The following is a 55,339-nucleotide window of genomic DNA, read 5'->3' on the forward strand; positions in this document are numbered from 1 at the left end:
GCACATTCTGCTGCGGCCGAACAACGAGCTGCTGCAGGAAACCCTGGACAAGTACGACTACCGCCTGACGCTCACGCCCGAGTCGATTGCCTGGGGGCTTTGTGGCGGCCTGCTGGCGGCCTGGACCGGCGAGATGCTGCTGTTGCTGGCCGGAGCCCTGGCCGGGCTTGGCGGCTATCGCCGGGCGGCGCGGCGGCACTGGGGGTGAGTGCCCGGCGTTGAGGCTGGCTGTGCTCGTGAAGTCTTTGCGGCGCCGGTGTTCGCGAGCAGAGCTCGCTCCTACAGGCCGCAATGCCCACCGTAGGTTGGCGCTGAGCAACGCGAAGCCCAACATCGCCATCGTTGGGCTTCACTGCGTTCAGCACCAACCTACGCGGGTTATGGCCCAGCCACCCAGCCATATAGTTACGTAGGATGCAAGACAGTTGCTCCTACATAAGTCCCGGCTGACCCTCGGCATTCAGCAGCAATCCCTGTTCCCGCGCACACAGTTCCAGCAGGAAATCCCACACCAGCCGCAGGCGACCGCTGCGGTGCAGCTCCAGGAAGAAGCGCAGGTCGTTCCAGTCGAACATGGCGGGTCCATCGCTGTTAGAAAACAAACAATAGCTGACCCGAAACGTACGTTTTTTTATCGCCTGCGCGCTACTAGTCTCTAGCCGCATAACAAGAACGAGGCTTCTGGCAATGGATTCCTACGACTACCTCATCGTCGGCGCAGGCCCCGCTGGCTGCCTGCTGGCCAACCGGCTCTCCGCCGATCCCGCCAACCGGGTGCTGCTGCTGGAAGCGGGCGGACCGGACAACTACCCGTGGATTCACATCCCCGTCGGCTACCTCTACTGCATCGGCAACCCGCGCACCGACTGGTGTTTCGACACCGAATCCGTGCCCGGCCTGGCCGGCCGCTCGCTGAAGTACCCGCGCGGCAAGGTGCTCGGCGGCTGCTCGTCGATCAACGGCATGATCTACATGCGCGGCCAGGCCCGCGACTACGACGGCTGGGCCGCCGAGGGCAATCCCGGCTGGGGCTGGAACGACCTGCTGCCGTTGTTCCTGAAAATGGAGGACCACTTCTCCGGCGGCAACGCCCTGCATGGCGCCGGCGGCGAATGGCGGGTGGAACGCCAGAGGCTGTCCTGGGCGATCCTCGATGCCTTCCGCGAGGCCGCCGCGCAGACCGGCATCGCGACCGTCGAAGACTTCAACGGCGGCGACAACGAAGGCTGCGGCTACTTCCAGGTCAATCAGCGCGGCGGCGTGCGCTGGAATGCCTCGAAAGCCTTCCTGCGCCCTGTCGCCAAACGGCCGAACCTCACCGTGCTGACCGGCGTCGAGGCGCAGCGGCTGATCCTCGAAGACGGCCGCGCCAGGGGACTGGTGGTGGACTGGCGGGGAGGCCGGCGCGAACTGCGTGCCCGTCGCGAGGTGATCCTGTGCGCCGGCGCCATCGGCTCGCCGGCCATCCTGCAGCGCTCCGGCATCGGTCCGCGCGCGCTGCTGGAACGCCTGGGCATCGGCGTGCGCCACGAGCTCGCCGGAGTCGGCGGCAATCTGCAGGACCACCTGCAACTGCGCCTGATCTATCGCATCAGCGGCGCGCCCTCGCTGAACCAGATCGCCTCCAGCCTGTGGGGCAAGCTGGGCATGGGGCTGGAATACCTGCTCAAGCGCAGCGGGCCGCTATCCATGGCGCCAAGCCAGTTGGGCGCGTTCGCCCGGTCCGATCCGTCGCAGCCGTCCGCCAACCTCGAATACCACGTGCAGCCGCTCTCGCTGGAGCGCTTCGGCGAGCCGCTGCACGACTTCCCGGCGTTCACCGCCTCGGTCTGCGACCTGCGCCCGCAAAGCCGCGGCACCGTACAGATCCGCTCTGCCGATCCGCGCGACAAGCCGCTGATCCAGCCCAACTACCTGAGCCATCCCGAGGACCTGCGGGTCGCCGCCGACGCCATTCGCCTGACCCGGCGCATCGCCGCCGCCCCGGCACTGGCGCGTTTCCGCCCGGAGGAATTCAAGCCGGGACCGGACTATCGCAGCGAGGAAGACCTGCAGCGCGCCGCCGCGCAGATCGGCACCACCATCTTCCACCCGGCCGGCACCTGCCGCATGGGGCAGGGCATGGATGCAGTGGTCGACAGCCGCCTGCGCGTGCACGGGATTCCTGGCCTGCGCATCGCCGACGCCTCGATCATGCCGAACCTGACTTCCGGCAACAGTTGCTCGCCGGTGCTGGTGATCGCGGAAAAGGCGGCGCAGATGATCCTTGCCGATGCCGCCGGCCAGGGCGAAAGCATCGCCACGAGCGGACGGCCGCTCGAACAGACTGTCGCGCCGTGAAACCACGGCTGGCGTGCAACGGGTGTCGTGCGATCCACGCAATGATCCATCGAAAAGCGCCGGCCCGCAGTGCGCGGGCCGTCGTCACGCTTACCAGCCCAGTTGCTTGTGCAGGCCGAGGGCGTCGTAGTAGTCGCCCTGGTAGACGATCTTGCCGTCCTTGATCTTGATGAAGCTGACCCCGTCGAACGACAGCGGTTTGTTGGTCGCCGGGGTCTTCGGGTCCCAGTCGCCGGTGTTGGTGCCGCTGAAGTTCCACTGGAAGGAGATGCCGTCCTCGCCGACGATGGGCTCGCCGGTCATCTTCCACTTCAGGTCCGGCACGGCGCCGACGAACACCTTGATCACGTTGTCGCGCGCGGCTTCGCGGCCCTTCTGCGGGGTGCCGACGGTGACGTCGAAATACTCCGCATCATCGGCGAGGTAGCCGGCTGCCTTGTCGGCATCGTGGGCGTTCCATGCCGCCATGTAGTCGTCGACGATCTGTTTTGGCGAGTCTGCCGCCTGGGCCAGGCCGGCGAGGGTGAACAGCGACAGCAGGTAGAACGCTCTGACGAGGTGACGCATGCTTGCCTCCGTTGCGGGCGTGCCCGCGGGTTGTCGGCCGGACGGCCGGATGGGGCGGCGCCACGGCGGGCGTGGCGCCGGTTGAGTCATGCCAGCTCGTCCACTGCGCGCCAGGCTTCGTCGATGGCAGCATGGGCATAGGCGTCCCAGGCCGCGTCGGAGTTGGCGATGGTGACATTGCCGACTTTAGTGCGGGCCAGGTTCATCAGTTTTTCGCTTTCTTCCTCATCATCGAAGAGGCTGTTGGCGAAGTACGAATAGCCGTGGGACCAGCGGTTGACGGTGATCGCCAGGATGTCCTTCCGGTGGTCGAAGCCAGCCGGGCCGAGCATGGCCTGCAACTGCTCGTGGATGGCGCTTTCCAGTTGCTCGAAGGTCAGGGCGTAGAGCCTGGCGCGGCCGGCGCGGGCCTGGCCGCGGGCGTCCATGCCGCTGTTGGGGCTGGTGGGCACGTGGACCATGTGCAGGCCGATGGGCTGGTTCGGATCGCGCGGATGAGTGTAGCCGCCGATGTCCACCGGATAGTCGAGCTTGACCCGGCTGTAGGGCTGCGACGGCGCATAGATCTCGTGCACGCCGAGCTTGAGGAACGGCTGCCAGTTGCGGATCACCACCTTGGTGTACACCAGCGGGAACTTCACGTTCTGCGCCAGCGCGTGGGACTGCTCGGCGGACAGGTCGCGCAGCAGGTAGGGGATCATCATGTTGTAGCAGGCCAGCACGCAGTGCCTGCCGCGCACGCGGTGCAGCCGGCCGGTGCGGCTGTAGCCGACATCGACGCCGCCGTCGCGGTTCTTCACGCTCACCACGGTGCTGTTCAGGCGCAGGCGTACCTTGCTGGCGGGGACGTCCAGCTTCGCGTAGTCGAACGGCGCGAGGACGATGTCGTTCATGTCCTTGCCGGGCGCCACGCCCGGAATCAGGCCGCGCACCAGCAGGCGCGCCAGCGAGGCGTTGCCGTCGGGGAAGTGGTAGATGTACGGCTCTTCCATTTCCGCCCGGGCTTCGTCGCTGATCGGCTTCAGGTCCATCGCCGCGAAGCCGGGGAAACCCACCTGGTAGGCGGCGTCGGCGGCCACCGCGTCGATGCTCAGGGCGGAGAAGTCGTTGGTGCGGCTGAGGAAGTAGCGCGTCGCCGCCGGGCTCAGGCCGACGTCCCTGAGCAGGAAGTCCTGGTAGCTGGTCTTCTCCAGGTACGCCTGCTTCTCTGCGCGGGTCTTGCCGGCGAGGTAGTCGCGGGGCGCTTCGTGGAGGTCGATCAGCGCGGCGCGGTCGGCCTCCGGCAGCGGGAAGTCGTTGATGAACGCGCGCCAGGAGCGGGCATTGAGTTTTTCCGGGGCGATGTCGTCGGCCACCATCGGCGTCGGGTCGCCGCTGACCAGCTTGTCCTCGCCGAAACCGGCCTTGTCGAAGAACACCCCGCGCGACAGGCCGAGGTCCGGATAGAAATTGCGGTCGAAGGCCGTCTCGAAGCGGTCCACATCGACGTTGAGCTGCTTGAGCAGGCCGTTGACCGTGTCGCTGTACAGGTGCTTCGGCGACTGGAAGGCTTCGCTGCCGCCGTAGCCGATGATCATCCGGCCGCCGGCCTCGAACTCGTTGCGCTTGGCGTGGCCGCCGAAGTCGTCGTGGTTCTCGACGATCAGGATGCGCGCCTGCGGATGCTTCTCGCGGTAGAACCAGGCGGCCGCCAGCCCGCTGATGCCGCCGCCGACCACCACCAGGTCGTACTCTTCCTCCACCTGCAGGCCGTCAGTGTCGAATGTCTTCTTCTCCCAGCCCATCTGGTGCGCCACCTCGAAGGCGCCCGGATGGCTGCCGCGTAGGCCGGTGAGGGCGGGCGGGTAGTAACGTCCGCCGGGGGCGGCGCGGAGGATCTGCATCGGCGTAAGGCCGGCGGCGATGGTGAGGGCTACGCCGTTGAGGAAGTCGCGGCGGGTGACGGTCATGGTGGAATCCTTGCACGCTGAGGGTTCGGGGCGGGAACCTGTTGTTGTATTGCCCTTCGTTCCAGCGAAGGGAGGCGGCATGCGTGGCCGCAATGGCGGTCCCGGTCGAGCGGGACACCGTTTGCTTAGGTATAGCTGTGCAACAAGCGAGCGAGCTAGAGCAGGACAAGGCGGAAACAAGAACGGGCCCAGGAGTTTACGAGCGGTAAATGACTGGGCCCGTTCTTGTTGACAACGCAGTACTGCCGACGCGCAGCCGTTTGTTTAGTGCTTGAACATCACGTGGCGGACCAGGGTGTAATCCTCCAGGCCATACATGGACATGTCCTTGCCATAGCCCGAGTGCTTGGTGCCGCCGTGCGGCATCTCGCTGACCAGCATGAAGTGGGTGTTCACCCAGGTGCAGCCGTACTGCAGGCGCGCGGCCAGGCGGTGGGCGCGGCCGATGTCGCTGGTCCACACCGAGGAGGCCAGGCCGTAGTCGGAGTCGTTGGCGAAGGACAGCGCCTGCGCTTCGTCGTCGAACTCGGTGACGGTGACCACCGGGCCGAAGATTTCGCGGCGGACCACTTCGTCGTCCTGGCGGGCGCCGGCCAGGACGGTCGGCTCGAAGAAGAAGCCCGCACGGTCGGCGCGCTTGCCGCCGGTGACCACTTCGATGTGCGGCACCTGGCGGGCGCGCTCGACGAAGCCGATCACGCGCTCCAGATGCTGCTCGGTGATGACCGGGCCGAGTTCGGTCTGCGGATCGTCCTGCTCGCCGTACTTGATGCTGGCGACCGCTTCGCCGAGCTTCTGCACGAACTTGGCGTAGATGCCCTTCTGCGCGTAGATGCGGCAGGCGGCGGTGCAGTCCTGGCCGGCGTTGTAGAAGCCGAAGGTGCGGATGCCTTCCACGGCGGCGTCGATGTCGGCGTCGTCGAAGATGATCACCGGGGCCTTGCCGCCCAGTTCCATGTGCATGCGCTTAACGGTGTCGGCGGTGCCGGAGATGATGCGGCTGCCGGTGGCGACCGAGCCGGTGAGGGAGACCATGCGCACTTTCGGGTGGGTGGTCAGCGGCTCGCCAACGGTCGGGCCACGGCCGAAGACCATGTTCACCACGCCGGCCGGGAAGATGCCGGCGATAAGCTCGGCCAGACGCAGGGCGGTCAGCGGCGTCTGCTCGGATGGCTTGAGCACCACGGTGTTACCGGCGGCCAGCGCCGGACCGAGTTTCCACGCCACCATCATCAGCGGGTAGTTCCACGGCGCGATGGAGGCGACCACGCCCACCGGGTCGCGGCGAATCATCGAGGTGTGGCCCGGCAGGTATTCACCGGCGGCGGAACCCTGCAGGCAGCGGCTGGCGCCGGCGAAGAAGCGGAACACGTCGGCGATGGCCGGCAGCTCGTCATTCAGCGCGGCGGCGTAGGGCTTGCCGCAGTTGTTCGATTCCAGGCGGGCCAGCTCTTCGGCGTTGGCGTCGATGGCGTCGGCCAGCTTGAGCAGCAACAGGGAACGGTCTTTCGGCGCGGTCTGCGACCAGCTGTCGAAGGCGGCATCGGCGGCCTGGACGGCGGCGTCGACCTGGGCGGCGGTGGCTTCGGCGATTTCCACCAGGGTGGTGCCCAGCGAGGGGTTCAGGACGGCGAGTTTCTCGCCTTCGCCGGCGACCAGTTGGCCGTTGATCAGCAGTTTGGTTTGCATGGGGAGGTCCTCTATTTCAGGGGTGAGGTGCAAATTCGCATCGTTTCTTGCTTGGCAGGCCTGCCGGAGAGGGGGCCTGGGGGGTTCTGTTGTTTCAGTGCCGTGCGGCCCTCACCCCAGCCCTCTCCCAAGGGGAGAGGGGGCAGTCCGCTGCACGGTCATCCCCTCTCCCTCCGGGAGAGGGTTAGGGTGAGGGGGCCGCACGGCACCCAAGTCACTTCCCGCTCCCCGCCACGCCCTCGCCACCCTTGGTCAGGTAGTAGGCGCCGAGGATCGGCAGCATGGTCACGAGCATCACCAGCATGGCGACCACGTTGGTCACCGGCACGTCGCGCGGGCGGCTGAGCTGGTTGAGCAGCCAGATCGGCAGGGTGCGTTCGTGGCCGGCGGTGAAGGTGGTGACGATGATCTCGTCGAACGACAGGGCGAACGCCAGCATGCCGCCGGCCAGCAGCGCCGAGCCGAGGTTCGGCAGGATCACGTGGCGGAAGGTCTGCCAGCCGTCGGCGCCGAGGTCCATCGAGGCTTCGATCAGACTGTGCGAGGTGCGGCGGAAGCGCGCGATCACGTTGTTGTAGACGATCACCACGCAGAAGGTCGCGTGGCCGATGACGATGGTCAGCATCCCCGGCTCGATGCCGAGGGTCTTGAACGCCGAGAGCAGCGCGATGCCTGTGATGATGCCGGGCAGGGCGATCGGCAGGATCAGCATCAGCGAGATGCCTTCCTTGCCGAAGAAGTCCCGGCGGTACAGCGCGGCGGCGGCCAGCGTGCCGAGGATCATGGCGATCAGCGTGGCGATGCACGCCACCTGCGCCGACAGCTTGATCGCTTCGAGCACGTCCGGACGGGCGAAGGCGATGCTGAACCACTTCAGGGTGAAGCCCTGCGGCGGGAAGCTGAACGCCGCGTCCTCGGTGTTGAAGGCGTACATGAAGATGATCAGGATCGGGAAGTGCAGGAACACCAGCCCGCCCCAGGCCGCCAGTTTCAGGCCCCAGGAACTTTTCTCAGAGTGCATCGAAGGCCCCCAGACGTTTCACGACGGACAGGTAGATGGCGATCAGCACGATCGGCACCAGGGTGAAGGCGGCGGCCATCGGCATGTTGCCGATCGCGCCCTGCTGGGCGTAGACCATGCTGCCGATGTAGTAGCCCGGCGGGCCGACCAGTTGCGGGACGATGAAGTCGCCGAGGGTCAGCGAGAAGGTGAAGATCGAGCCGGCGGCGATGCCCGGGATCGACAGCGGCAGGATCACCTGCATGAACGTCTGCCGCGGGTGCGCGCCAAGGTCGGCGGAGGCCTGCAGCAGCGACGGCGGCAGGCGCTCCAGGGCGGCCTGGATCGGCAGGATCATGAACGGCAGCCAGATGTAGACGAACACCAGGAAGCGCCCCAGGTGCGAGGTCGACAGGGTGTTGCCGCCCACGCCCGGCATGCCCAGCAGCAGGTTCAGCACGGGTTCCAGCCCCAGCTTCTGGACGAACCACATGGCCACGCCGCCTTTCGCCAGCAGCAGGGTCCAGGCGTAGGCCTTGACGATGTAGCTGGCCCACATCGGCATCATCACCGCGATGTAGAAGAACGCCTTGGTCTTGCCCGTGGTGTAGCGCGCCATGTAGTAGGCGATCGGGAAGGCCAGCGCGCCGGCGGCGATGGACACGGCGACGGCCATGGCCACGGTGCGCAGGATGATGTCGTAGTTGGCCGGGTTGAGCAGGGCGGCGAAGTTGGCCCAGGTCAGGTCCGGCGTCACCGTCATGGTGAAGTCGTCGAAGGTGTAGAAGCCTTGCCACAGCAGGGTCAGCAGCGAGCCCAGGTAGATCGCGCCGAACCACAGCAGCGGCGGCACCAGCAGCAGCGAGAGGTACAGCGTCGGCTTGCGGTAGAGCAGGTTGGACAGGCTGCGCAGCGGGCCGCTTGCTGCCTGCGGCCGTTCGGCCTTGAGTGTCAGTTCCATCTCAGGCGTCCTCGCGCAGGGCCACCATGGCTTCGCGTGCCCAGCGGGCGGTGACGCGCTGGCCCGTCTGGTGGGCGCTGCCGGTTTCGGTCCACTGGCTGTTGGCCTGGCTCACGCAGAAGTTCTGGCCGTTGTCGAGGCGGATCTCGTAGCGGGTCGCCGCGCCCTGGTACTGGATGTCGTGCAGCAGGCCGCTGATCTCCACGTCCGAGGCATTGCGCTCGCCGTTGGCGAAGCGGATGTGCTCGGGGCGGATGGAGAACGGCTGTGCGCTGCCGCTGACCTGCGCCGCCAGGTCGCCGCGCAGCACGTTGGAGGTGCCGACGAACTCCGCCACGAACGGCGTGGCCGGCTTCATGTACAGGTTGCGCGGGGTGTCGACCTGCTCGATGCGGCCCTTGTTGAACACCGCCACGCGGTCGGACATGGACAGCGCTTCGCTCTGGTCATGGGTGACGAAGATGAAGGTGATGCCAAGCTGGCGCTGCAGCTTCTTCAGCTCGCTCTGCATCTGTTCGCGCAGCTTGAGATCGAGGGCGCCGAGTGGTTCGTCGAGCAGCAGCACGCGCGGACGATTGACCAGAGCACGGGCCAGGGCGACGCGCTGACGCTGGCCGCCGGACAGCTGCGCCGGCTTGCGCGAGCCGTAGCCGCCGAGGGCGACCATGCCGAGGGCTTCCTCGGCGCGGGCCAGGCGCTCGGCCTTGGCAATGCCTTTCACTTTCAGGCCGTAGGCGACGTTCTCCAGCACGTTCATGTGCGGGAACAGCGCGTAGTCCTGGAACACGGTGTTGACGTCGCGCTGGTACGGCGGCAGGCCGGCTGCTTCCTCGCCGTGGATGCGGATGGAGCCGGAAGTCGGTTGCTCGAAGCCGGCGATCAGGCGCAGGCAGGTGGTCTTGCCCGAGCCCGACGGGCCGAGCATGGAGAAGAATTCGCCATCCTTGATGTCGATGGACACCCGGTCAACGGCCTTCACCTCGCCGAACTGGCGGGAGACCTGGGTGAACTGAACAGCGGGAGTGGTCATGGGTAACGCTCCAGGGGCGGAAATTCGGCGTGCGAAGGTCCTGCCCGAATAGAAATCGGGTGAAACGAAGAGAGAAGGTCGTTCGGGGAGGCGTAGGGCGGGTGCAACCCGCCATTGCGGGCGTTCCCATTGGCGGGTTGCACCCGCCCTACGGTGTTTACCTGCCGCCCATGATCCCGATGTAATCCTGGGTCCAGCGGCTATAGGGGACAAACTTGCCGCCCTCGGCCTGCGGGGTCTTCCAGAAGGCGATCTTGTCGAACTGCTCGAAACCATTGGTGGCGCAGCCTTCCGCGCCGAGCAGGGTGCTGGCCTTGCAGCCTTCCGGCACCGCCGGCACCGAGCCGAACCAGGCGGCCAGGTCGCCCTGGACCTTCGGCTCCAGCGACCAGTTCATCCACTTGTAGGCGCAGTTCGGGTGCGCGGCCTCGGCGTGCAGCATGGTGGTGTCGGCCCAGCCGGTGACGCCTTCCTTCGGGAACGCGGTGGCGATCGGCTGGCCTTCGGCCTTCAGCGCGTTGGCCTGGTACGGCCAGGCGCTGGAGGCGGCCACGCCTTCGTTCTTGAAGTCGCTCATCTGCACGGTGGTGTCGTGCCAGTAGCGGTGGATCAGGTCGTGCTGCTTGCGCAGCAGTTCGATCACGGCGCCGTACTGTTCTTCGTTCAGCTGATAGGGATCGGTGATGCCTAGTGCCGGCTGGGTCGCCTTCAGGTACAGCGCGGCGTCGGCGATGTAGATCGGGCCGTCGTAGGCCTGCACGCGGCCCTTGTTCGGCTTGCCGTCCGGCAGGTTCTCCGCGTCGAACACCACGGCCCAGCTGTCCGGCGCCTTGGGGAAGACCTTGGTGCTGTACATCAGCACGTTCGGGCCCCACTGGTACGGAGTGCCGTAGTGCTTGCCGTCGACGGTGTGCCAGGCGGCGTTCTGCAGGCGCTCGTCCACGGTCTTCCAGTTCGGGATCAGGGAAACGTCGACCGGCTGCACGCGCTTGCCGTAGATCAGGCGCAGGGAAGCGTCGCCCGATGCGGTCACCAGGTCATAGCCGCCCTTGGCCATCAGGCTGACCATTTCGTCCGAGGTGGCGGCGGTCTTCACGTTGACCTTGCAGCCGGTTTCCTTCTCGAACCCGGTCACCCAGTCGTAGTTCTTGTCGCTGTCGCCGCGTTCGATGTAGCCGGGCCAGGCGACGATGTCGAGGCGGCCTTCGCCGGGGCCGACTTCGGCTGCCTGCACGCCGGCGGAAGCCAGCAGGGCGGTGGTGATGGCGCTGAGCAGAGCGATCTTGCGCATGTTCAGGTTTCCCTTGTTGTTGTCTCTATTGGTGGGGCAGTGATCAATCGAGCAACTGATTTCTAGTTATTCCCGGCTCGCACCGGGGGTGTCTCAATCTCCCGGCCCTCGCCGGGGTTCAACCCAAATCCCGGCCGTGCCGCGCCATGATGTGGCGCACCACGCTGTAGTCCTGCAGCGAATCGCTGGACAGGTCCTTGCCGTAACCCGAGCGCTTCAGCCCGCCATGCGGCATCTCGCTGGCGAGCATGAAATGCGTGTTGATCCAGGTGCAGCCGTACTGCAGGCGATTGGCGATCTGCAGCGCCTTGTCGAGGTTCTGCGTCCACACCGAGGAAGCCAGGCCGTATTCGGAATCGTTGGCCCAGTCCACCGCCTGCTCCAGTTCGTCGAAACGGGTCACGGTGACCACCGGACCGAACACTTCGCGCTGGACGATCTCGTCCTGCTGCTTGCAGCCGGCCAGCAGGGTCGGCTGGTAGTAGAAGCCGGGACCGGAGTGCACGGCGGCGCCGGTGATGCGTTCGATGTGCGGCTGGCCGAGGGCGCGTTCGACGAAGCTGGCCACGCGGTCGCGCTGGCGGGCGGTGATCAGCGGGCTGATCTCGTTGTCCTGGTCGCGCTTGCGGGCGAAGCGGATGCTGCCGACGGCGTCGCCCAACTCGGCCACCAGACGGTCGTGGATGCCGGCCTGGGCGTAGATGCGGCAGGCGGCGGTGCAGTCCTGGCCGGCGTTGTAGTAGCCGTGGGTGCGCACGCCCTGCACCACGGCGTCGATGTCGGCGTCGTTGCAGACGATCACCGGGGCCTTGCCGCCCAGTTCCAGATGGGTGCGCTTGAGGGTGCGGGCGGCAGCCTGGAGGATCTTCTGGCCGGTGACGATATCGCCGGTGAGCGACACCATGCGCACCTTCGGATGGCTGACCAACTGACTGCCGACGCTCTCGCCGCCGCCACTGACGATATTGATCACGCCGGGCGGGAGGATTTCCGCCAGCGCCGGCGCCAGTACCAGCACCGACAGCGGGGTGTGTTCGGATGGCTTGAAGACCACGGTGTTGCCGGCGGCCAGCGCCGGGGCGATCTTCCACGCGGCCATCATCAGCGGGTAGTTCCACGGCGCGATGGAGGCGACCACGCCGAGCGGGTCGCGGCGTACCATGCTGGTGTGACCGGGCACGTACTCGCCGGCGAGCTGGCCCTGCTGGCAACGCACCGCGCCAGCGAAGAAACGGAACACGTCGGCGGTGGCGGGAACGTCGTCCTGCCGCGCCAGATGCAGCGGCTTGCCGCAGTTCAGGGCTTCCAGGCGGGCGAGGGAATCGGCGCGCTTGTCGATGGCATCGGCGATGGCGAGAAGTGCGGCGGAGCGCTGCGCGGGAGTGGTGCGCGACCAGCCGGGGAAGGCGCGCTGGGCGGACTCGACGGCCTGGGTGACCTGTTCGATGGAGGCTTCGGCGATGGAAACCAGGGTTTCGCCGGTGGCCGGATTGAAGATCGGCTCGACCAGGCCCTGGCCGACCACCAACTGACCGTCGATCAGCAGTTCGGTATGCAGGGTAGGGATGCTGGCGGCGCCGGTCATCTTGGGAGCTCTTTTCTTCTCGGTCTTGTTTTCGGGGGCCATGTGCGTGCTCCGGAAGGGGTAATGCCCGGAACGGCCCTTTTGTATGCAGCGAGAGACTAGATTCCGGGCGTGAGGTCGACAAATTCTAAATACTGAAAGCAGCGTTCGATTAAATCGAAAGCCTGCGGTTGTTCGGCTGTTCGCGGGCGACGGTGATGAACGGGTCCACCAGCGCCGGCCGCGCGGTGCCACGGCGCCAGGCGAGGCCGACATCCAGCGGCTCGCTGAGGTCCACCAGCGGGCGCGCTTCGATGATGTCGCCCTCCAGCGACCAGGGGCGGTAGGTCATGTCCGGCTGGATCGACAGGCCGAGGCCGGCGGCCACCAGGCTTCGCACCGCTTCCACCGACGCCGTGCGCAGCGTTACCTGCGGCGACATCCCCGCCCGCGACCAGATGCGCTGGGTGTGCAGGCCCATCTCGTCGGCGTTCAACTGGATCAGCGGCTCGCCGGCGACGTCGGCGAGGCCGATGCTGTCGCGTTCCAGCAGCGGATGCTGGGGCGGCAGCCAGAGGCGGTGCGGCGAGTGGGTCAGCACCTCGGTCTGCAGCGCGTGGCGGTCTTCCAGGTTGGACAGGATCAGCACGCCGACATCGATCTCGCCGGCCACCAGCAGGTGTTCTATATAAGGACGCTCATCCTCCACCACGCGGGTCCGCACATTGGGATAGGCGCGCTGGAAGCGGGTGATCAGGTCGGCCAGGTAATAGCCGGCGACCAGACTGGACACGCCGATGGTCAGGCTGCCGGCGACCTGGTCGGTGCTCTGCTGCAGGCTGCGCTTGGCGTTCTCCACGGTGGCGAGGATCAGATGCGCCTGGCGCAGGAACTGGTGACCCTGGTGGGTCAGGGTCATGCCCTTGGCGTGACGGTCGAACAGGCGCACGCCGATTTCCTCTTCCAGCTGCTGGATGGCCAGGGTCAGGGTCGACTGCGAAATGAACACCGCCTGCGCTGCGGCGGAGATCGAGCCGGTCTCGGCGACGGCGATGAAGTGGCGGATCTGGCGGAGGGTCATCATGGCGGAAACTGCCGGTTTGCTGACTGAATTTTCAGAAAGTCTATAAGAGCATTCGGTTTTTACGAATAGAGTCCGATGTTTCCGTAGGTTGGCGCTGAGCTTGCGAAGCCCAACGGTGCTACATGCGGCGGATGTTGGGCTTCGCTGCGCTCTGCGCCAACCTACGGTGCCATGCACGAGTGCAAGGCGGCGCACCCACGCAGGATCGTGGGTGCGATCTGGAATGCGAATGCTCCGGCAGCGCCATCCTCTGTAGGAGCCAGCTTGCTGGCGATCAACCGTACTCACCGGCTGGCAGGGTGTGGGATGGATACACTGGATCGCCAGCAAGCTGGCTCCTACAGATCAGTGCCACGCCGAACCACCCCGCAATATCCCGAAGCACACTCAATCACCTCATCTCTCCTCTCCGGTCTAGAGTCGAAATCTCGAATTTCCCCCGATAACGGAGAACGCCATGAACACCCGCGGTCTGCTCGATCAGTTGCTCAAATCCGGCCAGGACCTGCTGCAGAACAAGGCCCCCGCCCAGAGCGGGCAGCAGGGCGGCGTCAGCAGTCAGCTCGGCAGCCTGCTTTCCGGCGCCGGGGGCGGCGCGCTGGCCGCCGGGGCGCTGGGGCTGCTGCTGGGCAGCAAGAAAGGCCGCAAGGTCGGCGGCCAGGTGCTGACCTACGGTGGTCTCGCCGCACTCGGCGTGCTCGCCTACAAGGCCTACGGCAACTGGCAGCGCCAGCAGGCCAGCGCGCCGCGCGGCGAGCCGCAGACCGTGGATCGCCTGCCGCCGGCGCAGGTCGAGCAGCACAGCCATGGGATCCTCCGCGCCATCGTCGCGGCGGCCAAGGCCGACGGGCATATCGACGATCGCGAACGGCAACTGATCGACGGCGAGATCGCCAAGCTCACCAGCGACATCGAACTGCAGGGCTGGCTGGACCGCGAACTCGCCAAGCCGCTCGATCCGGCGGAAGTCGCGCGCGCCGCACAGAGCGAGGAAATGGCCGCCGAGATGTACCTGGCCAGCCTGCTGATGGTCGACGAGGAAAATTTCATGGAGCGCGCCTATCTCAACGAACTGTCCCGTCAGCTGAGCCTCGACGCCGGTCTCAAGGCCGAACTGGAAAGCCAGGCGAAAACGGCCTTGCAGCAGTTGCCGGCCTAACAGCCGGACGGTAATGGCGGAATCCCTCTCCGGGGCTATCGTTGCCTGACTGGCACGGTCGACACAGCGAGGGCGATGCCATGAACAGCAGCAATTTGCTTGAGGACCTGTTGCAGGCCGGCATGGGGTCGATGATGCAGCAGGGCGGCAGTAGCTACGGGGCCCAGCAGGGTGGCATGGGCGGCGGCATGGGCGGTCTTGGCGACCTGCTCGGCGGTCTGCTCGGCGGCGGTGGCGGCGGTGCCGCCAGCGGCATGGGCGGTGGAGGAATGGGCGGCGGCCTGGGAAGCATCCTCGGCAGCATGCTCGGTGGCGGCGGTGGTGGTGGCATGGGCGGCCAGAGTCGTGGCGGCGGCATGAACTACGCGGCCCTGGCGTCCCTCGGCATGATGGCCTTCCAGGCCTACCAGAGCTGGCAACAGCGCCAGGCTTCGGCGCCGACCCAGGCGTTGCGCACCGTCAATCAACTCTCGGGAGCGGAAGTCGAGGATCACAGCAATGCGATCCTGCGCGCGCTGATCGCTGCGGCGAAGGCCGATGGCCGAATCGACGAGCAGGAAAAGCAGATGATCTACGCGGAAATTTCCCGACATGCCGGCGACCCCGAGTTGCAGGAATGGCTCGATCAGGAAGTGCAGCGTCCGCTGGATGCCGCCGATGTCGCGCAATCCGCCCGGGACCCTGGCATGGCCGCGGAGATGTACCTGGCCAGCGTGATGCTGGTGGACGATCAGCAGCCGGCCGAGCGCACCTATCTGGACGAACTGGCCTATCAGTTGCAGATCGACCCCGATCTGCAGGCGCACCTGGAACAGCAGGTCCGCGGCGGCCGCGGTTCCTGAACGTACGCGGCAGCGCATGGCCCGGGCGACGCAATCCGGGCCGGCGACACACCCTGCTACCGCAGCATGGTTGCCGGTAACGCGGGGCGCGGCCTACCATGCGCGATATCGCAAGGGAGAGTGCTTCGCGCCAGGAGAGTCGTATGTTCCCGTTTTTCCGTATCGCCGGTCTGTCCATGGCCCTGCTGCTGGCCGGTTGCCAGGCGGTCAATACCACCAGCGGCGGCGCCGTCGGTGTCGAACGCAAGCAGTACATGTTCAGCATGCTGTCGGCCGATCAGGTCGACCAGATGTATTCCCAGTCCTACCAGAAGACCCTCAGCGAAGCGTCCGCTGCGGGTGCACTGGATAGCAGCAGCAGCGACGCCAAGCGCGTCAAGGCCATCGCCCAGCGCCTGATCCCCGAGACCGGCTCCTTCCGCCAGGATGCGCCGGGCTGGGACTGGCAGGTCAACGTGGTGAAGAGCGACGAGCTCAACGCCAACTGCGGCCCGGGTGGCAAGATCATTTTCTACACCGGCCTGATCGACAAGCTGAAGCTCACCGACGACGAGATCGCCGCGGTGATGGGCCACGAGATCGCCCACGCCCTGCGTGAGCACGGCCGCGAGGCGATGTCCCGCGCCTATGCGATCCAGATGGGCGAAAACCTCGGTGGTGCGCTGCTCGGCCTCGGCCAGACCAGCATGCAGATCGCCGACCAGGTGGTGCAGTACAGCCTGACCCTGCCGAACAGCCGCTCGAACGAGACCGAGGCCGACCTCATCGGCCTGGAGCTGGCGGCGCGCGCCGGTTACAACCCGAACGCCGCGCTCACCCTGTGGCAGAAGATGGGCCAGGCCGCCGGTGGCAGCGCGCCGCCGGAACTCCTCAGCACCCACCCGGCGGACAGCACCCGGATGGCCAACCTTCAGGCTGCCATTCCGAAAGTCATGCCGCTGTATGAACAGGCCAAGGGCCGTCACTGATCGCATTTCCCTATTAGCCTGAACCGGCCCGGAAACGGGCCGGTAACTACAGGGAGCGCCTGTGAAACTTGCAGTACTCGGAGCCACCGGGCTCCTAGGTCATCACGTTGCCCGCGCCATCAAGGCAGCCGGGCACCAACTGGTACTCATTCATCGTCCGTCATCGCAGATCCAGCGCCTGTCCTACCTCGAACCGGAATGCCGGGTCGCCGAACTGTTCGATCACCAGGGCCTCGTGCGCGCGCTCGACGGCCTCGACGGCGTCATCTTCAGCGCCGGCTACTATCCGCTGCGGCCGCGCCGCTGGCAGGAGGAAGTCGCCAGCGCGCTGGACCTGACCAACCACTTCTACGCCGCCTGCCAGCAGGTGCGCGTGCCGCGCATCGTCTACGTCGGCTCGGCCTTCGCCATGCCGCCCCATCCCCAGGGACTGCCGGGACACGAGGGGCTGTTCTACGACGGCCTGCCCACCGGCAAGAGCGCCTATGTGATGTGCAAATGGGCGCTGGACGAACAGGCCCGCGAGCAGGCCAGGGGCGGCCTGCCGGTGGTTATCGGGATTCCGGGGATGGTGCTGGGCGAGTTCGACATCGGCCCCACCACCGGACGCCTGATCACCTCCATCGGCCGGGGCGAGATGTCCCACTACGTGCCGGGACGACGCAACGTCATCGACGCCGGCGAAGCCGGTCGCGGCCTGCTGCTGGCGCTGGAACACGGCCGGGTGGGTGAGCGCTACCTGCTCACCGGACACAACGTCGAGATGGCCGAGCTGACCGCCACCATCGCCCGCATGCTTGGCAAGCCGGCGCCATTGCCCATGCAACTGCACCGCGCCCGCGCCCTGGCGACCCTCGGCCGCTGGCGCTACCGGCTGACCGGCAAGCTGCCGCTGCTGGACGAAACCGCCATCGAAGTGATGGCCGGCGGGCAATTCCTCGACGGCCGCAAGGCCCGCGAGGAACTGGACTTCCAGTCGCGCGTGCCGCTGGAATCGACCCTGGAACGGGCCATCGCCTGGTTCCGGGAGAATGGCTACCTCTGACTCGGCTCGTTGGGCTTCGTAGGTTGGGCTGAGGCACGAAGCCCAACGATGGCCGGGCGCCGCACCGTTGGGCTTCGCTGCGCTCAGCACCAACCTGCATGGCCAATTGCCGCGTGGCGATTCTCAGATTACCCCGCCCACCTTCAACGCATGCCACGCCGCCGCCACGCCAAGCACGGCGAAGGCGGCTGCGGCCAGGCGGCGGATCATGTTCAGCGGCAGGCGGTCGGCGGCGAAGTTGCCGGCCAGCACCACCGGCACGTTGGCGATCAGCATGCCGAGGGTGGTGCCGATCACCACCAGCCAGAAGTGCGGATACTGCGCGGCCAGCATCACCGTGGCGACCTGGGTCTTGTCGCCCATCTCGGCGAGGAAGAAGGCGATCAGGGTAGTGAGGAACGGCCCGTACTTCTTCAGTCCGCTCTCCTCGTCGTCGTCCAGCTTGTCCGGCACCAGGGTCCAGGCGGCCACGGCGATGAAGGAGGCGGCCAGCACCCAGCTCAGCAGGGTTTCCGAGAAGAAGCTGGCGACCCAGTTGCCCACCGCGCCGGCGGCGAAGTGGTTGGCCAGGGTGGCGGCGATTATGCCGGCGATGATCGGCCAGGGCTTGCGGAAACGCGCGGCGAGGACGAGCGCGAGCAGTTGCGTCTTGTCGCCGATTTCGGCCAGGGCAACGATCAGGGTTGGTACGAAGAGGGATTCCATCAGACTTCCTAAGGGGCGGGTCGACTAATCACCAATGACACGCATACCTGCCCACCCCGGGTCAGGTCATACGTGTCATAGGTCTTGTCAAACCCGGAACCCAACTGCGCGGGCTTTGGGTCGTACGCGCCATGGTCTGCGGACCAAGTGTGTTGACGCGTACCGGGCGAGCTGGGTGCTCGCGGGAGACTACTCCCCTAGGACGGCGGGCATTTTGCCCAAGTACGCCGCCCCCGGCAAGCTTCTAGCGATGTCACTCGTCTTCCCGAGCGGAGCGCACGTTCATCTCTTCGTACGGAACGAAACGCGTGCCGTTCTTCAGTCGATAGCTCCACCAGATGATGAGGAACAGCGGCAGGCTGATGTAGGTCGCGGCCAGGCCGGCCCAGTTGATGCCTTCGCTGCCGCCGATGAAGGCCTGGTAGTTCTGCCCGAGGGTGATGATCAGGCACAGGGTGAAGGCGAAGATCGGACCGAACGGGAACAGCTTGGCGCGATAGGGCAGGTCGTCGAGGTTGCCGCCCTGGATCACGTAGCCCTTGCGGAAACGGTAGTGGGAGATGGCGATGCCCAGCCAGACGATGAAGCCGCACATGCCCGAGGTGTTGAGCAGCCAGGTGTAGATGACCTTGTCACCGACGAAGCTGCTGAGGAAGCACAACGCGCCGATCAGCGTGGTGGCGTACAGCGCATAGCGCGGCACACCGCTCTTCGACAGGTAGGTGAACAACTTCGGCGCCTTGCCCTGGGTGGCCATGGTGTAGAGCATGCGGGTCGAGGCGTACATACCGGAGTTGCCGGCGGAGAGGATGGCGGAAAGGATCACCGCATTCATCACTCCCGCCGCGGCGGCGAGGCCGGCGCGTTCGAACAGCAGGGTGAAGGGCGAGGTACTGATGTCGTCGGTGCCGCTCTTCAGCAGGTTCGGATCGGTATAGGGGATCAGCATGCCGATCACGAAGATCGACAGGACGTAGAACATCAGGATGCGCCAGAACACCTGGCGGATGGCGATCGGGATGGACTTGCGCGGGTTTTCCGATTCGCCGGCGGCGATGCCGATCAGCTCGGTGCCCTGGAAGGAGAAGCCGGCGATCATCGCCACCCCGATCATCGCCTGCAGGCCGCCGACGAAGGGTGCGTCGCCGGTGGTGAAGTTGCTGAAGCCGGGCGATTCGATGCCATGCATGATGCCGACGATGCTGGCCAGGCCGATGCCGATGAACACCACCACGGCGATCACCTTGATCAGCGCAAACCAGAATTCGCTCTCGCCGAAGCCCTTCACCGAGAAGAAGTTCAGCATGAACATGATGCCGAGGAAGATCGCGCTCCAGTAGAGGCCCGGCACGTCGGGGAACCAGAAGCTCATCACCAGCTGCGCCGCCACCAGTTCCGCGGCGATGGTCACCGCCCAGTTGTACCAGTAGTTCCAGCCCATGGCGAAGCCGAAGCCCTCGTCGATGAAACGGCTGCCGTAGGTGCAGAACGAGCCGGAATCCGGGATGTGCGCGGCCAGTTCGCCGAGGCTGCTCATGAGGAAGAACACCATCATGCCGATCAGCGCATAGGCCACCAGCGCGCCGCCGGGGCCGGCGGTGGCGATGGTGCTGCCGGAGGCCACGAACAGGCCGGTGCCGATGGAACCGCCGATGGCGATCATGTTCAGGTGGCGAGTCTTGAGCGAGCGCTTGAGGTGCGGGGGAGTCTTTTCCGGCGACATTGCGAAAGTCAGTTCGGCTTCTTTTACGTTGCTTTTCACGACAAACCTCGACTCGCAGGGCGCACGTGGGTGCACCGGTCCATGGGCTAGATGGAGTGTAGTGCTGCCGGAGCGAATGCGAGTCGTTGTCGTTGTTGTGGGCGTCAGCGGCGCGAGGCGCTGTAGATGCGGAATCCATCCGCTTCGGCGAGCGTGCGGCAGGCGCCGAGGTGCTGCTCGATCAGCGGCGGATATTTGAGGAAGCTGTTCGCCACCAGCCGCAGTTCGCCGCCGGCATGCAGGTGCCGCGCGGCTTCGCGCAGCAGTTGCTCGGTGGCCTGGTAGCTGGTGTGCACGCCCTGGTGGAACGGCGGGTTGCTGACGATGGCGGCCAGGTCGCGGGGCGCCGCGTCGATGCCGTCGCCGGCGATCACGTCGCCTTCCAGACCGTTGGCGGCGAGGGTCAGGCGGCTGCTCTCGATGGCGAAGGCGTCCACGTCCAGCAGCGTCAGGCGGCTGGCTGGGTAGCGGCGCTTGAGCGTGGCGCCGATCACCCCGGCGCCGCAGCCGAAGTCCAGCACGTGGCCAGTCGGCAGATTGTCGAGCTGTTCGAGAAGCAGGGCACTGCCGCGGTCGAGGCGGCCGTGGCTGAACACGCCGGGCAGGGTGACGACCTGCAGCGGGCCGTCCGCCAGCGGCAGTTCGTAGCGTTGCGCCAGGGCATGCAGGTCCGGCGCGGCGGGCGCCTCGCCGATGCGGGTGTGCCAGAGCTGGCAGTGGCGGGCGCTGTCGAGTTTGCCGGTGCGGCCGAATGCGGCCAGTTGCTTGCTGGCGCGTTCGACGCCGGCGCGCTTTTCGCCGACCAGATAGAGCTCGCCGTTCGGCACGCGGCTGGCGAGGGCGGCAAGCAGGTAGTCGGTGAGTTCGCGGGACTTCGGCAGGAACAGCACGGCGGCTTCGAAGTCGCCTTCAGGCGGCGTCACGCCGAAAGCGCAGCGGCCCGGATAGCGCGCATCGAGCTGCTTCTGTTCGCCGGCATGCCAGCTCCAGCCCAGCGCCTGCGGCAGTTCGCCGAGCAGGCCGTCGGCCGGCAAACCGGCCAGCAGCACCTTGCCCTGGAAACGTTCGGCCTGGCGTAGCAGGACTTCACTGGTGGGTTCCATGGCGGCGGCCTCCTCGAAAAAAGGGCGGAATCTTAGCAGGCTTGCGCCGGAGTTGCCCGCCCGCTGGCCCTAGGGATTGACCACCCGCATCGGCTTGCCGGCGAAGAAGGCGGCGGCGTTCTCGCTCACCTGGCCGACCATACGCTGCCGCGACTCGCGACTGCCCCAGGCATTGTGCGGGGTGACGATCAGGCGCGGGATGTCCGGCGCCAGCAGCGGGTTGCCGTTCTTCGGTGGCTCGACGCTGAGCACGTCGCAGGCGGCGCCGCCGAGATGGCCGCGGCGCAGGGTGTCGGCCAGCGCCTGCTCGTCGACCAGGCCTCCGCGGGCGGTGTTGATGAGGAAGGCGCCGGGCTTCATCAGGTCCAGTTCGCGCTGGCCGATCAGGTTGCGCGTGGCTTCGGTCAGCGGGCAGTGCAGGGTCAGCGCATCCACCTGCGGCAGCAGTTCGTCCAGCGGCAGACGGTCGGCGCGCGGCGGCCGGCCGGGCAGGGCGCCGAGCAGCACGCGCATGCCGAAGGCTTCCGCCAGCCTGGCCACCGCGCCGCCCAGTTCGCCGTGGCCGAGCAGGCCGAGGGTCTTGCCTTCCAGTTCGACGATGGGGAAGTCCAGCAGGCAGAACTGCGTGGACTGCTGCCAACGGCCGGCGCGCACGGCGTCGCGGTAATCGGCCTGACGGGTCGCCAGGTTGAGCAGCAGCATCAGGGTGTGCTGGGCCACCGACGGCGTGCCGTAGCCCTGGCAGTTGCTGACCACGATGCCGTTGGCGCTGGCGGCGGCGAGGTCGATGTTGTTGGTGCCGGTGGCGGTTACCAGGATCAGCTTCAGCTGTGGGTTCTGGCGAATGGCGTCGGCGTCGATCTGCGCCTTGTTGGCGATCGCCACGGTCGCCCCACGCAGGCGTTCGGCCACTTCGCCGGGCAGGCTCTGGTCATGCAGCACCAGCTCGCCGAAGGCTTCGCGCAACGGCTGCATGTCGAGGTCGCCGAGGTCGAGGGAAGCGTGGTCGAGGAACACGGCGCGCGGGCTGTTCATGTCTAGCTGTACCTGTTGCGGAGGGTGGGGACAGGCGTAAGGTTGGCAGCCTGTAGGGTCTGTTGACGTTTCGTTCCGACCGCGACGGAGCCTGTTTTTGCGCGGGGCAAGGCGCGAGGAGCGTGGTTTGGTCATTCCAAATGAACGACGAGCAACGCGGCACCGCGCAAAAACAGGCCCGTCCCTTCGGGTTGCGCGGCAAATCGCGCCATGCGTCGTTGCGGGACTTGGCAAGGGAATACCATTCCCTGCGTCCCGCGCCTAGCCTGGCGCGATTTGTCGCAGCAACGCGGTTCGGAACGAAACGTCAACAGACCCTACCATTATCCAATGCTGCGGAGGTTGCATGTACTGGACGGAATTCCTGACGGTGGCGCTGATCCACCTGCTGGCGGTGGCGAGCCCGGGGCCGGATTTCGCCGTGGTGGTGCGCGAGAGCGTGGCCCACGGCCGTCGTGCCGGCTCCTGGACGGCGCTGGGCGTGGGCTGTGGCATCTTCATCCATGTCGCCTATTCGCTGCTCGGCATCGGCCTGATCGTTTCCCAGTCGATCACCCTGTTCAACGCGCTCAAGTGGGCGGCCGCGGCCTATCTGTTCTACATCGGCATCAAGGCCCTGCGCGCGCGTCCGGTGGCGGGCGGCGAGGAACAGGTCTACGTGGAGCAGGAGCGCTCGGCGCGCGGGGCGTTCGTCAGCGGCTTCGTCACCAACGGTCTGAACCCCAAGGCCACGCTGTTCTTCCTCTCGCTGTTCACCGTGGTGATCAACCCGCACACGCCGCTGGCGGTGCAGGCCGGCTACGGCGTCTACCTCGCCTGCGCCACGGCGGCCTGGTTCGCCCTGGTGGCCATGCTGTTCAGCCAGCAGCGCGTCCGCGCCGGCTTCGCCCGCATGGGGCACTGGTTCGACCGGCTGATGGGCGGCGTGCTGGTGGCGCTGGGTGTGAAGCTGGCGTTTACCGAGTTGCGCTGATTGCCTTTCGTAGGTTGGTGCTGAGCCTGCGAAGCCCAACGATGCCATGGCCGGCGGATGTTGGGCTTCGCTGCGCTCAGCGCCAACCTACGTCTCACTTCCTCAGCAGATAACTATCCATGATCCAGCCATTGCGCTCCCGGGCATCCGCGCGGGTTGTGGCGATGTGTTCGGCTACCTCGTCCAGCGGCCCGGCGATGAGGATCTCGTCGGCCGTCCCGACATAAGCCCCCCAATAGATATGCAGGCCCTGGCCGACGAAGCGGCGGTAGGTGTCCTTTGCGTCGAGCATCACCGCGACGCTGTCCACGCCCTGTGGCCAGCCTTCGGCGAGCAGGCGGCCGGTGGTGATTTCCACGGCGCGGCCGATGCTGTTGAGCGGCACGCGGTGGCGCGCGGTGAGGGCCTGCAGGCTGGTGATGCCGGGGATCACCTCGTAGCTCAGGTCGCCGCGGGCGCTGGCGATGGACTCGATGATGCGGATGCTGCTGTCGTACAGCGACGGGTCGCCCCAGACCATGAAGGCGGCGACTTCGCCGTCGGCCATCTGTCCATCGATGAGCCGCTCGAATACCGCCTGCTTGTCGCGGTTCAGCTCATCGACGGCAGCGCGGTAGTCGGCGGCCTCGCGGTCGCGTTCCGGCTGCGCGCCTTCGGCGAAACGCGGCGTGTGGCCGTCGAGGAAACGCGCGCAGATTTCCCGGCGCAGGGCGTTGAGCTTGTGCTTGGCCGGGCCCTTGTCCATCAGGAAGATCACGTCGGCGCGGCGCAGGGCCTTGATCGCCTGCTGGGTGATGTAGTCGGGGTCGCCGGCGCCGATGCCGATCAGCAGCAGTTCTTTCATGGTCAGCTCCAGGGGCTTGGGACGGGGCGGGCGCTGGGCGCCAGCGAGTCGATATGGCGGTAGTCGGCGCCCAGCTCGGCGGCCAGTTGGCGCGCACGGCCGAGGCGCACGGCGGTGGATTCGATGTCCACCAGCACGGCCGGACAGGGCAGCGGCGCCTGCGGCGGCCAGTCGCGCAGGCGGCCGTCGGTGAGGATCAGCAGGCGCTGGCTCTCGTCGGGTTTCAGGCGCTGGCGACGTTGCTGCCAGTCAGCCGCTTGTTGCAGGGCTTCCAGCAGCGGAGTGCCGCCGCCGGCGCCGAGGTTTTCCAGCCATTGCTGCAGGGCAGCGCCGGCCTTGTGCCCCTGCCACAGCCAGCGCGGTTGGGCGCCGCCTGCTTCGAGCACGGCCAGGCGCGCGCGCTGGCGATAGGCCTGGGCGAACACCTCCGCCAGCAGTCCCTTGGCCCGGCTCAGGGCGCCGCCACGGCGGGTGGAGGCCGAGGCATCCACCACGACCAGCCAGAGTTCCGCGGCGCGGGCACTGCGCGGGCGGTGCAGCAGGTCCTGCCGCTTGCGCGGGCGGCCCTGGCGCAGGCTGGCCGGCCAGTCCACCGCGCCCGCGTCACCGGCGCGCCGGGCGCCGCTGCGGCCGCCGGCCAGTTTGCCCGGTGAGGGTGCGGCATCCGTGGCTGGGCGCGGGCGGATGCTCAGGGCTTTTTTGACCAGCGCGGCGGTTCGCGGCGTTCGCCCATGGCCTGCGGCTGGGGCGGCAGGGCGCCCCACTGGCCGTCGGCGGAATCGTCGCGCGCCTGCGCGGAATCCTGCGGCTGCGGTTGCTGCGCAGAGGGCGGCGGCGCGTGGCGACGTCGATGGCGCAGAACGAAGTCGGCCACCGCGTCGATATCCGCTTCCTCTATCTGCCCGGCGCCGCGCCATGCAGCATGGGCGCGGGCGGCGCGCAGCCAAACCAGGTCGGCGCGCAGGCCGTCCACGGCGGCGGCGAAGCAGCGCTCGGCGATGCGCATCAGCGTGGCTTCATCCAGCGGAATGCCGGCCAGACGCCCGCGGGCGTTGGCGCAGCGCTGGCGCAGTTCGTCCTGGGCGTCGCGCCAGGTGGCGGCGAAGGCCTGTGGATCGGCGTCGAAGGCCAGGCGGCGGCGGACGATCTCCATGCGCCGGGCCGGTTCGGGCTGGCCGTCCAGCGCCAGGTGCAGGCCGAAGCGGTCGAGCAGTTGCGGGCGCAACTCGCCTTCCTCGCCGTTCATGGTGCCGATCAGCACGAAGCGCGCGCGGTGGCTGTGCGAGATGCCGTCGCGCTCGACATGGTTGAGGCCGCTGGCGGCGGCGTCCAGCAGCAGGTCCACGAGATGGTCCGGCAGCAGGTTGACCTCGTCGACGTAGAGCACGCCGCCGTCGGCGCGGGCCAGCAGGCCGGGGCTGAAGCGGGCGCGGCCTTCGCCGAGGGCGGCGTCCAGGTCGAGGGTGCCGACGATGCGGTCCTCGCTGGCGCCCAGCGGCAGGGTGACGAACTGGCCGTCCGGCAGCAGCTCGGCCAGACCCCGGGCCAGGGTGGACTTGGCCATGCCGCGCGGGCCCTCGATCAGCACGCCGCCGATGGCCGGGTCGACGGCGACCAGGCACAGCGCCAGCTTGAGGTCGTCGGCGCCGACCACGGCGGCCAGGGGAAAGTGGCTATCGGTCATGTCGATTCCGTAAGGAGGGAGCATCAGTTTTCCTCCGCATCCAGCAGCAGGTTTTCCAGCGCCGCGCGGTAGTCGCCGGGCTGTTGCCAGAGGCCGCGCTGCTGGGCTTCCAGCAGGCGTTCGAGCATGTCCTGCAGCGCGCCCGGATTGTGCTGCTGGATGAAGTCGCGGGTGTCCCTGTCGAGCAGATAGGCGTCGGCGAGCAGGGCGTACTGGTGGTCGTCGACCAGCTCGCTGGTGGCGTCGAAGCCGAACAGGTAGTCGACCGTGGCGGCCAGCTCGAAGGCGCCCTTGTAGCCGTGGCGCTTCATGCCGGCGATCCACTTGGGATTCACCGCGCGGGCGCGCACCACGCGGCCCAGTTCCTCCTTGAGGGTGCGGATGCGCGGGTTGTCCGGCTGGCTGCTGTCGCCGAAATAGCTGGCGGCCCGGGCGCCGCGCAGGGTTTCCACGGCGGCCAGCATGCCGCCCTGGAACTGGTAGTAGTCGTTGGAGTCGAGGATGTCGTGCTCGCGGTTGTCCTGGTTGTGCAGCACCGCCTGCACCTGCTCCAGGCGCTCGGCGAACCGCTCGCGGGCGGGCAGGCCCTCGGCGCTCTGGCCGTAGGCGTAGCCGCCCCAGTTCAGGTAGACCTCGGCGAGATCGGCGCGGGTCTGCCAGAGGCGTTCCTCCACCGCGTTCTGGATGCCGGCGCCGTAGGCCCCGGGCTTGGCGCCGAAGATCCGCCAGCCGGCCTGGCGCCGCGCCTCGACCGGGTCGAGTCCGCGATCCTGATGAGCCAGGGTCTCCTGCCAGACCCGCGCCGACAGCGGGTTGAGCTCTTCCGGCTCGTCCAGTTCGGCCACCGCCTGCACGGCCTGGTCGAACAGGCGGATCAGGTTGGCGAAGGCGTCGCGGAAAAAGCCGGAGACGCGCAGGGTGACGTCCACCCGCGGGCGGCCCAGTTGGTCCAGCGACAGCACCTCGATGCGTTCGACGCGCTGGCTGCCGGGCTGCCACACCGGGCGCACGCCGAGCAGGGCGAGGGCCTGGGCGATGTCGTCGCCGCCGGTGCGCATGGTCGCGGTGCCCCATACGGACAGGCCGAGCCGCTGCAGGTGTTCGCCCTCGTCCTGCAGATGGCGCTCCAGCAGGCGTTCGGCGCTCTGCACGCCGATGCGCCAGGCGGTGGGCGTGGGCAGGTTGCGCACGTCCACCGAGTAGAAGTTGCGCCCGGTGGGCAGCACGTCGAGGCGCCCGCGGCTGGGCGCGCCGCTGGGCCCGGCGGGGACGAAGCGTCCGTCGAGGGCGGCCAGCAGGCCGTCCATCTCGGCCGGGCCGCAGGCATCCAGCAGCGGGGCGATGCGTTCGCGCAACTCGGCGAGGACGGCGGCGCTGGCCGGGCCGATGGCTTCGCCGTGGTCTTCGATCAGTTGCAGCGCCAGGCGCTCAAGGCGCTCGCGGGTGTCGCCGTGGCTGCGCCAGACTTCGTCGCCCTGACTGCTCAGGCAGTCCGGACGCGGGCCGGACCAGGGCTCGGCCATGGCGCAGTCCAGCGGGTCGAAGCCGAGGCCCAGGTCCGCCGCCAGCGCACGCAGCAGACTGGCGTTGCCGCCCTGGCCGTCGCCCCGCGGGATACGCAGCAGCGCCAGCAGGGTGTCGCGGCGCAGCGCGCCCCGGGGCGATTCGCCGAACACATGCAGGCCATCGCGGATCTGCGATTCCTTGAGGTCGCACAGGTAGGCGTCCAGGCGCGGCAGCCAGCTGTCCGGATCGTCGTTCAGTTGCAGGCCCAGCTCGCGGTCGAGACTGGCTTCGCGCACCTTGTCCTGGATTTCGCCGCGCAACTCCACGGCGCGGCGCGCGTCGAGCTGGCTGGCCTCGTAGTACTCGTCGGCCAGCCGTTCCAGGTCACGCAGCGGGCCGTAGCTCTCGGCGCGGGTCAGCGGCGGCATCAGGTGGTCGATGATCACCGCCTGGGTGCGCCGCTTGGCCTGCGCGCCCTCGCCCGGATCGTTGACGATGAACGGGTAGAGGTTGGGCAGCGGGCCGAGGATCGCCGTCGGCCAGCAGGCGTCGGAGAGACCTACGCTCTTGCCCGGCAACCACTCCAGGTTGCCGTGCTTGCCGACGTGGATCAGCGCGTCGGCGGCGAACACGCTGCGCAGCCAGCAGTAGAAGGCCAGGTAGCCGTGCGGCGGGACCAGGTCCGGATCGTGATAGACCGCCGCGGCATCCACCTGATAGCCGCGCGCCGGCTGGATGCCGACGAAGGTCAGGCCGAAGCGCAGGCCGGCCACCATCAGCCGGCCGCCGCGGTACATCGGGTCCTGTTCCGGCTCGCCCCAGCGCTCGCGCACCGCCCGCTGGTTGGCTTGCGGCAGGCCGGCGAACCAGCGCCGGTAGTCGTCCAGCGCCAGGCTCTGGGCGCAGGGTCGCAGGTCCAGGTTGTCGAGATCGTTGGTCACGCCGCCGAGAAGCTGGTGGATCAGCGCGCTGCCGCTGTCCGGCAGACCCTCCACCGGATAGCCACGGCCCTGCAGCGCACGCAGGATGTTCAGCGCGGCGCCGGGGGTATCCAGGCCGACGCCGTTGCCGATGCGCCCGTCGCGGGTGGGGTAGTTGGCGAGGATCAGGGCGACGCGCTTGTCTGCGTTGGTCTTGCCAGCCAGCACGGTCCAGCGCCGCGCCAGTTCGGCGACGAAGTCCATGCCCGGCAGGTGCGGGCGGTAGCGCACCACGTCGCTCTGGCTGCGCTCGTTGCGCGCGGCCACGCCCTTGAAGCTGATCGGCCGGGTGATCAGGCGGCCGTCCAGCTCGGGCAGGGCGATGTGCATGGCGAGGTCGCGCGGCCCCAGGCCCTGCGGGCTGGATTGCCACTGCTGCTCGCTGTCCAGCGCGCAGAGCGCCTGCAGCACCGGAATATCACGGCGGAAGGGCCGCGCCTGTGGGGCCTCCGGGTTGGACTGGGCGAAGCCGGTGGTGTTGAGGATCACCGCCGCGCCGGCCTCGTCCAGCCAGGCCTCGACCTGCTCCAGGCAGCCGGCTTCCTTCAGGCTGGCCACGGCAATCGGCAGCGGATTCAGGCCCTGCATCTGCAGGCGCTGGCAGAACACGTCGACGAACCCGGTGTTGGCCGCCTGCACCTGCGCCCGGTAGAACAGCAGCGCCGCCACCGGGCGACCGGGCTGCCAGTCGTCGCGCCAGTGCTGCAACGTTGCCTCGGCGTGGCGCGGGTGGTGGATCAGGCTGCGCGGCAGGGCGCGTGGCTCGCTCCACGGGTAGTCGCGGCCGAGCCAGCGGCTGGCCAGGCAGTGGAGCAACTGGCGGGCGTTATCTGCGCCGCCCTGGCGCAGGTACTGCCAGAGGCGATGGCTGTCCTCGGGCGGGACGTTGCCGAGGTCGGTCAGTTCGGGATCGGGGCTGTCGTCGCCGGGGACGAGGATCAGCGTGGCGCCTTGCCGGCCCAGCTCCACCAGGCGCTCGATGCCGTAGCGCCAGTAACTGACGCCGCCATGCACCGAGATCAGGATGACTTTGGCGTGACGCAGCACCTGCTCGACGTGGAAATCCACCGAGGCGTGATTGGGCAACTGCGCCGGGCTGGCCAGGCGCAGGCTGGGGAAGTCCCCGGGGAGGCTGCGCGCCACCTCGGCCAGCAGCGACAGGTGCGAGTCGCCGGTGCAGAGGATCACCAGCTCGGCTGGGGTCTGGCCGAGGTCGGCGATGCTGTCGGCCGGCAGGGTGACGCCGGCCTGGGGGCGCAGCAGGTGCATGGCTTGCCTCTCCCGGCGCTGCCGGCTTACGCCAGGGCGGCCTGGAGTTCGGCCTCGATGGCGGCGCGGTCGAGCTTCTGGCCGATCAGCACCAAGCGGCTGTCACGCGGCTCGCCGGCCTGCCAGGCGCGTTCGAAATGGCGGTCGAAGCGCTGGCCGACGCCTTGCACCAGCAGGCGCATCGGCTTGCCGGGGATGGCGGCGAAGCCCTTGACTCGGAGGATGCCGTGCCTGGCCACGGCGTCCTTCAGCACGGCCAGCAGGCGCGCTTCCTCGGCCTCGGGCAGGACCACGTCGAAGGAGTCGAACTCGTCGTGGTCGTGGTCCTCGTCTTCCTCGTCGTGGTGGGTGCGGCGGGCGTCGATGTGCAGCTCGGTCTCGCTGTTCAGGCCGAGCAGCACCTCCAGCGGCAGCTCGCCGCCCTGCGCCTCGATGACCTTGACCGCCGCCGGCAACTCCTCGGCTACCTCGGCGCGCACGGCAGCCAGCGCGTCGGCGTCGAGCAGGTCGGTCTTGTTCAGCAGCACCAGGTCGGCGCTGGCCAACTGGTCGGCGAACAATTCGTGCAGCGGCGATTCGTGGTCCAGGTTCGGGTCCTGCTTGCGCTGGGCGTCGACCTGCTCGGGGAAGGCGGCGAAGGTGCCGGCGGCCACGGCCGGGCTGTCGACCACCGTGATCACCGCGTCCACCGTACAGGCGGTGCGGATTTCCGGCCAGTTGAAGGCCTGCACCAGCGGCTTGGGCAGGGCCAGGCCGGAGGTTTCGATGAGGATGTGGTCGAGTTCGCCACGGCGCTCGACCAGTTGGCGCATCACCGGGAAGAACTCTTCCTGCACGGTGCAGCACAGGCAGCCGTTGGCCAGCTCGTAGACACGGCCGCTGGCTTCTTCCTCGCTGCAGCCGATGGAGCACTGTTTGAGAATGTCGCCGTCGATGCCCAGCTCGCCGAACTCGTTGACGATCACCGCGATGCGACGGCCGCCGGCATTGGCCAGCAGATGGCGGAGCAGGGTGGTTTTGCCGGCGCCGAGGAAGCCGGTGACGATGGTGACGGGAAGTTTGGCGAGGGATTTCATGGCGGCCCCGGTGCGTCGGTGAAGTGGACGGACGGACAGGGGCGGACCGGATGCGGACGTGCGCAGGCCTGGCACCACCGGATCACCCCGCCCGGACGTTCAGGCTGCGTGAAAACTACTGCGCTCGGTTATGCCGCGTTGAAGTCAGGCTCAGAATGCTCATTTACAACTCGTAAACTGCGCTTCTTCGCCTGACTTCGCCTTGCCTAACCTTCGCTCGCTACGTTTTCACACAGCCTGAGTTGCTTTGCTTTCGAGGCAGGTCTCCTGGCTCACGGTTTGCGCCGAAGCGCGACCCCTTCACCTTCCCGCCATTGGCAGTGGTCTATCGAAGGGGCTTGAACCGTTCACAGTTGCGGGGGCAGCCAGGGCATTGACCCTGTTCCCTCTTAGCCACACCCAGGCGGGTGCGGACCTCGAAGGCAGAAAGGCTACGCAGTGCGTGAGGGCCGGTCAACCTCGCGGTTGACGCTGAGTGCGGCTTCGTGATCTTGTAAAAAAGCTGTTTCAGGTGCCTCTCGCCGCCGTGCGCGAGGTGAAACGGGAAGCCGGTGGGTCCGTCTCCGAGAGAGCGGACGAGTCCGGCGCTGCCCCCGCAACGGTAAGCGATCGACGGGTCATCCACGCCACTGTGCCTAGTGGCCTGTTTGGTTGATTCAGTTAGTCAATTTCGGCCCCTGTGGCCCTCATGCTGCGTTAGCGCTCCTCGCCATAGCCCTGCTATGACTCGTCGCGCTGCCTTGCCTGAGAACCACAGGAATCCGAACTTGAGTTAACCAATCAACCGCACAGGCCACTGCATGGGAAGGCCGACCCGGTTCCTGCAAAGGCGTCGCAAGCCCGGAGACCGGCCTGAATCCCTGTTTGGCAACCCGCGGTGGGCGGGCGCGCGCCGGCTTCTGGCCACCCGTGGGCCATTCTCCTGCAGCGTTCCTTCCGCCGGTCATAGCAACCTTCGGAAGGTGTCCATCATGTCCAGCCGCACGCTGTCGTCCCCCGCATCCGTTTCGCTCCCCCTGTCCAAGCGCGTGGCGATCGCCGCCGGCTGCTGCCTGCTCGGCGCGCTGCTGATCTTCTTCGCCGGCTTCTCGCACATCGAGGCGGTGCACAATGCCGCCCACGATACCCGCCACAGCGCCGCCTTCCCCTGCCACTGAGACCGCCCGCCATGATCAAGCGCATCGCCCGGACCGCGGGCTTTTCCGGCCTGCTCGCCGCCATCCTGCTGACCCTTTTGCAGAGCCTGTGGGTCACCCCGCTGATCCTCCAGGCGGAAACCTTCGAGAACGCCGAGCCGGTGGCCGAGCACAGCCACGGCGAAGCAGTTGCGGCTCACCAGCACGAGCACGAGGAAGCCGCCGGGCATAGCCACGACGGCGAGGCCTGGTCTCCCGAGGACGGCTGGCAGCGCACGCTGTCCACCGGCCTGAGCAACCTGGTGGTGGCTGTCGGCTTCGCCCTGATGCTCGCCGGCCTGTTCACCCTGCGCGCGCCGAACCGCACCTGGCAGGGACTGCTCTGGGGCCTGGCCGGTTTCGCCGTGTTCAATCTGGCGCCGTCCGCCGGCCTGCCGCCGGAACTGCCGGGCACCGCCGCTGCCGACCTGCTGCTGCGCCAGTACTGGTGGATCGGTACCGCCGCGGCCACCGCCGCCGGCCTGGCGCTGATCGCTTTCTCCCGCAACTGGCTGCTGCGCGGCGTCGGCCTGGCACTGCTGGCCGTGCCGCACCTGATCGGCGCGCCGCATCCGGAGGTGCACGAGAGCCTGGCGCCCGAGGCGCTGGGGCATGAGTTCATCCTCGCCTCGCTGCTGACCAACGCGCTGTTCTGGGCCGCCCTTGGCCTCGCCGCAGCCTGGTTCTTCGGCCGTGACGCCCGGCACGACGCCTGAGCCGGTGACCATCGCCGGCCTCGGCTGCCGTCGCGGTTGCACGGTGGCCGAGCTGCGCGAGTTGCTGGAGCACAGCCTGCAGCAACTCGCGCTGCCGCTATCGGCGCTGGATGGGCTGGCCAGCGGCGCGCACAAGCGCGAGGAGGCGGGCATGCTGCAACTGGCCGCCGACCTCGGCCTGCCACTGGCCTTCTGCTCCACCGAACAACTGGCCGCGCAAGAAGCGCTGCTGGCTCAACCCAGCGAGCGCGTGCGCGAGCTGACCGGCGCCGCCAGCGTGGCCGAAGCCGCCGCCCTGGCCCGCGCGGCGGAACTCGGCGGCCGTCCTGCCAGATTGCTGTGCGGCAAGCAGCGCAGCGCCGCCGCCACCCTCGCCATCGCCCGTGCCTGAATCGGAAATTCCCTCATGACCGTCTATTTCATCGGCGCCGGCCCCGGCGATCCCGAACTGATCACCGTCAAGGGCCAGCGCCTGATCCGCAGCTGTCCGGTGATTCTCTACGCCGGCTCGCTGGTGCCCGAGGCCGTGCTGCAGGGCCACAGCGCCGAGCAGGTGGTGAACACCGCCGAGCTGCATCTGGAGCAGATCGTCCGGCTGCTGGCCGAAGCCCATGCCCGCGGCCAGGACGTGGCCCGCGTGCACTCCGGCGATCCCTCGCTGTACGGCGCCATCGGCGAGCAGATCCGCCATCTGCGCGCCCTCGGCATCCCCTTCGAGATCGTCCCCGGCGTCACCGCCACGGCGGCCTGCGCGGCGCTGCTGGAGGCCGAGCTGACCCTGCCCGAGGTATCGCAGACGGTGATCCTCACCCGCTACGGCCACAACTCGCCGATGCCGCCGGGGGAGGAACTGGCGGCACTGGCCAGCCATCGCGCGACCATGGCCATCCACCTCGGCGTGCAGCATCTGCCGCGCATCGTCGCCGACCTGCTGCCGCACTACGGCGCCGGTTGCCCGATCGCCGTGGTGCACCGCGCCAGTTGGCCGGATCAGGAGTGGGTGCAGGGCACCCTCGCGGATATCGAGGACAAGGTGCGTGACAAGGGCTTCCGTCGCACCTCGTTGATCCTCGTCGGGCGGGTGCTGGGCGCGGCGGATTTCGCCGAGTCGGCGCTCTATGCCGAGGCCACCCGCCACCTGTTCAGGCGCGAGGGCGCAGGCAGTAGCGACTGAGGTCGGTGTTGCCGAGGTTCTCGGCGATGGCGATCTCGCCGCCCAGCGCCGCCAGGCGGGTGTTCAGGTCGCTGGCGTAGAGCGCCTGGCGAAAGCGCGGGTAGTCCAGTTCGGGTGCCAGCCACTGGTGCAGTTGCGGCAGTTGGAACTGCCAATGGCCGGGATGGCAGGCGAAGCCGGCGGCGTGCAGACGGGCGAGCAGCGCGGCGTCGCCGTCGAGCACGGCCCGGCATTGGGCGAAGAAGCTTTCCACGGGATCGTTCATGGCGGCGAATATTGCGCGGCGGCAGCCGGACGGGCAACCGGGCGGCTGTCCGAAAGCCCGGCGCGGCGTTGACGCCCCCGGTGCCAGCCTCTACCCTGCGCCTCTGCTACAGGTGCCCCCGACGCCATGCGTCCATGGGGTGAAACAGGGAAGCCGGTCCAGATTCCGGCGCTGCCCCCGCAACGGTAGGTGAGTCAAAGGTTGCATCCAGCCACTGTGCATCGCATGGGAAGGCGCAACCGGGGAGCCCATAGCTCCGCTCACGAGCCCGGAGACCGGCCTGAAGCGATCCATGGCATTGCGGCGGGCTTTGCGGGTGGGCGGCCCGTTCGGCCGTCCTGCGTGTCGTCCTCCTCCTGCCTCCATCGTCCGATTGCGCCGCGCCTGCCTAGGGTCGCGGCGCCGATGCTATGCCGCGACGCAGCAGGTCGCGAGGAGTGAGACATGAGCGAATCCGCCGCGCGCGACGAACGCCACAAGGCGCGCATGCAACGCAAGAAAGCGCTGATCGACGAAAAGATCGCCCAGGCCCAGGACGAATACGGCCTGCTGCTGGTGCACAGCGGCAACGGCAAGGGCAAGAGCAGCTCGGCCTTCGGCATGGTCGCCCGCGCGCTCGGCCACGGCATGCGGGTCGGTGTGGTGCAGTTCATCAAGGGCGCGGCCAGCACCGGCGAGGAAACCTTCTTCCGCCGCTTCCCCGAAGAAGTCAGCTACCACGTGATGGGCGAGGGCTTCACCTGGGAAACCCAGGACCGCCAGCGCGACATCGAGAAGGCCCGCGCCGCATGGGTGGTGGCGAAGGAGCTGCTGAACGACCCGCAGATCGGCCTGGTGGTGCTCGACGAGCTGAACATCGCGCTCAAGCACGGCTACCTGGAACTGCCGGCGGTGCTCGCCGATATCGAGGCGCGTCCGCTGCTGCAGCACGTGGTGGTGACCGGCCGCGGCGCGTTGCCGGGGATGATCGAGGCGGCGGATACCGTCACCGAGATGGGCATGGTCAAGCATGCGTTCAAGGCCGGCGTGAAGGCGCAGAAGGGGATCGAATTTTGACCGCCCGCAGCTGCCCGGCCCTGCTGATCGCCGCCCCGGCTTCCGGCCAGGGCAAGACCACCGTCACCGCCGCCCTGGCGCGCCTGCACACGCGGGCCGGCAAGCGCGTGCGGGTGTTCAAGTGCGGCCCGGACTTTCTCGATCCGATGATCCTCGCCCGTGCCTCCGGCGCGCCGGTGTACCAGCTCGACCTGTGGATGGTCGGCGAGGACGACAGCCGCCGCCTGCTGTGGGAGGCCGCCGGCGAGGCCGACCTGATCCTGATCGAAGGGGTGATGGGCCTGTTCGACGGCAAGCCCTCGGCCGCCGACCTGGCGCGCCTGCTGCGGGTGCCGGTGCTCGGCGTGATCGACGCCGGCGCCATGGCCCAGACCTTCGGCGCGCTGGCCTACGGACTGGCGCATTTCCAGGACGACCTGCCGTTCGCCGGAGTGCTGGCCAACCGCACCGGCAGCGCCCGCCATGGCGACATCCTGCGCGACAGCCTGCCGCCGGGGCTGCGCTGGTACGGCGCGCTGCAGCGCTCCGCCGCACTGGAGCTGCCGCGCCGCCACCTGGGGCTGATCCAGGCCGAGGAACTGGCCGACCTCGACGCCCGCCTGGATGCCGCCGCCGATGCGCTGCTGGCCAGCGCCGGCGCAATCCTGCCCGAGCCGGTGAGCTTCGCCGCACCGTCCGAAGAGCTTCAGGAGTCGCTGCTGGCCGGGGTGCGCATCGGCGTGGCGCGGGATGCCAGCTTCGCCTTCCTCTACCAGGCCAACCTCGACCTGCTGCGTGCCCTGGGCGCGCAACTGATCCATTTCTCGCCGCTGGCCGACCGCGCCCTGCCGGAGGTGGACAGCCTCTACCTGCCCGGCGGCTACCCCGAGCTGCACCTGCGCCAACTGGCGGCCAACCGCCCGATGCTCGATGCCATCCGCGCTCATCAGGCGGCGGGCAAGCCGATCCTCGCCGAGTGCGGCGGCATGCTCTACCTGCTCGAAGCGCTGACCGACAAGGAGGGCGAAAGCGCCGAACTGCTCGGCCTGCTGCCGGGCAGCGCGCGGATGCAGCCGCGCCTGGCGGCCCTGGCCCTGCAGGAAGTCGAGCTGCCGGAAGGGCGCCTGCGCGGACACACCTACCACCATTCCGTGCTCGACTGCGCCGAGGAACCGCTGGCCCGCGGCCTCTGCCCGAACGGCAAGGCGGTGGCCGAGGCGGTCTATCGCAGCGGCCGCCTGACGGCCTCCTACATCCACTTCTACCTGCCGTCCAATCCCCGGGCGGCGGCCGGGTTGCTGCGGCCATGAGCGAGCACGCCTTCAGCGCCGAGGAACGCGCCGCGGTCTACCGCACCATCGCCGAACGCCGCGACATGCGCCATTTCGCCGGCGGCGAGGTGGCGGCCGAACTGCTGGCGCGGCTGCTGCAGGCGGCGCACCAGGCCCCCAGCGTCGGTCTGATGCAGCCCTGGCGCTTCATCCGCATCACCCGCGCGGAACTGCGCGCGGGCATCCATGCGCTGGTGGAAGCCGAACGGCTGCGCACCGCCGAGGCCTTGGGCGAGCGCGGCGACGAGTTCATGCGGCTGAAGGTGGAAGGCATCCGCGACTGCGCCGAACTGCTGGTGGTGGGGCTGATGGACGGCCGCGAACGGCACGTCTTCGGCCGCCGCACCCTGCCGGAAATGGACCTCGCCTCGGTCGCCTGCGCCATCCAGAACCTCTGGCTGGCCGCCCGCGCGGAAGGACTCGGGCTCGGCTGGGTCTCGCTGTTCGAGCCGCAGGCGCTGGCCGAACTGCTGCACATGCCGGCCGGCAGCAAGCCGCTGGCGATCCTTTGTCTTGGCCCGGTCACCGGGTTCTATCGCGAACCGATGCTGGTCGAGGAAGGCTGGGCGACGCCGCGACCGCTGCGGGAACTGCTGTTCACCGACAGCTGGGGACTGAGCCAATGAGCCTGGTACTGGCGGCCTTCGCCGGGGTGATCCTCGATGGCCTGCTCGGTGAGCCGCGCCGCTGGCATCCGCTGGTGGCTTTCGGCGGCCTGGCGCAGCGCATCGAGCGGCGTTTCAATCGCGGCGGCAACGGCTGGCGCAGCCATGGCGTGACGGCCTGGTGCCTGGCGGTGCTGCCGCCGACCCTGCTCGCCCTGCTGCTGGCGCGCCTGCCCTATGTCGGCTGGCTGGTGGAGGTGCTCGCCCTGTACGCCGCCCTCGGCCTGCGCAGCCTCGGCGAGCATGCCCAGCCGGTGGCACAGGCGCTGCGACTCGGCGATCTGCCGGCGGCGCGGCAGCGGGTCGGCTACATGGTCAGCCGGCAGACCGCCGAACTGGACAGCGCCGGGGTGGCCCGTGCCGGCACCGAGTCGGTGCTGGAGAACGGCAGCGATGCGGTGTTCGCCGCGCTGTTCTGGTTCCTCGTCGCCGGCGCGCCGGGCGTGGTGCTGTACCGCCTGAGCAACACGCTGGACGCCATGTGGGGCTATCGCAACGAGCGTTTCGAGCGCTTCGGCTGGGCCGCGGCGAAGATCGACGATGTCCTCAACTACCTGCCCGCGCGTCTGGTGGCGCTGACCTATGCGCTGCTCGGCAGGACCGCCCTGGCCCTGCGCTGCTGGCAGCGGCAGGCGCCGCAATGGGACAGCCCGAATGCCGGCCCGGTGATGGCGGCCGGTGCCGGCGCGCTCGGCGTGGCACTGGGCGGCGCGGCGATCTATCACGGCGAACTGCATGTGCGCCCGGACCTGGGCGAAGGCCCGGCGCCCGGCGCGCGGGATATCGAGCGGGCGCTGAACCTGGTGTATGGCGGCGTGCTGCTGTGGCTGGCGCTGCTTCTGCCTGGGAGTCTCTACCTTGCTTGAGCATGGCGGACGTCTGCGCATGGCCGCGCAGCAACATGGCATCGCCCTGGCCGACTGGCTGGACCTGTCCACCGGCATCGCCCCCTACGGCTGGCCGCTGCCGGCGATCCCGGCGGCAGCCTGGACGCGCCTGCCGGAACTGGACGACGGCCTGGAAGCGGCGGCCCGCGCCTATTACGGCGCAGCGGCCGTGCTGCCGGTGGCCGGCTCGCAGGCGGCGATCCAGGCTTTGCCGCGGCTGCGGCGCGACGCCCGGGTGGGGATCATCTCGCCGGCCTATGCCGAGCACGCCGAGGCTTGGCGCCGCGAGGGCCATCAGCTGTCGGAGATCGGCGAGGAGGCGGTGGACGCTGCCCTCGACCATCTCGATGTGCTGCTGCTGATCAATCCGAACAATCCCACTGGCCGGCGCATCGAACCGCAGCGCCTGCTCGACTGGCATGCGCGTCTGGCCGCGTGCGGCGGCTGGCTGGTGGTGGACGAGGCGTTCGTCGATTGCACCCCGGAGCTCAGTCTGGCGTCTTCCAGCCACTTGCCGGGACTGATCGTCCTGCGTTCGTTCGGCAAGTTCTTCGGCCTGGCCGGCATCCGCCTGGGCTTCGTACTGGCCGAGCCGTCGCTGCTCGACCGGCTTGCCGAACTGCTCGGCCCGTGGACGATCAACGGCCCGGCGCGGGCGCTGGCCACGAGCCTCCTGCAGGACGGCGCCGGCCAGCAGCACCAGCGCGAACGCCTGCGGGCCGATGGCCTGCGTCTGGCCGATCTGCTTGGCCGCCACGGACTCACGCCGACGGGTGGCACCGCGCTGTTCCAACTGGTGCGGCATGAGCAGGCCGCCTCACTCCACGAATTCTTCGCCCGCCGCGGCATCCTGCTGCGGCTGTTCGCCAACCCTTCCAGCCTGCGCTTCGGCCTGCCCGGCGACGAGGCCGGCTGGCAGCGCCTGGAGCAGGCGCTCAAGGAGCACCCATGACCACCCTGATGGTGCAGGGCACCACGTCCGACGCCGGCAAGAGCACCCTGGTGACCGCCCTGTGCCGCTGGCTCAGGCGCCAGGGCGTGAGCGTCGCGCCGTTCAAGCCGCAGAACATGGCGCTCAATTCCGCCGTCACCGCCGACGGCGGCGAGATCGGCCGCGCCCAGGCGGTGCAGGCCCAGGCCGCCGGGCTGGCGCCGCATACCGACATGAACCCGGTGCTGCTCAAGCCCAACAGCGACACCGGCGCCCAGGTGATCATCCACGGCCGCGCCGTCGGCAACATGGACGCGGTGGTCTACCACGACTACAAGCGCGTCGCCCACGAGGCGGTGCTGCAGTCCCACGCGCGCCTCGCCGCCCGCCATCCGGTGGTGATGGTGGAAGGCGCCGGCTCGCCCGCCGAGATCAACCTGCGCGCCGGCGACATCGCCAACATGGGCTTCGCCGAGGCGGTGGACTGCCCGGTGATCCTGATCGCCGACATCGACAAGGGCGGGGTGTTCGCCCATCTGGTCGGCACCCTGGAACTGCTGTCGCCCAGCGAGCAGGCGAGGGTTTGCGGCTTCGTCATCAACCGTTTCCGTGGCGACCTCAGCCTGCTGCAACCGGGCCTCGACTGGCTGGAGCAGCGCACCGGCAAGCCGGTGCTCGGCGTGCTGCCGTACCTGATGGACTTCCACCTGGAGGCCGAGGACGCCATCGACCAGCGCCAGGCCGGCAAGGACGGCGAACTGCTCAAGGTGGTGGTGCCGGTGCTGCCGCGCATCAGCAACCACACCGACTTCGACCCGCTGCGCCTGCATCCGCAGGTCGACCTGCGCTTCGTCGGCCCCGGCCAGGCGCTACCGCCGGCCGACCTGGTCATCCTGCCCGGCTCGAAAAGTGTGCGCGCCGACTTGGCCTTCCTCCGCGAGCAGGGCTGGGACGCGGCGATCCAGCGCCACCTGCGCTATGGCGGCAAGCTGCTGGGCATCTGCGGCGGGTTGCAGATGCTTGGCACGCGGATCGACGATCCCCACGGCCTGGAAGGCGCGCCCGGCAGCAGCGCCGGCCTCGGCCTGCTGGACTTCGCCACCGTGCTGGAACCGGAGAAGCAACTGCGCAACGTCCACGGCCGGCTGTGCCTGGAACAGGCGGCGGTGAGCGGCTACGAGATCCATGCCGGGGTGACCACGGGCGCCGCGCTGCAACGGCCGGCGGTGACGCTGGAAGATGGACGCCAGGACGGCGCCGTCAGCGGCGACGGACAGGTCATGGGCACCTACCTGCACGGTCTTTTCGAGTCGTCGGGCGCTTCGGTGGCTCTGCTGCGCTGGGCCGGCCTGCGCGAGGTGCGGGCGGTGGACTACCACGCCCTGCGCGAGCGCGATATCGAGCGGCTGGCCGATCTGGTCGAGGCGCATCTGGATACCGGCCGGCTGCGCGAACTCTGTGGATTGCGGCCATGAACCGGCTTGAACTGATCCTCGGCGGCGCCCGTTCCGGCAAGAGCCGGCTGGCCGAACGGCTGGCGGCCGACAGCGGGTTGGCCGTGACCTACATCGCCACCAGCCAGGCGCTGGATGGCGAGATGAGCGAGCGCATCGCCGGGCACCGGGCGCGGCGTCCGGCCGACTGGGGGCTGGTCGAGGAACCGGTCGAACTGGCCCGGGTGCTGCGCGAACAGGCGTGCGCCGAGCGCTGCCTGCTGGTCGACTGCCTGACCCTGTGGCTGACCAATCTGCTGATGCTGGACGACGAGGCACGCCTTTCTAGGGAGCGCGATGACTTGCTGGAATGCCTGCCCGGGCTGCCGGGGCGGATCATCCTGGTCAGCAACGAAACCGGCCTCGGCGTGGTGCCGCTGGGCGAACTGACTCGCCGCTATGTCGACGAGGCCGGCTGGCTGCATCAGGCCGTGGCCGAACGCAGCCAGCGGGTGCTGTTCAGCGTCGCCGGCCTGCCGATGGTCCTGAAGGGAGAGAGCCTGTGAATGATTTCTGGTGGCAGGCCGACTGCCGGCCGCTCGACCGCCAGGCGGCGGCGCAGGCACTGGCGCGCCAGGCCGAACTGACCAAACCGGCTGGCGCCCTCGGCCAGTTGGAGGAGCTGGCGGTGCGTCTCGCTGCCCAGCAGGGGCGCGTCTGCCCGCAGCTGGAACAGGTGTGGATCGGCATCTTCGCCGGCGATCACGGCGTGGTCGCCGAGGGCGTCTCGGCTTATCCACAGGCGGTGACCCGGCAGATGATCGGCAACTTCGCCACCGGAGGCGCGGCGATCAGCGTGCTGGCGCGCCAGTTGGGGGCGAGCCTGGAAGTGCACAACCTCGGCACGGTCGAACCGGCGGCGGAACTGCCGGGCGTCTGGCAGCACCAGTTGGCGCCGGGTACGGCCAACTTCACAAGAGAGCCGGCGATGAGCGTCGAACAGTGCCTGGCGGCGCTGCAGGTCGGCCGCATGGTGGCCGGGCGTGCCGCTGGCTGCCAGTTGTTCATCGGCGGCGAGATGGGCATCGGCAACACCACGGCGGCCAGCGCCCTGGCCTGCGTGCTGCTGGAGAAAGCGCCGGAAGAACTGATCGGCCCCGGCACCGGCCTGGACAGCGCCGGCATGGCGCGCAAGGTCCGCGCCGTCGAATCCGCCCTGATGCTGCATGGGCAGGCTGCCGAGCCGCTGGAGTGCCTGCGGCGCCTGGGCGGCCTGGAAATCGCCGCGCTGGCCGGCGCCTACCTGGGCTGCGCGCAGCAGGGCATCGGCGTGCTGGTCGATGGCTTCATCTGCAGCGTGGCGGCCCTGCTGGCCGTGCGCCTGAATCCGGATGCGGCCGACTGGCTGCTGTTCAGCCACAGTGGCGCGGAGCCGGGCCATCGCCACGTGCTCGCCGCCCTCGACGCGCAACCGCTGCTGCAACTGGGATTGCGCCTGGGCGAGGGCAGCGGCGCGGCGCTGGCGGTGCCGCTGTTGCGGCTGGCCTGCGCGCTGCACGGGCAGATGGCGACCTTTGCCGAAGCGGCGGTGCAGGATCGATGACCCTGCGGCTGGATTTGTTGCGCCATGGCGAAACCACCGGCGGCAGCGGTTTCCGTGGCAGCCTCAACGATGCCCTCAGCGAGCGCGGCTGGCAGCAGATGCACGCGGCCGTGGCCGGGCAGGGTGGCTGGGAACTGGTGATCAGCTCGCCGCTGCAGCGTTGCGCCACCTTCGCCCGGCAACTGGCCGAAGCCCGTGGCTTGCCGCTGCGCATCGAGGCCGATCTGCGCGAACTGCATTTCGGCGACTGGGAAGGCCGCGATGCCGCGCAAGTCCACGAGGAAGACAGCGAGGCGCTGGGCCGTTTCTGGAGCGATCCGTTCACTTTCACGCCGCCGAACGCCGAGCCGGTGCGCGACTTCGCCGCGCGGGTGATGGCGGCGGTCGCCCGTCTGCAGCGGGAGCTGGCCGGCCGACATGTGCTGCTGGTGACCCACGGCGGGGTGATGCGCCTGCTACTGGCCCGGGCCCGTGGCTTGCCGGCGCAGCAGTTGTTGCAGGTCGAGGTCGCTCATGCCGCGTTGCATGGCCTTGAGGTCGCCGTCGACCTGAGTCTGCGCGAATGCGTCTGCCCGAGCCGCTGCTGATCGCCCTGCAGTTCCTCACCCGCCTGCCGGTGAGCCTGCAGGACATGCCGGCGCCGCTGCAGCTGGGGCGTTCGCTGCTGTGGTATCCGGCGGTCGGCGTGCTGGTCGGTGGGCTGCTGCTGTCGCTGCATATGGCGCTGGCCGGCACACCGGCGCTGCTGCAGGCGGCGCTGCTGCTGGCGCTGTGGGTCGGCCTGAGCGGCGGACTGCATCTGGATGGACTGGCCGATACGGCGGATGCCTGGATCGGCGGCCATGGCGACCGCGAACGCACCCTGGCGATCATGAAGGACCCGCGCAGCGGACCGATCGCCGTGGTCACGCTGGTGCTGCTGCTGTTGCTCAAGTTCGCCGCGCTGGTGGCGCTGCTGCAGGCCGGGCAGTGGGCCGCGTTGCTGCTGGCGCCGTGGCTGGGACGCGGGCTGCTGCCGCTGCTGTTCCTCACCACGCCGTATGTACGCGCCGGCGGCCTCGGCCAGGCGCTCAGCGAGCATCTGCCGCGCCGGCAACTGCCCTGGCTGCTGGGCGGCAATGCGCTGGTCATGCTGCTGTTCGGCTGGAGCGGGCTGCTGGCCATCGGCGGCGCGCTGCTGACTTTCTATCTGCTGCGCCGCGCCTTCGTCGCCCGGCTGGGCGGCACCACCGGCGATACCGCCGGGGCGCTGCTGGAGGTGGGCGAGTGCGTGGTGCTGGTGGTACTGGCGGTGGCTTGAGTCGGGGGCGCGCACTTCGTAGGAGATTCAACCGTAGGTTGGGCTTCGCTCCTGTAGGTTGGGCTGAGGCACGAAGCCCAACGATGGCCGGGCGCTGCACCGTTGGGCTTCACTGCGTTCAGCGCCAACCTACGAGTCCCGGTCGCCCGATGCAGGGACGTCCAGTCGTAGGGTGGAAATCGCGAAGCATTTCCACCAGATCGTGCCGCTTAGTCCGTAGGTTGGTGCTGAGCTTGCGAAGCCCAACTCGGCGAATGTTGGGCTTCACTGCGTTCAGCACCAACCTACGAGGGACGTTCAGAGCAATGGCTGCAGCGCCTGCCACAGGGATTCGGGGTCGGCGAAGCTGCGCTCCACCTCGGGCAACTCCGGGCGTGCCAGCAGCAGCACCGGCAGGCCGCGTTCGCGAGCCACCTGCAGCTTGGCTTCGGTGGCGTTGCCGCCGCTGTTCTTGCTGACCAGCACATCGAAGCCCTCGGCGGCGAACAGCGCGCGTTCGTCTTCCAGCTGGAACGGGCCGCGGGCGGCGATGCAGCGGGCGCGGGGGTGAGCGAGCTGGGCGTCGAGCAGGCGCAGAGTCCAGAACTGCCCGGCGGGGATTTCATGCAGGTGTTCCAGCGGTTCGCGGCCAAGGGTGAAGAACGGCTTGCGGAAGGGCGCCAGGGCGTCGCGCAGCGCGGCCCAATCGGCCACCTCGCGCCAGTCGTCGCCGGGGCCGGCCTGCCAGCCGGGGCGGCGCAGGGCCCAGCAGGGGATGCCGGCGAGGCGCGCGGCTTCCGCCGCATTGGCGCTGATCCGGGCGGCGTAGGGATGGGTGACATCCAGCAGCAGGTCGAAGCCTTCGGCGCGGATGAAACCGGCCAGGCCCTCGGCGCCGCCGAAGCCGCCGACCCGCACGTGGCAGGCGAGGTCGTCCGGCACCTTGCCCAGCCCGGCCAGGCTGTACAGGTGCTCCGGGCCGAGGCGCCGGGCCAGGCGCAGGGCGTCGCCGACGCCACCGAGCAGCAGCACGCGGGCACTCATGGCTTGTTCACTTCCAGCAATGTGATCGGCAGGGCGCTGCGCCAGGTGTCGAAGCCGCCGAGCGGCTGGGCTTGGGCCACGGCGATGCGGATCAGTTCGCCGCCATGCTGTTCGCGGAAGGCCACCAGCGCGGCCTCGCTCTGCAGGGTCACGGCGTTGGCGACCAGCCGGCCGCCGGGTTTCAGCGCCTGCCAGCACTGTTCCAGCACGCCGGGGACGGTGACGCCGCCGCCGATGAAGATCGCATCCGGCTGTTCCAGCCCCGACAGCGCCTCGGGCGCATGACCGGCCACCAGTTGCAGTTGGGGAACGCCGAGCCGGTCGCGGTTGTGCGCGATCATCTGCTGGCGGCCTTCGTTCGCCTCGATGGCGATGGCCCGGCAGCGCGGATGGCTGCGCAGCCACTCGATGCCGATCGAGCCGCAGCCGGCGCCGACGTCCCACAGCAGCTCGCCGGGACGCGGCGCCAGGCGGGCGAGGGTGACGGCGCGCACATCGCGCTTGGTCAACTGGCCGTCGTGGCGGTAGGCGTCGTCGGGCAGGCCGCAGGTCAGCGGCAGCGGTTGGGTACCGGCATCGGCGCGGCATTCCACCGCCAGCAGGTTGAGGGCGGCGGCTTCCGGCAGGTTCCAGCTTGCGGCCAGGCCATCGACGCGCCGCTCCAGCGGTCCGCCGAGGTGTTCCAGCACGCTCAGGCGGCTGGCGCCGAAGCCACGTTCGCATAGCTGCGCGGCGATGGCGGCGGGGCTGCTGCCGTCGTTGCACAGGATCAGCAGGCGCTGGCCGTCGTGCAGGTGCAGGTTGAGCGCTGCCAGCGGCCGAGCCACCACAGACAGCACGGTCACGTCCTGCAACGGCCAGCCCAGGCGCGCGGCGGCCTGGGAGCAGGAGGAGGGCGCCGGCAGCACCCTCATTTCGGTTTCTTCGACATGCCGCGCCAGGCTGGCGCCGACGCCGAACAGCATGGGGTCGCCGCTGGCCAGCACGCACAGCGGCGTGCCGCGGCGTTGCAGCACCGGCGCCAGGCTGAACGGGCTGGGCCAGGCCTCGCGCGTGGCGCGGATGCACGGCGGCAGCAGTTCCAGCTGGCGCGGCGCGCCGACGATATGCCCGGCTGCCAGCAGCGCGCGGCGCGCCGCCTTGCCCAGTCCGGCGTAGCCGTCTTCGCCGATGCCCACCACCGTCAGCCAGGCTGTCATGCGTGTCTCCTCGATGCGTTGCAGGCGACGCGCGGGCTTGGCCAGGCGCCGGAAAAAGCGGGCATAATAGCCGCTTCGTCGGTGCCCCAGCGATCTTCCAGACGCTGACATGGGCCGAAGAGGGAACACGGACAAACCGTGGCTGCCCCCGCAACTGTAAGCAGCGAGTCGCTCCGCACAACGCGCCACTGAGCAATCGGGAAGGCCGCGGAGCAATGCCGACCTGCCAGCCAGGAGACCTGCCGACGACGCAGTCGCGAGTGCCAACATCGGGCGGGGTGTACCGATGCCAAGGAATCCCTTTGGGGTTCCGCTGGTTCGGTCGCCGCGTCGTTGGTTGTCGGTGACCGCGTTGAAGCACGATCCATCCGTATCGATTCCCTTCTCCCCCAGGCCCTCCGCCTGTCCGGGGCTGTGGCGCGTCGTGTCCGCCCTGGATGGCGGCATCTGCCGGGTCAAGCTGCCCGGCGGCCAGCTTTCCAGCGCCCAGGCCCGCGCTGTCGCCGAGGTCGCGCGGATGTGCGCCAGCGGCGTGCTGGAGCTGACCAACCGCAGCAACCTGCAGATTCGCGGCGTGCGCGCGGAACATCAGGACGAGCTGGTGCGGCACCTGCTGGCCGCCGGTCTCGGCCCCCGCAACGCTGCCGCCGACGATGTGCGCAACCTGCTGCTCAGCCCCGCCGCCGGCCGCGACTCGGCTGCGTTGGTGGATGCCCGTCCGCTGGCCGATCAACTGCTCGCGCTGCTGCAGGACACTCCCGAATTTCACGCCCTGTCCGCCAAGTTCGCCCTGCAGCTGGACGGCGGCGAAACCCTGTCCATGCTCGACCATCCCCATGACATCTGGCTCAGCGCCTTGCCCGGCGGTGCGCAGATGGCCTTCGGGCTGGCCGGTTGCCCACGGCGCCAGCCTCTCGGTGTGGTCGATCTGGCCGAGGCGCCACGACTGGTGGAAGTGCTGCTGCGCCTGTTCCTGCAACTGGCCGGCGAGCACACGCGTATGCGCCAGTTGCTGGTCGATCTGCCGGTGGAAGACTTTCTCGCTCGCCTGCCATTCGCGCTGGATCGCCGCCAGCCGGTGTTGCCATTGGCGGAGACGACCGCCGGGCCGCTGGGTGTGCATGCTCAGCGCCAATCCGGACTGGTCATGCTGCTGGCCGGCGCGCCGCTGGGGCGGCTGGAGGCCGTGCAGCTTTGGGCGCTGGCCGATCTGGTCGAGTCCGAGGGCAGTGGCGAGCTACGCCTGACGCCCTGGCAGGGCGTGCTGCTGCCGGATATTCCCGTCGCCCGCCAGAGTGCAGCAGCCCAGGCCATGAACGATATCGGCCTGCTGCTGGATGCCCGCGCGCCGCTGGCCCGTTTGCTCGCCTGCAGTGGCAGCAGCGGGTGCGCCAGGGCGATGGCGGATACCAAGGGCGACGCCCTGCGCCTGGCCGCTCACATGGGCAGCAGCGGGCCGGCGCAGGTGCACCTCTGCGGCTGCCCGCGCTCCTGCGCCGCCGCCCATGTCGCTCCCTTCACCCTGCTGGCCCAGCCCGGCGGGCGCTACCACCTCTATCGGCGCGAGCCGGGCCAGGCCGGGTTCGGCCGCCTGCTGGCGCCATCCCTCGATATCGACCAAGCCGGCGACTGGCTCGCCACAGGAAGTCCCGAATGATCGATTACATCCGCGATGGTCAGGCGATCTATCGCCAGTCCTTCGCCACCATCCGTGCCGAGGCCGATCTCTCGGCCATTCCCGCCGATCTGGAAAAGCTCGCCGTGCGCCTGATCCACGCCTGCGGCATGGTCGACGTGGTGCAGGACCTGCGCTTCTCGCCGGGTGCCGGCGCCGCCGGGCGTGCCGCGCTGGCCAATGGCGCGCCGATCCTCTGCGACGCGCGCATGGTGGCCGAGGGCATCACCCGCGCGCGCCTGCCGGCGGACAACCGGGTGATCTGCACCCTGAACGAGGCGGACGTGCCGCAGCTCGCCCGCGAACTCGGCAACACCCGCTCGGCGGTGGCGCTGGAGCACTGGCGCGAGCATCTGGAAGGCAGCGTGGTGGTGATCGGCAATGCGCCCACCGCGCTGTTCTACCTGCTGGAAATGCTCGACGCCGGTGCGCCCCGGCCGGCGCTGATCCTCGGCATGCCGGTGGGTTTCGTCGGCGCGACGGAGTCCAAGGACATGCTCGCCGCCGACAGCCGCGGCGTGCCCTACGTCATCGTGCGCGGCCGGCGTGGCGGCAGCGCCATGGCCGCGGCGGCGGTCAACGCCCTGGCCACGGAGGTGGAGTGATGCGCAAGGGACGTCTGCTCGGACTCGGCGTCGGCCCCGGCGATCCGGAACTGATCACCCTCAAGGCCCTGCGCCTGCTGCAGTCCGCGCCGGTGGTGGGTTACTTCGTGGCGAAGGCCAAGGCCAGCAAGGGGCAGGGCGGCAACGCCTTCGGCATCATCGAGCGGCACCTGACGAACGCCCAGCGACGCCTGCCGCTGGTCTACCCGGTGACCACCGAGAAGCTCGAACCGCCGCTGAGCTACGAGGATGTGATCAGCGACTTCTACGACACCTGCGCGGCACAGATCGCCGCCGAACTGGACGCCGGCCGCGACGTGGCGGTGATCTGCGAGGGCGACCCGTTCTTCTACGGCTCCTACATGTACCTGCATGACCGGCTGGCCGAGCACTACGAGGCGGACGTGGTGCCCGGCGTGTGCTCGATGCTCGGCTGCGCGTCGGTGCTCGGCACGCCGCTGGTGTACCGCAACCAGTCGCTCAGCGTGCTCTCCGGCGTGCTGCCCGAGGATGAACTGGAGCAGCGTCTGCGCGAGGCGGAGGCGGCGGTGGTGATGAAGCTCGGACGCAACTTCGACAAGGTCCGCCGCGTGCTGCAGCGCCTCGGCTTGGACGGCCGCGCCCACTATGTCGAGCGCGCCACCATGGACAACCAGCGCATCGTGCCGCTGGACGAGGTGGAACCGCTGGCCTCGCCATATTTCTCGATGATCCTGGTGCCGGGGGAGAAGTGGCGTGGCTGAGCTGGATACCCTGAAGTCGCCGGCCATCGTCATCCTCGCCGCCTCGGCGCTGGCCACCGCGCGCCGCGTGCAGCAGCGCTATCCCGGCGCCGAGATCCACGGCCTGCGCGGGCGGGTCGAAGGCGTCGAGCGGAGCTATCGCGAGTTCGCCGAACACCTGCGCGGCCTGTACCGCGCCGGCACGCCGATCATCGCCCTGTGCGCCGCGGGCATCGTCATCCGCAGTCTGGCCCCGGCGCTCGCCGGGAAGGGTGCCGAGCCGCCGGTACTGGCCGTGGCCGAGGACGGCAGCGCGGTGGTGCCGCTGCTTGGCGGTCTGGCTGGAGTCAACCGGCTGGCCCGCGAGCTGGGCGGCTGGCTGGCGGTGGCGCCGGCCATCACCACCAGCGGCGAGCTGCGCTTCGGCACCTGCCTGCTCGATCCGCCGTCCGGCTATGTGCTGGCCGACCTGGAGCAGGGCAAACGGCTGGTCAGCGACCTTCTTGGTGGCGCGCGCCTGCGGGTGGAGGGCGAGGCGCCATGGCTGGAGCAGGCCCGGCTGCCTTTGCATCCCGAGGGCGAGCGCTGCCTGCGTATCGATGTGGCGCTTGGGAATGAAGACGAGACCCTGCTGATCCATCCGCGCCTGCTGCTGGCGCGGTGCAGCGACTTCGCCGACGACCTGGCCGGGCGCCTGCGCGACTTGCTCGCTACGGCGGAATTGGCGGAGCAGGCATTGGCCGCGCTGCTGGTCGAGGGGCCGGGCCGCTCGCTGCCCGCCGTCGAACGTGCCGCCTGCGAACTGGGTGTGCCGCTGCGCTTCATCGAGTCCACCGCCGGACTGCCGCCGGCCCGTTGCGAGGCGCCGGGGCTGAGCCTGCATCAGGCCGCGAGTCCTGCGGCGGCCGCAGCTATCGGCAGGCCGCGCGGCAGGCTCAGCGTGGTCGGTATCGGCCCCGGCTGCGCCGATCTGCTGGCCCCGGCCGTGCGCCGGGCACTGGACGAGGCCGGGGATGTGCTGGGCTACGAGACCTACGTGAGCATGGCCGGCCCCTACCGTGCGGACCAGCGCGTGCATGGCAGCGACAACCGCGAGGAACTGCAGCGTGCCGCCCATGCTTTCGAACTGGCGGCCGAGGGGAGGCGGGTGGTGATGGTGTCCTCCGGCGACCCCGGCGTGTTCGCCATGGCCGCAGCGGTGATGGAGGCGCTGGAGGCGTCCGGCGATGCGCGCTGGCACGGCGTGGAGCTGGAAGTGCTGCCCGGCATCTCCGCCGCGCTGGCCACCGCCGCCAGGGCCGGCGCGCCGCTGGGGCATGACTTCTGCCTGATCTCGCTGTCCGACAACCTCAAGCCCTGGGCGGTGATCGAGAAGCGCCTGCAGCATGCCGCCGCCGCCGACCTGGCGATGGCCTTCTACAACCCGATCTCCCGCGCCCGCCCCTGGCAACTCGGCCGCGCCCTCGACCTGCTGCGCCAGCATCGTGCGCCGCAGACGCTGGTGGTGCTCGGCCGCGATATCGGCCGCCCGGCGGAGGCGCTGCGGGTGCTCGCCCTCGGCGAATTGACGCCGGAGCTGGTGGACATGCGCACGCTGGTGATCGTCGGCTCCAGCCAGACCCGGCGCTTCCCGCGGCAGGGCGGCGGCGAGTGGGTGTATACGCCGAGGTGGTATCCGGGGGAGTAGCGAGGTTATTCGCGGACCTCGGGCGTAGGGCGGGTGCAACCCGCCGGTTCGGTGGGGTGATGGCGGGTTGCACCCGCCCTACGCTCCTACGGAACCATCGGCGTTGCGATTCCCCTCACCCCAACCCTCTCCCGGAGGGAGAGGGGGCTCGACGGTGTTGGGTTGTATGCCGTGCCAGTTCCGTAGGATGGGTTGAGCGCAGCGATACCCATGGGTATCGCGAATGATGGGTATCGCAAGCTCAACCCATCCTACGAAGAGCGCTGCCCCTACGCCGGATGGTTGTATGTCCGGTTCGTCAGCCTCAGGCCAGGGCCTGGTCCGTGGAGGCGGCGGGACGCTTGTTCACCGAGCGATGCAGCAGGCTGGAGACCGCGAAGCCCACCACGGCGAGGATGCTCATCAGGCTGAACACATAGGTGTAGCCCTGTTCGCCCGGATAGTGGTCGAGCAGCGAGCCGTAGATGACGTAGGCGAACATCCCCGGGGCGTAGCCGATCAGGCAGCCGATGCCGAAGGCCGAGCCACTGATGCGCGAGGGGATTCCCACTTCGCTCATCGGCGCCCAGAACACGCCGCGCATGGTGAACACCACCAGGGCGAAGGACAGCGTGGCGGCCATGCCGGCGTAGATGAAGCTTTCGCCGTGCGGAATGCCGAGAATCACCGCCATCAGCGGAATGAGCGCAAGGAAGGCCCACTTCAGGTAGCGGCTCGGGCTCTTCATTCCCTTGTCGGCGATGAAGCCGCCAGCCGGGCCGCCCAGTACCTTGAGGAAGTACTGGTTGATGATGCCGTAGGCGCCCACCAGCGCCACCGGCAGCTGGTACATGTCCTTCAGGTAGGGGATGAAGTAGGTCAGGCCGCAGTAGACGATGTAGACCATGAACACGTTCAGGCTTACCAGCCAGATGCCTGGCATGCGTACCGCCTCCAGCAGGCCGGCGAGGCCGATGGGTTCGCGGTTGCCGCTGGTCTGGCGGGCATCCCTGAGCAGGAACCAGGTGAGCAGGCCGACGCCGATGTCGATTCCCGAGTAGAACAGGATGGCTGCCTTCAGACCGTCCGCGCCGGAACCCAGGGCGACGAACACGCCGAGGGCGGAAAACGCCACCAGGGTATCCACCACGCCACGGCCGCCTTCGAGGAAGCCGAACATGCGGCCCTGCTCGTTGTCGTCGCCGAGGTTGCGAATGGCTTTCAGCAGCGACGGCCAGAAGATGCAGTCGGCACATACCGCCAGCAGGCTGAAGACGATCAGCAGGTGGCTGTAGCCGGGGAAGCTGGCCAGGTACAGGCCGAGGCTGCCGGCGCCGATCAGCCCGATGGGAATCAGCTTGCGCGTCTCGAAACGGTCGGCGAGGAAGCCGCCCAGGACGAACAGGGCCGTGGCGATGATGGCGTTGGCGCTGAGCAGGGTGCCGATCTCGGTGTGAGTCAGCCCCATGTGCTCCTGCATCGGGATGTAGAAGGCGTCCTTCAGGTTGGCCAGTTTGTAGATGGTCCCGCCACCGAGGACGAGGACCAGGAAGCGGAGCCACTTGGCTTTAGCCTGTGCTGTCATTGTTGTTCTCCACAGTTTCCGGTGTTGTTGGGGCCGGTCAGGCGCGCTGGGCGTCGGCCAGGGTCAGTTCGGCGAGCAGGCGCAGCTCGGCCAGCAGGCCGCGCAGGTGGCGTACCTGATTGTTCGCCCAGCGGTGTTCGTCGGCCATCATCCGCTCCAGGCTGTAGCCCGGCGGGAGCGGCGTCTCGCTCATCTCGCGGTAGGGAATGAAGGGGTCGGCGTCTTCGCCGGTCTGGCGGAAGGCGGGGGCGATGTAGTGGTTTTCCTGTTCGAGGATGAAGGCCACCACCTGCGGCGCCGTCTCGCCCAGCAGCAACAGCTCCAGCAGCATGCGCGCGCCGGGCAACTGGTCCTCGTCGCTGCCCTGCAGCACGCCGTAGTGGCCGAAACCGTTCTGCTCGGGGACCACACGCACGCCCTTGAGGTGGACCTGGCGGATGAAGGGCGCGAGATTGGCCAGCGCCGGCAGCGGTCGTTCGCAGGCGTTGATCATGTTGCCGAAGTCGAACAGGGCATTCAGGCGCGGGTGCCCGACCCGGCGCAGCAGGGCGGCGATCTCGTCGCTCTTGAGTTCCTCGTGCTGCTCGAAGTCGAAGTTGATGTCGTGCTCGTCGGCCAGTCGTGCCAGGCGCCGCAGGTCGGCCTCGATCAGGTCCATGACCCGCGACAGGTGCCCCTCGTAGCGGGAGTAGACGCGAATGTTGCGGCTGCCGATGGCGCGGGCCACGGCCACCGCCTGGTCGACGTCTTCCGGGCGGGTGCTGCTGATCTCGACATGCAGGTCGAGGCCGAGCGCGCGGGCCTTGTCGCCAAAGGCGGCCAGCCCTTCGGCGGACATGCGCGACAGGCTGTTCTCCTCGCCATCCAGCAGGTGCAGGGAGAGGCCATCCAGTTCGTGACGGTAGGCGAAGTCGAGCATGTCCCCGGGAGTGACCCGGCCGTGGGTGAGGTTGGTCAGCAGCGGATAGCCATGGGCGAACAGACGCAGGCTGTCCAGGCGTTGCAGCAGGCGGCGGGCGAGGTCGGGTGTGAGCGGCGGCGGGGCGGAATCGGCTCCGGCGTTATGGCTCAGAAGGGCGGCGAATCGGGCTTGGATAGCATTCATTATTGTCATTCCTGATAGCGACACCGGGGTGGCCGGCAGTTCTTTTATCGCTCCGGAATGGCGCTATACCTATAGCCATTATTGTTTTGTTCTTATGGCCATTTTGGCTGCCCTCTCGGGCCGGGGCTCACACCCGCATGCCCAGGGCGTGCAGGGCGTGGACGAATTCCTGCACACGCTTTTCGGCCTGTGCCTCGGGGGTGGCGGCGAAGCCCAGCAGCAGTCCCGGCGGCAGGTAGCGGCGGATGCAGTAGTCGCGCAGGGCGTAGGTGTAGACCTGATGGTCGGCCAGGCCGCGGGCGAGGGCGTCGTCGTTCATGTCTTCCGCCAGCCAGCCGATCATGTGCAGGCCGGCCTCGACCGGCGCCACCGAGAGAAAGCCGCCCAGGTGGCGCTGCAGTGCGTCCAGCAGGCACTCCTGGCGCGCCTGGTAAAGGTTGCGCATGCGCCGGATGTGCCCGAGGAAGTGGCCGTCGAGCATGAAGTCGGCAGTGGTGTCCTGGTGCAGGGTCGACGGGCTGCGGTCCATCACCGCGCGAATGGCGCAGAAGGGTTCCACCAGCGCCTCGGGCAGGATCACGTAGCCCAGGCGCAGGGAGGGGTAGAGCACCTTGCTGAAGGTGCCGACGTAGATGACCTTCTGCCACGGGTCCAGGGCGTACAGCGCCGGCAGCGGGCGGCCGACGTAGCGGAATTCGCTGTCGCAGTCGTCTTCCACGATCCAGCCATGGCCATGTCCGGCCCAGTCGATCAGTTCCTGGCGGCGCGCGTAGCTCATGGTGGTGCCCAGCGGGTGCTGGCGCGACGGAGTGGTGAAGGCCAGGCGTGCGTCCGGGCATTCGCGCAGGCCCTGCTGTACGTCCAGGCCCTGCTCGTCGATACGCAGGGGCACCAGCTGGCAGCCCAGCGCCTGGAAGGCGATGCGCGCGGCGATGTGGCCGGGGTCTTCCATCCACACGCTGTCGCCGGGATTGAGCAGGAGCATGCCGAGCAGGTTGAAGGCCTGCTGGGCGCCGGAGGTGATCACCACCTGGTCGACGCTGCATTCGATGCCGCGGGCATCGGACACGTACTCGACGATGGCTTCGCGCAGGCGCAGCAGGCCTTTCAGCTCGCCGTAGCCCAACTGCGCCTTGTCCGGCTTGCGCAGGTGGCGGTTCATCAGGCGTTTCCATACCAGCATGGGAAAGGCGTCGTAGGCCGGATGGCTGGGCAGGAAGGATGTCGGACAATCCGCTGCCCAGGAGCTGTAGGACATGCCGCTGAAGTGATCGCTGCGCAGGGAGTGCACCGCCTGGCTCATGCTGGACAGGCGCGGAGGCTTGCGCGGGATGTTCGCGGCTGCCTTGCGGCCTTCCCATTCATCGCCGACATAGGAGCCGGCGCCGGTGCGCGATGCCAGGAAGCCCTCGGCGGTGAGCTGGTCGAAGGCATTGAGCAGGGTGATTCGCGACAACCCCAGTTCCTTGCACAGGGTGCGCGTCGAGGGCAGGCGTGTGCCGCCGGGTAGTCGTCCGGAGAGAATCTGCTTGCGTACCTGCAGGTAGAGCTGCCGATAGAGCGGCACCGGGCTGGAACGGTCCAGTTCGATGCCTGTGAGCAGCATGCCGCCGGGTGTCTTCATTTCGGTCCCTGCCTTGCGTCCTCGAATATTGTGCGCCGCTCCGCATCGGAGTGGGGAGGCTGGCGCCGGGCAGCGGGAGCAGTTGCCGGCCGGGTGCTGCTGGCGTCCAGCGCACATGTACGGCCAGCGGAAACGAGAAGGGCGCGGTGTTCGCCGCGCCCTTCGGTGTTACCGCGTTACGTTACACCAGCTCGATCGCTACCGCAGTCGCTTCGCCGCCGCCGATGCACAGCGAGGCCACGCCGCGCTTGCCGCCCTTCTTCTGCAGGGCGTTGATCAGGGTGACGATGAGACGCGAGCCGGTGGAGCCGACCGGGTGGCCCTGGGCGCAGGCGCCGCCGTAGACGTTGACCTTGGCGTGGTCGAGGCCGTGTTCGCGCATGGCGAGCATGGTGACCATGGCGAAGGCTTCGTTGATCTCGAACAGGTCGACGTCGTCCTTGGTCCAGCCGGTCTTCTTGAACAGGTTGGTCATGGCGCCGATCGGGGCGATGGTGAATTCGCTCGGGTCCTGGCTCTGGGTGGCGTGGCCGACGATCTTCGCCAGCGGCTTGAGGCCACGGGCGGCGGCTTCCTCGGCGGTCATCAGGACCAGCGCGGAGGCGCCGTCGGAGATCGAGCTGGCGTTGGCGGCGGTGATGGTGCCGTCCTTCTTGAACGCTGCCTTGAGGCCGGGAATCTTGTCCAGGTTGGCGTTCAGCGGCTGCTCGTCATCCTTCACCACGACCTCGCCCTTGCGGGTGGTCACGGTCACCGGAACGATCTCGGAATCCAGCGAGCCATCCTTGATCGCGGCCTGGGCGCGCTTCAGCGATTCGATGGCGTAGGCGTCCATTTCCTCACGGGTGATGCCGTACCTGTCGGCGGTCTCCTGGGCGAAGGAGCCCATCAGGCGGCCGCTGCGGGCGTCTTCCAGGCCGTCGAGGTACATGTGGTCCTTGATCTCGGCGTGGCCCATGCGCAGGCCGGTGCGGGCCTTCTCCAGCACGTAGGGGGCGTTGGACATGCTTTCCATGCCGCCGGCGACCATCACCTTGTTGGTGCCGGCCTTGAGCAGGTCGTGGGCCAGCATCACGGCTTTCATACCGGAGCCACAAAGCTTGTTTATGGTGGTGCAGCCGGTGGCGCTCGGCAGGCCTGCGTTCAGCGCGGCCTGGCGGGCCGGGCCCTGTTTCAGACCAGCGGGCAGCACGC

At 68.5% G+C, this 55,339-nt stretch carries 51 protein-coding genes and 5 riboswitches (2 of these 56 running past the window's edge); of the genes, 25 read left to right on the top strand and 26 right to left on the bottom strand.

The window, feature by feature from the left end; all coding sequences use genetic code 11:
• A protein-coding gene (locus tag JFY56_RS21190) for a DUF2937 family protein (protein ID WP_208316123.1) crosses the window boundary here: on the top strand, window positions 1-208 show its 3' portion. It extends 317 nt beyond the left edge of the window; only the last 208 of its 525 coding nucleotides appear in the window; its start codon lies beyond the left edge, outside the window; it ends in the stop codon at window positions 206-208.
• 223 nt (window positions 209-431) lie between these two features.
• On the opposite strand, the gene JFY56_RS21195 is transcribed toward JFY56_RS21190, so the two are convergent.
• Entirely contained in the window at window positions 432-575 is a 144-nt protein-coding gene (locus tag JFY56_RS21195; RefSeq protein WP_408004446.1) for a hypothetical protein, read from the bottom strand.
• A gap of 112 nt (window positions 576-687) precedes the next feature.
• Between JFY56_RS21195 and JFY56_RS21200 the strand changes: the two genes are divergently transcribed.
• Window positions 688-2,340, top strand: a complete 1,653-nt coding sequence (locus JFY56_RS21200) for a GMC family oxidoreductase (RefSeq protein ID WP_208316124.1) — start codon at window positions 688-690, stop codon at window positions 2,338-2,340.
• A 90-nt stretch (window positions 2,341-2,430) separates the two neighbouring features.
• Here the strand turns inward: JFY56_RS21200 and JFY56_RS21205 are convergent, their stop codons facing one another.
• The 9 genes from JFY56_RS21205 to JFY56_RS21245 form a co-directional block, all read right to left on the bottom strand.
• The gene (locus JFY56_RS21205; protein ID WP_208316125.1) at window positions 2,431-2,907 is read right to left on the bottom strand and encodes an ester cyclase; all 477 of its coding nucleotides are present in this window, start codon (window positions 2,905-2,907) and stop codon (window positions 2,431-2,433) included.
• Between the two features lie 86 nt (window positions 2,908-2,993).
• Window positions 2,994-4,856 carry an NAD(P)/FAD-dependent oxidoreductase gene (locus tag JFY56_RS21210; protein ID WP_208316126.1) on the bottom strand — a complete coding sequence of 621 codons (1,863 nt, stop codon included), beginning with the start codon at window positions 4,854-4,856 and terminating at the stop codon, window positions 2,994-2,996.
• Window positions 4,857-5,120: 264 nt separating this feature from the next.
• Complete coding sequence (locus tag JFY56_RS21215) at window positions 5,121-6,545, bottom strand: gamma-aminobutyraldehyde dehydrogenase (RefSeq protein ID WP_208316127.1); 1,425 nt, start codon at window positions 6,543-6,545, stop codon at window positions 5,121-5,123.
• Between the two features lie 214 nt (window positions 6,546-6,759).
• Window positions 6,760-7,566 carry an ABC transporter permease gene (locus JFY56_RS21220; protein ID WP_208316128.1) on the bottom strand — a complete coding sequence of 269 codons (807 nt, stop codon included), beginning with the start codon at window positions 7,564-7,566 and terminating at the stop codon, window positions 6,760-6,762.
• Window positions 7,556-8,506, bottom strand: coding sequence for an ABC transporter permease (locus JFY56_RS21225; RefSeq protein ID WP_208316129.1), 951 nt, complete (start codon window positions 8,504-8,506; stop codon window positions 7,556-7,558). The genes JFY56_RS21220 and JFY56_RS21225 overlap by 11 nt, the downstream gene beginning before the upstream one ends.
• A gap of 1 nt (window position 8,507) precedes the next feature.
• Entirely contained in the window at window positions 8,508-9,536 is a 1,029-nt protein-coding gene (locus JFY56_RS21230) for an ABC transporter ATP-binding protein (RefSeq protein ID WP_208316130.1), read from the bottom strand.
• A 157-nt stretch (window positions 9,537-9,693) separates the two neighbouring features.
• The gene (ydcS, locus tag JFY56_RS21235; protein WP_408004447.1) at window positions 9,694-10,827 is read right to left on the bottom strand and encodes a putative ABC transporter substrate-binding protein YdcS; all 1,134 of its coding nucleotides are present in this window, start codon (window positions 10,825-10,827) and stop codon (window positions 9,694-9,696) included.
• 118 nt (window positions 10,828-10,945) lie between these two features.
• Window positions 10,946-12,454, bottom strand: coding sequence for a gamma-aminobutyraldehyde dehydrogenase (locus tag JFY56_RS21240; protein ID WP_208316131.1), 1,509 nt, complete (start codon window positions 12,452-12,454; stop codon window positions 10,946-10,948).
• A 109-nt stretch (window positions 12,455-12,563) separates the two neighbouring features.
• A complete protein-coding gene (locus tag JFY56_RS21245) occupies window positions 12,564-13,475 on the bottom strand; it encodes a LysR family transcriptional regulator (protein ID WP_208316132.1) in 912 nt (303 codons plus the stop codon).
• A 457-nt stretch (window positions 13,476-13,932) separates the two neighbouring features.
• Between JFY56_RS21245 and JFY56_RS21250 the strand changes: the two genes are divergently transcribed.
• The 4 genes from JFY56_RS21250 (at window position 13,933) to JFY56_RS21265 (ending at window position 17,489) form a co-directional block, all read left to right on the top strand.
• Window positions 13,933-14,634 carry a tellurite resistance TerB family protein gene (locus JFY56_RS21250; RefSeq protein WP_208316133.1) on the top strand — a complete coding sequence of 234 codons (702 nt, stop codon included), beginning with the start codon at window positions 13,933-13,935 and terminating at the stop codon, window positions 14,632-14,634.
• A gap of 80 nt (window positions 14,635-14,714) precedes the next feature.
• Entirely contained in the window at window positions 14,715-15,476 is a 762-nt protein-coding gene (locus tag JFY56_RS21255; protein ID WP_208316134.1) for a tellurite resistance TerB family protein, read from the top strand.
• Between the two features lie 143 nt (window positions 15,477-15,619).
• Complete coding sequence (locus JFY56_RS21260; RefSeq protein ID WP_208316135.1) at window positions 15,620-16,444, top strand: M48 family metallopeptidase; 825 nt, start codon at window positions 15,620-15,622, stop codon at window positions 16,442-16,444.
• A gap of 61 nt (window positions 16,445-16,505) precedes the next feature.
• Window positions 16,506-17,489, top strand: coding sequence for an NAD-dependent epimerase/dehydratase family protein (locus tag JFY56_RS21265; protein WP_208316136.1), 984 nt, complete (start codon window positions 16,506-16,508; stop codon window positions 17,487-17,489).
• Window positions 17,490-17,612: 123 nt separating this feature from the next.
• On the opposite strand, the gene JFY56_RS21270 is transcribed toward JFY56_RS21265, so the two are convergent.
• The 4 genes from JFY56_RS21270 to JFY56_RS21285 all read right to left on the bottom strand — a co-directional run bounded on the left by JFY56_RS21270 (window position 17,613) and on the right by JFY56_RS21285 (window position 22,094).
• The gene (locus tag JFY56_RS21270) at window positions 17,613-18,194 is read right to left on the bottom strand and encodes a TMEM165/GDT1 family protein (protein ID WP_208316137.1); all 582 of its coding nucleotides are present in this window, start codon (window positions 18,192-18,194) and stop codon (window positions 17,613-17,615) included.
• A 96-nt stretch (window positions 18,195-18,290) separates the two neighbouring features.
• Window positions 18,291-18,404, bottom strand: a riboswitch (yybP-ykoY riboswitch).
• A 43-nt stretch (window positions 18,405-18,447) separates the two neighbouring features.
• Complete coding sequence (locus JFY56_RS21275) at window positions 18,448-19,917, bottom strand: amino acid permease (RefSeq protein WP_208316192.1); 1,470 nt, start codon at window positions 19,915-19,917, stop codon at window positions 18,448-18,450.
• Window positions 19,918-20,060: 143 nt separating this feature from the next.
• Window positions 20,061-21,059 (bottom strand): class I SAM-dependent methyltransferase, encoded by a 999-nt coding sequence (locus tag JFY56_RS21280; protein WP_208316138.1) that lies wholly within the window; start codon window positions 21,057-21,059, stop codon window positions 20,061-20,063.
• Between the two features lie 69 nt (window positions 21,060-21,128).
• The gene (locus JFY56_RS21285) at window positions 21,129-22,094 is read right to left on the bottom strand and encodes a 2-hydroxyacid dehydrogenase (RefSeq protein ID WP_208316139.1); all 966 of its coding nucleotides are present in this window, start codon (window positions 22,092-22,094) and stop codon (window positions 21,129-21,131) included.
• Window positions 22,095-22,440: 346 nt separating this feature from the next.
• On the opposite strand from JFY56_RS21285, the gene JFY56_RS21290 reads away from it, so the two are divergent.
• Entirely contained in the window at window positions 22,441-23,067 is a 627-nt protein-coding gene (locus tag JFY56_RS21290; RefSeq protein ID WP_208316140.1) for a LysE family translocator, read from the top strand.
• Between the two features lie 94 nt (window positions 23,068-23,161).
• Here JFY56_RS21290 and cobF read toward each other — a convergent pair whose 3' ends face one another.
• The 5 genes from cobF to cobW are packed head-to-tail and all read right to left on the bottom strand — an operon-like array spanning window position 23,162 to window position 30,426.
• Window positions 23,162-23,911 carry a precorrin-6A synthase (deacetylating) gene (gene cobF, locus JFY56_RS21295; RefSeq protein WP_208316141.1) on the bottom strand — a complete coding sequence of 250 codons (750 nt, stop codon included), beginning with the start codon at window positions 23,909-23,911 and terminating at the stop codon, window positions 23,162-23,164.
• 2 nt (window positions 23,912-23,913) lie between these two features.
• Complete coding sequence (locus tag JFY56_RS21300; protein ID WP_408004450.1) at window positions 23,914-24,618, bottom strand: vWA domain-containing protein; 705 nt, start codon at window positions 24,616-24,618, stop codon at window positions 23,914-23,916.
• Window positions 24,600-25,595 (bottom strand): ATP-binding protein, encoded by a 996-nt coding sequence (locus JFY56_RS21305; protein ID WP_208316143.1) that lies wholly within the window; start codon window positions 25,593-25,595, stop codon window positions 24,600-24,602. The genes JFY56_RS21300 and JFY56_RS21305 overlap by 19 nt, the downstream gene beginning before the upstream one ends.
• 23 nt (window positions 25,596-25,618) lie before the next feature.
• On the bottom strand, window positions 25,619-29,350 hold the full coding sequence (gene cobN, locus JFY56_RS21310; protein ID WP_208316144.1) for a cobaltochelatase subunit CobN: 3,732 nt from the start codon (window positions 29,348-29,350) through the stop codon (window positions 25,619-25,621).
• A 26-nt stretch (window positions 29,351-29,376) separates the two neighbouring features.
• The gene (gene cobW / locus JFY56_RS21315; protein WP_208316145.1) at window positions 29,377-30,426 is read right to left on the bottom strand and encodes a cobalamin biosynthesis protein CobW; all 1,050 of its coding nucleotides are present in this window, start codon (window positions 30,424-30,426) and stop codon (window positions 29,377-29,379) included.
• A gap of 240 nt (window positions 30,427-30,666) precedes the next feature.
• Window positions 30,667-30,860, bottom strand: a riboswitch (cobalamin riboswitch).
• 58 nt (window positions 30,861-30,918) lie between these two features.
• Window positions 30,919-31,296: riboswitch (cobalamin riboswitch) on the top strand.
• 101 nt (window positions 31,297-31,397) lie between these two features.
• Here cobW and JFY56_RS21320 point away from each other — a divergent pair.
• From JFY56_RS21320 to cobM, 4 genes are read left to right on the top strand one after another with little or no spacing between them, the layout of a single operon-like run.
• A complete protein-coding gene (locus tag JFY56_RS21320; protein ID WP_208316146.1) occupies window positions 31,398-31,583 on the top strand; it encodes a CbtB domain-containing protein in 186 nt (61 codons plus the stop codon).
• Between the two features lie 11 nt (window positions 31,584-31,594).
• The gene (locus tag JFY56_RS21325; RefSeq protein ID WP_208316147.1) at window positions 31,595-32,317 is read left to right on the top strand and encodes a CbtA family protein; all 723 of its coding nucleotides are present in this window, start codon (window positions 31,595-31,597) and stop codon (window positions 32,315-32,317) included.
• On the top strand, window positions 32,295-32,708 hold the full coding sequence (locus tag JFY56_RS21330; protein WP_208316148.1) for a cobalamin biosynthesis protein: 414 nt from the start codon (window positions 32,295-32,297) through the stop codon (window positions 32,706-32,708). The genes JFY56_RS21325 and JFY56_RS21330 overlap by 23 nt, the downstream gene beginning before the upstream one ends.
• Before the next feature lie 15 nt (window positions 32,709-32,723).
• On the top strand, window positions 32,724-33,491 hold the full coding sequence (gene cobM / locus JFY56_RS21335) for a precorrin-4 C(11)-methyltransferase (protein WP_208316149.1): 768 nt from the start codon (window positions 32,724-32,726) through the stop codon (window positions 33,489-33,491).
• On the opposite strand, the gene JFY56_RS21340 is transcribed toward cobM, so the two are convergent.
• Entirely contained in the window at window positions 33,460-33,756 is a 297-nt protein-coding gene (locus JFY56_RS21340) for a hypothetical protein (protein WP_208316150.1), read from the bottom strand. The genes cobM and JFY56_RS21340 overlap by 32 nt on opposite strands.
• 93 nt (window positions 33,757-33,849) lie before the next feature.
• Window positions 33,850-34,054: riboswitch (cobalamin riboswitch) on the top strand.
• A 146-nt stretch (window positions 34,055-34,200) separates the two neighbouring features.
• Between JFY56_RS21340 and cobO the strand changes: the two genes are divergently transcribed.
• The 10 genes from cobO to JFY56_RS21390 are packed head-to-tail and all read left to right on the top strand — an operon-like array spanning window position 34,201 to window position 42,941.
• The gene (cobO, locus tag JFY56_RS21345) at window positions 34,201-34,812 is read left to right on the top strand and encodes a cob(I)yrinic acid a,c-diamide adenosyltransferase (protein ID WP_208316151.1); all 612 of its coding nucleotides are present in this window, start codon (window positions 34,201-34,203) and stop codon (window positions 34,810-34,812) included.
• Window positions 34,809-36,101, top strand: coding sequence for a cobyrinate a,c-diamide synthase (locus JFY56_RS21350; RefSeq protein WP_208316152.1), 1,293 nt, complete (start codon window positions 34,809-34,811; stop codon window positions 36,099-36,101). Before cobO ends, JFY56_RS21350 begins: the two co-directional genes overlap by 4 nt.
• Window positions 36,098-36,748, top strand: coding sequence for a 5,6-dimethylbenzimidazole synthase (gene bluB / locus JFY56_RS21355; protein ID WP_208316153.1), 651 nt, complete (start codon window positions 36,098-36,100; stop codon window positions 36,746-36,748). Before JFY56_RS21350 ends, bluB begins: the two co-directional genes overlap by 4 nt.
• The gene (cbiB, locus tag JFY56_RS21360; protein WP_208316154.1) at window positions 36,745-37,653 is read left to right on the top strand and encodes an adenosylcobinamide-phosphate synthase CbiB; all 909 of its coding nucleotides are present in this window, start codon (window positions 36,745-36,747) and stop codon (window positions 37,651-37,653) included. The genes bluB and cbiB overlap by 4 nt, the downstream gene beginning before the upstream one ends.
• Window positions 37,646-38,626, top strand: coding sequence for a threonine-phosphate decarboxylase CobD (gene cobD / locus JFY56_RS21365; protein WP_208316155.1), 981 nt, complete (start codon window positions 37,646-37,648; stop codon window positions 38,624-38,626). The genes cbiB and cobD overlap by 8 nt, the downstream gene beginning before the upstream one ends.
• Window positions 38,623-40,080 (top strand): cobyric acid synthase, encoded by a 1,458-nt coding sequence (locus JFY56_RS21370; protein WP_208316156.1) that lies wholly within the window; start codon window positions 38,623-38,625, stop codon window positions 40,078-40,080. Before cobD ends, JFY56_RS21370 begins: the two co-directional genes overlap by 4 nt.
• A complete protein-coding gene (gene cobU / locus JFY56_RS21375; protein ID WP_208316157.1) occupies window positions 40,077-40,604 on the top strand; it encodes a bifunctional adenosylcobinamide kinase/adenosylcobinamide-phosphate guanylyltransferase in 528 nt (175 codons plus the stop codon). The genes JFY56_RS21370 and cobU overlap by 4 nt, the downstream gene beginning before the upstream one ends.
• Window positions 40,601-41,641, top strand: a complete 1,041-nt coding sequence (gene cobT / locus JFY56_RS21380) for a nicotinate-nucleotide--dimethylbenzimidazole phosphoribosyltransferase (RefSeq protein ID WP_208316158.1) — start codon at window positions 40,601-40,603, stop codon at window positions 41,639-41,641. The genes cobU and cobT overlap by 4 nt, the downstream gene beginning before the upstream one ends.
• The gene (locus JFY56_RS21385) at window positions 41,638-42,228 is read left to right on the top strand and encodes a histidine phosphatase family protein (protein ID WP_208316159.1); all 591 of its coding nucleotides are present in this window, start codon (window positions 41,638-41,640) and stop codon (window positions 42,226-42,228) included. Before cobT ends, JFY56_RS21385 begins: the two co-directional genes overlap by 4 nt.
• Window positions 42,204-42,941 (top strand): adenosylcobinamide-GDP ribazoletransferase, encoded by a 738-nt coding sequence (locus JFY56_RS21390; RefSeq protein WP_208316160.1) that lies wholly within the window; start codon window positions 42,204-42,206, stop codon window positions 42,939-42,941. Before JFY56_RS21385 ends, JFY56_RS21390 begins: the two co-directional genes overlap by 25 nt.
• A gap of 297 nt (window positions 42,942-43,238) precedes the next feature.
• On the opposite strand, the gene JFY56_RS21395 is transcribed toward JFY56_RS21390, so the two are convergent.
• Entirely contained in the window at window positions 43,239-43,964 is a 726-nt protein-coding gene (locus JFY56_RS21395) for a cobalt-precorrin-6A reductase (protein ID WP_208316161.1), read from the bottom strand.
• Complete coding sequence (cbiE, locus tag JFY56_RS21400; protein ID WP_208316162.1) at window positions 43,961-45,163, bottom strand: precorrin-6y C5,15-methyltransferase (decarboxylating) subunit CbiE; 1,203 nt, start codon at window positions 45,161-45,163, stop codon at window positions 43,961-43,963. Before cbiE ends, JFY56_RS21395 begins: the two co-directional genes overlap by 4 nt.
• Window positions 45,164-45,225: 62 nt before the next feature.
• A riboswitch (cobalamin riboswitch) is annotated at window positions 45,226-45,424 on the top strand.
• Between the two features lie 163 nt (window positions 45,425-45,587).
• Here cbiE and cobG point away from each other — a divergent pair.
• The 4 genes from cobG to cobJ are packed head-to-tail and all read left to right on the top strand — an operon-like array spanning window position 45,588 to window position 49,852.
• The gene (cobG, locus tag JFY56_RS21405) at window positions 45,588-46,820 is read left to right on the top strand and encodes a precorrin-3B synthase (protein WP_328824946.1); all 1,233 of its coding nucleotides are present in this window, start codon (window positions 45,588-45,590) and stop codon (window positions 46,818-46,820) included.
• On the top strand, window positions 46,817-47,443 hold the full coding sequence (locus JFY56_RS21410; RefSeq protein ID WP_208316164.1) for a precorrin-8X methylmutase: 627 nt from the start codon (window positions 46,817-46,819) through the stop codon (window positions 47,441-47,443). Before cobG ends, JFY56_RS21410 begins: the two co-directional genes overlap by 4 nt.
• Window positions 47,443-48,186 carry a precorrin-2 C(20)-methyltransferase gene (locus JFY56_RS21415; protein WP_208316165.1) on the top strand — a complete coding sequence of 248 codons (744 nt, stop codon included), beginning with the start codon at window positions 47,443-47,445 and terminating at the stop codon, window positions 48,184-48,186. The genes JFY56_RS21410 and JFY56_RS21415 overlap by 1 nt, the downstream gene beginning before the upstream one ends.
• Complete coding sequence (gene cobJ / locus JFY56_RS21420; protein ID WP_328824947.1) at window positions 48,179-49,852, top strand: precorrin-3B C(17)-methyltransferase; 1,674 nt, start codon at window positions 48,179-48,181, stop codon at window positions 49,850-49,852. Before JFY56_RS21415 ends, cobJ begins: the two co-directional genes overlap by 8 nt.
• 304 nt (window positions 49,853-50,156) lie before the next feature.
• Here the strand turns inward: cobJ and JFY56_RS21425 are convergent, their stop codons facing one another.
• From JFY56_RS21425 to JFY56_RS21440, 4 genes are all read right to left on the bottom strand, one after another.
• Complete coding sequence (locus tag JFY56_RS21425) at window positions 50,157-51,416, bottom strand: MFS transporter (protein ID WP_208316166.1); 1,260 nt, start codon at window positions 51,414-51,416, stop codon at window positions 50,157-50,159.
• A gap of 37 nt (window positions 51,417-51,453) precedes the next feature.
• Window positions 51,454-52,524, bottom strand: a complete 1,071-nt coding sequence (locus JFY56_RS21430; RefSeq protein WP_208316194.1) for a sugar phosphate isomerase/epimerase family protein — start codon at window positions 52,522-52,524, stop codon at window positions 51,454-51,456.
• 124 nt (window positions 52,525-52,648) lie between these two features.
• On the bottom strand, window positions 52,649-54,145 hold the full coding sequence (gene pdxR, locus JFY56_RS21435; RefSeq protein WP_208316167.1) for a MocR-like pyridoxine biosynthesis transcription factor PdxR: 1,497 nt from the start codon (window positions 54,143-54,145) through the stop codon (window positions 52,649-52,651).
• 181 nt (window positions 54,146-54,326) lie between these two features.
• Window positions 54,327-55,339, bottom strand: partial view of a thiolase family protein gene (locus tag JFY56_RS21440; RefSeq protein ID WP_208316168.1) — the 3' portion only. The gene runs 163 nt beyond the window's last position; the window shows 1,013 of its 1,176 coding nt (coding positions 164-1,176); its start codon lies off the right edge, out of view; it ends in the stop codon at window positions 54,327-54,329.

It is taken from the genome of Pseudomonas schmalbachii, from assembly GCF_017589465.1.
GTDB classification, from domain to species: Bacteria; Pseudomonadota; Gammaproteobacteria; order Pseudomonadales; family Pseudomonadaceae; genus Pseudomonas; species Pseudomonas schmalbachii.

What these genes read in the sequence shown, in the direction of transcription:
- JFY56_RS21195 (WP_408004446.1), bottom strand. Translation starts at nt 575, where the DNA reads ATGTTCGACTGGAACGACCTGCGCTTCTTCCTGGAGCTGCACCGCAGC.
- JFY56_RS21200 (WP_208316124.1), top strand. Translation starts at nt 688, where the DNA reads ATGGATTCCTACGACTACCTCATCGTCGGCGCAGGCCCCGCTGGCTGC.
- JFY56_RS21205 (WP_208316125.1), bottom strand. Translation starts at nt 2,907, where the DNA reads ATGCGTCACCTCGTCAGAGCGTTCTACCTGCTGTCGCTGTTCACCCTC.
- JFY56_RS21210 (WP_208316126.1), bottom strand. Translation starts at nt 4,856, where the DNA reads ATGACCGTCACCCGCCGCGACTTCCTCAACGGCGTAGCCCTCACCATC.
- JFY56_RS21215 (WP_208316127.1), bottom strand. Translation starts at nt 6,545, where the DNA reads ATGCAAACCAAACTGCTGATCAACGGCCAACTGGTCGCCGGCGAAGGC.
- JFY56_RS21220 (WP_208316128.1), bottom strand. Translation starts at nt 7,566, where the DNA reads ATGCACTCTGAGAAAAGTTCCTGGGGCCTGAAACTGGCGGCCTGGGGC.
- JFY56_RS21225 (WP_208316129.1), bottom strand. Translation starts at nt 8,506, where the DNA reads ATGGAACTGACACTCAAGGCCGAACGGCCGCAGGCAGCAAGCGGCCCG.
- JFY56_RS21230 (WP_208316130.1), bottom strand. Translation starts at nt 9,536, where the DNA reads ATGACCACTCCCGCTGTTCAGTTCACCCAGGTCTCCCGCCAGTTCGGC.
- ydcS (WP_408004447.1), bottom strand. Translation starts at nt 10,827, where the DNA reads ATGCGCAAGATCGCTCTGCTCAGCGCCATCACCACCGCCCTGCTGGCT.
- JFY56_RS21240 (WP_208316131.1), bottom strand. Translation starts at nt 12,454, where the DNA reads ATGGCCCCCGAAAACAAGACCGAGAAGAAAAGAGCTCCCAAGATGACC.
- JFY56_RS21245 (WP_208316132.1), bottom strand. Translation starts at nt 13,475, where the DNA reads ATGATGACCCTCCGCCAGATCCGCCACTTCATCGCCGTCGCCGAGACC.
- JFY56_RS21250 (WP_208316133.1), top strand. Translation starts at nt 13,933, where the DNA reads ATGAACACCCGCGGTCTGCTCGATCAGTTGCTCAAATCCGGCCAGGAC.
- JFY56_RS21255 (WP_208316134.1), top strand. Translation starts at nt 14,715, where the DNA reads ATGAACAGCAGCAATTTGCTTGAGGACCTGTTGCAGGCCGGCATGGGG.
- JFY56_RS21260 (WP_208316135.1), top strand. Translation starts at nt 15,620, where the DNA reads ATGTTCCCGTTTTTCCGTATCGCCGGTCTGTCCATGGCCCTGCTGCTG.
- JFY56_RS21270 (WP_208316137.1), bottom strand. Translation starts at nt 18,194, where the DNA reads ATGGAATCCCTCTTCGTACCAACCCTGATCGTTGCCCTGGCCGAAATC.
- JFY56_RS21275 (WP_208316192.1), bottom strand. Translation starts at nt 19,917, where the DNA reads ATGTCGCCGGAAAAGACTCCCCCGCACCTCAAGCGCTCGCTCAAGACT.
- JFY56_RS21280 (WP_208316138.1), bottom strand. Translation starts at nt 21,059, where the DNA reads ATGGAACCCACCAGTGAAGTCCTGCTACGCCAGGCCGAACGTTTCCAG.
- JFY56_RS21285 (WP_208316139.1), bottom strand. Translation starts at nt 22,094, where the DNA reads ATGAACAGCCCGCGCGCCGTGTTCCTCGACCACGCTTCCCTCGACCTC.
- JFY56_RS21290 (WP_208316140.1), top strand. Translation starts at nt 22,441, where the DNA reads ATGTACTGGACGGAATTCCTGACGGTGGCGCTGATCCACCTGCTGGCG.
- cobF (WP_208316141.1), bottom strand. Translation starts at nt 23,911, where the DNA reads ATGAAAGAACTGCTGCTGATCGGCATCGGCGCCGGCGACCCCGACTAC.
- JFY56_RS21305 (WP_208316143.1), bottom strand. Translation starts at nt 25,595, where the DNA reads ATGACCGATAGCCACTTTCCCCTGGCCGCCGTGGTCGGCGCCGACGAC.
- cobN (WP_208316144.1), bottom strand. Translation starts at nt 29,350, where the DNA reads ATGCACCTGCTGCGCCCCCAGGCCGGCGTCACCCTGCCGGCCGACAGC.
- cobW (WP_208316145.1), bottom strand. Translation starts at nt 30,426, where the DNA reads ATGAAATCCCTCGCCAAACTTCCCGTCACCATCGTCACCGGCTTCCTC.
- JFY56_RS21320 (WP_208316146.1), top strand. Translation starts at nt 31,398, where the DNA reads ATGTCCAGCCGCACGCTGTCGTCCCCCGCATCCGTTTCGCTCCCCCTG.
- JFY56_RS21325 (WP_208316147.1), top strand. Translation starts at nt 31,595, where the DNA reads ATGATCAAGCGCATCGCCCGGACCGCGGGCTTTTCCGGCCTGCTCGCC.
- cobM (WP_208316149.1), top strand. Translation starts at nt 32,724, where the DNA reads ATGACCGTCTATTTCATCGGCGCCGGCCCCGGCGATCCCGAACTGATC.
- JFY56_RS21340 (WP_208316150.1), bottom strand. Translation starts at nt 33,756, where the DNA reads ATGAACGATCCCGTGGAAAGCTTCTTCGCCCAATGCCGGGCCGTGCTC.
- cobO (WP_208316151.1), top strand. Translation starts at nt 34,201, where the DNA reads ATGAGCGAATCCGCCGCGCGCGACGAACGCCACAAGGCGCGCATGCAA.
- bluB (WP_208316153.1), top strand. Translation starts at nt 36,098, where the DNA reads ATGAGCGAGCACGCCTTCAGCGCCGAGGAACGCGCCGCGGTCTACCGC.
- cbiB (WP_208316154.1), top strand. Translation starts at nt 36,745, where the DNA reads ATGAGCCTGGTACTGGCGGCCTTCGCCGGGGTGATCCTCGATGGCCTG.
- JFY56_RS21370 (WP_208316156.1), top strand. Translation starts at nt 38,623, where the DNA reads ATGACCACCCTGATGGTGCAGGGCACCACGTCCGACGCCGGCAAGAGC.
- cobU (WP_208316157.1), top strand. Translation starts at nt 40,077, where the DNA reads ATGAACCGGCTTGAACTGATCCTCGGCGGCGCCCGTTCCGGCAAGAGC.
- JFY56_RS21385 (WP_208316159.1), top strand. Translation starts at nt 41,638, where the DNA reads ATGACCCTGCGGCTGGATTTGTTGCGCCATGGCGAAACCACCGGCGGC.
- JFY56_RS21390 (WP_208316160.1), top strand. Translation starts at nt 42,204, where the DNA reads ATGCGTCTGCCCGAGCCGCTGCTGATCGCCCTGCAGTTCCTCACCCGC.
- JFY56_RS21395 (WP_208316161.1), bottom strand. Translation starts at nt 43,964, where the DNA reads ATGAGTGCCCGCGTGCTGCTGCTCGGTGGCGTCGGCGACGCCCTGCGC.
- cbiE (WP_208316162.1), bottom strand. Translation starts at nt 45,163, where the DNA reads ATGACAGCCTGGCTGACGGTGGTGGGCATCGGCGAAGACGGCTACGCC.
- JFY56_RS21410 (WP_208316164.1), top strand. Translation starts at nt 46,817, where the DNA reads ATGATCGATTACATCCGCGATGGTCAGGCGATCTATCGCCAGTCCTTC.
- JFY56_RS21415 (WP_208316165.1), top strand. Translation starts at nt 47,443, where the DNA reads ATGCGCAAGGGACGTCTGCTCGGACTCGGCGTCGGCCCCGGCGATCCG.
- JFY56_RS21425 (WP_208316166.1), bottom strand. Translation starts at nt 51,416, where the DNA reads ATGACAGCACAGGCTAAAGCCAAGTGGCTCCGCTTCCTGGTCCTCGTC.
- pdxR (WP_208316167.1), bottom strand. Translation starts at nt 54,145, where the DNA reads ATGAAGACACCCGGCGGCATGCTGCTCACAGGCATCGAACTGGACCGT.